This is a genomic window from Spirillospora sp. CA-108201, assembly GCF_050936235.1.
Classification (GTDB): Bacteria; Actinomycetota; Actinomycetes; order Streptosporangiales; family Streptosporangiaceae; genus Spirillospora.
Window position 1 is genome coordinate 9,383,967 of sequence record NZ_JBNJNE010000001.1, and the last position, 57,671, is coordinate 9,441,637.

A 57,671-nucleotide genomic window follows, 5' to 3' on the forward strand; every position below is an offset into this window, starting at 1 on the left:
CTGACGTTCCAGAACAACCCCGAGGCGCGGCTGGAGATGCCCGGCTTCAGCGCCGAGCTGGAACCGCTCACCGCCGGGGTGTCCCGCTTCGACCTGCTGATGATCCTCACCGAGCGGGAGGACGGGTTCGACGGCGAACTGGAGTACGCGCTCGACCTCTACGACCCGGCCACCGCGCGCGGCCTCGCCGAGCGGTTCGAACGGTACCTGGAGTCGCTGCTCGCCGACCCCGACGCCCCCGTCGGCGCCGCCGACGTCCTGTCGCCGCAGGAGCGCTCGCTGGTCCTCGGCGACTGGGCGGGCGGTTCCGCGCAGCCCGCCGGACAGGCCACGATTTCCGCGCTGTTCGAGGCGCGGGCCGCGGTTCGTCCGGGTGCTGTGGCGGTGTCGTTCGAGGGTGTGTCGTGGACGTTCGGGGAGGTGAATGCTCGGGCGAATCGTCTGGCTCGGCGGTTGGTCGAGGGGGGTGTGGGGCCTGAGCAGTTCGTGGCTTTGGCTTTGCCGCGTTCGGCGGATCTGGTGGTGGCGATCCTGGGGGTGCTGAAGGCGGGTGCGGCGTATGTTCCGATCGACCCGGACTACCCCGAAGAGCGCATCGCTTTCATGGTGGAGGACGCCCGCCCGGTCCTGACCCTGCGCCCGGAAGATCTCGCCGATCTGGACGCGGCCGGGTACGAGGACACCGACCTCGGCGTCGCGATCTCCCCAGAGCATCCCGCGTATGTGATCTACACGTCGGGTTCGACGGGGCGTCCGAAGGGTGTGGTTGTTCCGCATCAGAACGTGGTGCGGTTGCTGCGTTCGTGTGAGGAGTGGTTCGACTTCGGTCCGGGTGATGTGTGGACGCTGTTCCACTCCTATGCCTTCGACTTCTCGGTCTGGGAGCTGTGGGGTTCCCTGCTTTATGGCGGCAGGCTCGTCGTCGTCCCCTACCTGACGTCCCGTTCGCCGGACGACTGCCTCGCTCTCCTGGAGCGGGAGCGGGTGACCGTCCTCAACCAGACGCCGTCGGCGTTCTACCAGTTGATGGCCGCCGACAGGCAGAACCCAGGCAGGGATCTTGCGCTGCGCTACGTGGTCTTCGGCGGTGAGGCGCTCGACCTGGGCCGCCTGGAGGACTGGTACTCCCGGCACGACGAGGGTGCCCCGCTCCTCGTCAACATGTACGGGATCACCGAGACCACGGTTCACGTCTCGTACGTGGCGCTGGACCGCGTCTACGCGGCGACCGCGCCCGGCAGCGTCATCGGCACCGGCATTCCCGACCTGCGTGTCTACGTCCTCGACGCCCGCCTCCAGCCGGTCGCGCCGGGCGTGGTCGGTGAGCTGTACGTCGCTGGTGCGGGTCTGGCGCGCGGGTATCTGAATCGGCCCGGCCTGTCGGCCGAGCGGTTCGTGGCCGACCCGCACGGCGAGCCCGGGACCCGCATGTACCGGACGGGTGACCTCGGCCGCTGGCTCGCCGGCGGCAGGCTCGAATACCTTGGGCGCGGGGACCAGCAGGTGCAGTTGCGCGGGTTCCGGATCGAGCCGGGCGAGGTCCAGGCCGCCCTGACCAGGCACGAAGACGTCCGCGACGCGGCCGTCGTGGTCCGCGACGACCGTCTCGTCGCCTACGTGGTGGGCGACGGAGTCGACACTGCTGAGCTGCGCCGGTTCGTCGCGAAGACCCTGCCCGACCACATGGTTCCGGCGGTGGTGGTGGAGTTGGACGCGCTGCCGTTGACCTCCAACGGCAAGCTGGACCGCAAGGCGCTGCCCGCTCCGGATCTCGCGGCGAGGGTGTCCTCCCGGACGCCGCGCACTCCGCGGGAGGAGACCCTGGCGCGGCTGTTCGCCGAAGTCCTCGGCCTGGAACGAGTCGGGATCGACGACGGGTTCTTCGACCTGGGCGGCGACTCCATCATCGCCATCCAGCTCGTCTCCCGCGCCCGCCAGTCCGGACTCGTCATCACCCCCCGCGAGGTCTTCCAGCACCAGACCGTCGAAGAACTCGCCGCCACCGCCAGACCGGTCGGCGAAGACGAGGAGATCGAGGCGGAGGCGCCGGGCGCCGGGGTCGGGCCCGTCCCCCTCACACCGGTCGTCGCGTGGCTGCGCGACCGGGTGGACGGCGACGCGTCGCTCATCGGCGGCTTCCACCAGGCGATGCTGCTGCGCACGCCGCCCGGCCTCGGCGCCGAGCGGCTGACGGCCGCGCTGCGGACCCTCCTCGACCACCACGACGTCCTGCGCCTGCGCCTGGACGTGGACGGCGACCGGTGGCAGCCGGTCGTCCGCCCGCGGGGTTCGGCCGACGCCGCCGCCCTCGTCACCCGCGTCGACGTCGCGGGCCTGGACGCCGACAAGGTCCAGGCCGTCATCGCCGAGCAGGCCGCCGCCGCCCGCGACCGCCTCGACCCGGCCGCCGGGACGGTCGCGCAGCTCGTCTGGTTCGACGCGGACCGCGAGCAGGGGCGCCTCCTCGTCGTCCTGCACCACCTGGTCGTGGACGGCGTGACCTGGCGCATCCTGCTGCCCGACCTCGTCACCGCCTGGTCCGGGGGAGAACTCCAGCCGGTCGGGACGTCGTTCCGCCGCTGGGCGCAGAAGCTCACCGCCGCCGAGCGGGGCGGGCAGGACCTGGAGGACTGGCTCGACATCGTCGACGGCCCGCCGCAGAAGCTCGCGGACCGCCCGCTCGACCCGCGCGTGGACATCGCGGCCCGCGCCCGCTCGCTCACCCTCGACCTGCCAGCGAACGTCACGGGGCCGCTGCTCGCCGACGTGCCCGCCGCGTTCCACGGGCGCGCCAACGACGTGCTGCTCGCCGGCCTCGCCGTCGCCGTCGCCCAGTGGCGCCGGCGCCGCGGCGGCCGCGGTACCGGCGTGCTGGTCGACCTGGAAGGCCACGGCCGCGAGGACTCCGTGCCCGGCGTGGACGTCTCGCGCACGGCCGGCTGGTTCACCTCGATCCACCCCGTCCGGCTGGACGCGGGCGGCGCGGCGGGCGGCGCGGCCGTCAAGAAGGTGAAGGAGCAGCTGCGCGCCGTCCCGGACGTCCTCGGCTACGGGCTGCTGCGCCACGTGGACGGCGACGCGGAGCTGGCCGAGGTCCCGCCCGCGCAGATCGCCTTCAACTACCTCGGCCGGGTCGCGGACGGCGGCGACGGCGCCGACTGGACGCTCGCGCCGGAGGAGCTGCCCGCCGGGGAGGACCCCCGCATGCCGATGGCGCACGTCCTGGAGGTCGACGCCCTCACCCGGGACCTGCCCGCGGGCCCGGTGCTGTCGGCGACCTGGACGTGGCCCGGCGGCCTGCTGGACCCCGCCGACGTCCGGGAGCTGGCCGAGGACTGGTTCGCGGCGCTGCGCGGCCTCGTCGCGGACGTCGCCGGCGGCGCGGCCGGCGGGTTCACCCCGTCCGACCTGCTGGTGGAGCTGGACCAGGGCGAGATCGACAAGCTGCAGACCGCGTGGAGGCAGAAGAAGTGAACCGGGGCGACCTCGAGGACATCCTGCCGCTGTCGCCGCTGCAGCAGGGCTTCTTCTTCCACGCCCTCTTCGACGCGGGCGACGGCGACGTCTACACGGCCCAGTTCGTCCTGGACCTGGAGGGCCCCCTCGACGCCGCCGCGCTGCGGACCGCCGCCGCGACGCTCCTGCGCCGCCACCCCAACCTGCGCGCCGCCTTCTGGCACGAGGACCTGTCGCGTCCGGTGCAGGTCGTGCCGCGCACCGTCGAGCTGCCGTGGGAGGAGGTCACCGCCGCCTCCGGCGCCGAGGCCGACGCCGTCGTGCTCCGGGAGCGGGCGCGCGGATTCGACATGGCGGCGCCGCCGCTGCTGCGGTTCGTCCTCGTCCGCACGGGCCCCGAGCGGCACCGCCTGATCTTCACCAACCACCACATCCTGCTGGACGGCTGGTCCACGCCGATCATGGCGACCGAGCTGTTCCTGCTGTACATGCAGGGCGGCCACGACGCGGGGATGCCGCGCGTCACCCCCTACAAGAACTACCTCGCCTGGCTCGCCGCGCAGGACCGCGCCGCCGCCGAGGACGCCTGGCGCCGCGCGCTGGACGGCGTCGAGGAGCCCAGCCTCGTCGCCCCCGAGGCCGCCGCCCGCGCCCCCGAACCCCCCGAGCGCACGATCACTGCGCTGGACGAGCGCACCACCCGCCGCCTCACCCGCGCCGCCCGCCGCCGCGGCGTCACGCTGAGCACCGTCCTCCAGGGCGCCTGGGGCCTCGTCCTCGGGCGGTACCTCGGCACGGGCGACGTGGTGTTCGGCGCGACCGTGTCGGGCCGTCCCCCCGAGCTGCCCGGCATCGAGCAGATGATCGGCCTGTTCATCAACACGCTGCCGGTCCGCGTCCGCTACCGGCTGGACGAGCCGCTCGGCGCGCTGATGGAACGCCTCCAGGAGGAGCAGACCGAACTCCTCGCCCACCACCACCTCGGCCTCACCGACATCCAGCGGGCGGCGGGCCACGGCGGCGCGCTGTTCGACACGATGACGGTGCTGGAGAACTACCCGTTCGACCCGTCCTCGCCGGACGGGTCCCTCAACGGCGTCCGCATCGCCGCGGCCGACTCCTACGACGCCACCCACTTCCCCCTGTCGTTCGTCGCCGTCCCCGGCGAGAGCCTCTCGCTCCGCCTGCACTACCGGCCCGACGTCTTCGAGGCGCCCGCCGTCGAGGCGCTGCTCGGCCGCGTCCGCCGCCTCCTGGAGGCGTTCGCCGAGGACGCGGACCAGGCGATCGGCGCGGTGGACCTCGCGGGCGACGCCGGGCGGGCGGCCCTGGCCGCCTGGAACGACACCGCCGCCCGCGTCCCGTCCGGCACCGTCCCGGCCCTGTTCGAAGCCCAGGCCGCGCGCACCCCGGACGACACCGCCCTCGTGTGCGGCGACGCCCGGCTGACCTACGCCGACCTGAACGCGCGCGCCAACCGGCTCGCCCACGAGCTGATCGCGCGGGGCATCGGCCCCGAGGACCGCGTCGCGCTCGTCCTGCCGCGCACGCCCGAGATCGTCGTCGCGATCCTCGGCGTCCTGAAGGCCGGCGCCGCGTACGTGCCCGTCGACCCCGAGTACCCGGCCGACCGCGTCGCCTCCACCCTGGACGACTGCCGCCCGGCCCTGACCATCACCGCCGGCGGCTTCCCGGACGCCGCCGGACGCCCCTCCCGCGACCCCGCCGACGGGGACCGCGTCCGGAGCCTCCGGGCCGGCAACGCCGCCTACGTCATCTACACGTCGGGATCCACCGGTCGCCCCAAGGGCGTGACCGTCCCGCACGTGGGCGTGCTCAACTACTTCGAGGCCCACCGGGACGCGTTCTTCGACCCGGCGATCGAGGCCGCCGGCGGCCGCCGCATGCGGTTCGCCCACCTGGCGTCGTTCTCGTTCGACACGTCCTGGATGGGCCTGCTGTGGATGATGTACGGCCACGAGCTGCACCTGATCGACGACGAGACCCGCCGCGACGTGGAGGCCTACACCGCGTACGTGTCGCGCGAGCGAATCGACCTGGTGAACACCACCCCGTCGCACTTCACCTCGCTGCGCGAGGCCGGACTGCTGGACGCCGACGGCCGCCACCTGCCCTCGCAGCTCCTCCTCGGCGGCGAGGCGGTCGGCGAGAGCCTGTGGGCGGACCTGCGCGCGGTGCCCGGCCTCACCACCCGCAACTTCTACGGGCCGACCGAGTCGACCATCGACACCATGAACGCGGTGGTCGCCCGCGGCGAGCGCCCCACCGTCGGCGCCCCCTACCGCAACACCCGGGCCTACGTCCTCGACCGCGCGCTCCAGCCCGTCCCGGCCGGCGTCCCCGGCGAGCTCTACCTCGCGGGCGCGCAGCTGGCGCGCGGCTACCACGACCGTCCCGGCCCGTCCGCCGAGCGGTTCGTCGCCGACCCGTTCGGCGCGCCCGGCGAGCGCATGTACCGCACCGGCGACCTCGGCCGGCGGCGGCCGGACGGGACGGTCGAGATCCTCGGCCGCACCGACGACCAGGTCAAGATCCGCGGCTTCCGGGTGGAGCCCGGCGAGATCGAGAACGTCCTCGCCGGATGCCCGGGCGTCGTGCGGGCCGCCGTCGTCGTCCGCGAGGACCGGCCGGGCGAGCGGCGCCTCGCCGCCTACCTCGTCGCGCCGGACGCCGACGCCGAGGCCGTCCGGCGGTACGCCGCCGAGCGGCTGCCGGGCCACATGGTTCCGTCCTTCACCGTCCTGGACGCGCTGCCGCTCACCGTGAACGGCAAGCTCGACCGGGCCGCGCTGCCCGCCCCGGGCACCGAGACCCCGGCCGGACGCGCGCCGCGCTCGCCGCGGGAGGAGATCCTCTGCGGGCTGTTCGCCGAGATCCTCGGCGTGCCGAAAGTCGGCGTGGACGACGGCTTCTTCGACCTCGGCGGCGACTCCCTCACCGCGACCCGCCTCGTCAGCCGGATCCGGTCCGCGCTCGGCGCCGAACTGCCCGTCCGCGCGCTGTTCGAGGCGCCGACCGCGGCGGGCCTCGCCGAACGGCTCGCCGAGGCGGAGGGCGACGTCCGCCCGCCGCTGGTGCGGGCCGGGCGCCCGGACGTCGTCCCGCTGTCGCACGCGCAGCAGCGGCTCTGGTTCCTCAACCGGTTCGAGGGCGCCCCCGCGACGTTCAACATGCCGATCGCGCTGCGCTTGGACGGCGCCCTCGACCTCGCCGCGCTGCGCGCCGCGCTGGCCGACGTCGTCGCGCGCCACGAACCGCTCCGCACGATCTTCCCCGACCGGTCGGGGGCCGCGCGGCAGCTCGTCCTCGACCCGGCCGACGCCCGCCCCCGCCTCGACGTCGCGGAGGTGGAGGAGAGCGCGCTTCCGGCGGCGCTGGCCGCGGCGGCCGGGCAGGGCTTCGACCTGTCGGTCGAACCGCCGCTGCGGGCCCGGCTGTTCACGCTCGGCGACGGCGCGCACGTCCTCATGCTCGTCCTGCACCACATCGCGGCGGACGGCTGGTCGATGGCGCCGCTGGCCCGCGACGTGATCCTCGCCTACGCCGCCCGCGCGGAGGGCCGCGAGCCGCGGTGGGCGCCGCTGCCCGTCCAGTACGCCGACTACACGCTCTGGCAGCGGGACCTGTTCGGTTCCGAGGACGATCCCGGCAGTTTGATCTCTCGGCAGATCGCGTACTGGCGGGAGGCGCTGGCGGGGTCGCCGGAGGAGCTGGCGCTTCCGGCGGACCGGCCGCGCCCGGCGCAGGCGTCCTACCGGGGCGGGACGCACGCGTTCGAGCTGGACGCCGAGATCCACGCCGGACTCCTGGCCCTCGCCCGGCAGAGCGGCGCGAGCCTCTTCATGGTCGTGCAGGCCGCGTTCGCGGCGCTGCTCACGCGGCTGGGCGCCGGGACGGACGTGCCGATCGGCGCGCCCATCGCGGGCCGGACCGACGAGGCCCTGGACGATCTGGTCGGCATGTTCGTCAACATGCTCGTCCTGCGCACCGACACCTCCGGCGACCCGTCGTTCCGGGAGCTGGTGGGGCGCGTGAAGGAGACCGACCTCGCCGCCTACGCGCACCAGGACCTGCCGTTCGAGCGGCTCGTCGAGGTGCTGAGCCCGGCGCGGTCGATGGCCCGGCATCCGCTGTTCCAGGTCGTCCTGTCGTTCCAGAACAACCCCGGGGCGCGGCTCGAACTGGACGGCCTGACCGGCGGCGCCGAGCCCCTGGCGGCGGGCGCCGCCAAGTACGACCTGTCCCTCTACCTGGAGGAGCGGCACGGCGGCGACGGCGCGCCCGGCGGCATCGAGGCCGGGCTCGAATACGCCCTGGACCTCTTCGACCCCGCCACCGCCGAGGCGATCGCCGGCCGGTTCGAACGCCTCGTCCGCGAACTCGTCGCCGACCCCGACGCGCCCATCACCACCGCCGAGATCCTCGACCGGGGCGAACGGCGCACGCTGCTGCGCCGCTGGGCGGGCGGCAGGGGCGGCGACGTCCCGCGTACGACGATTCCCGCGCTGTTCGAGGCGCGGGCCGCGGTTCGTCCAGATGCTGTGGCGGTGTCGTTCGAGGGTGTGTCGTGGACGTTCGGGGAGGTGAATGCTCGGGCGAATCGTCTGGCTCGGGGGTTGGTGGAGCGGGGTGTGGGGCCTGAGCAGTTCGTGGCTTTGGCTTTGCCGCGTTCGGCGGATTTGGTGGTGGCGATCCTTGGGGTGCTGAAGGCGGGTGCCGCGTATGTTCCGATCGATCCGGACTACCCGGAGGAGCGCATCGCCTTCATGGTGGAGGACGCCCGCCCGGTCCTGACCCTGCGCCCGGAAGACCTGGAGGGGCTGGACGATCCCGGCCTTCCCGCGACTGACCTCGGCGTCGCCATCGACCCCGACCACCCCGCGTATGTGATCTATACGTCGGGTTCGACGGGGCGTCCGAAGGGGGTGGTGGTTCCGCATCAGAACGTGGTGCGTTTGCTGCGTTCGAGTGAGGAGTGGTTCGACTTCGGTCCGGGTGATGTGTGGACGCTGTTCCACTCCTACGCTTTCGACTTCTCGGTCTGGGAGCTGTGGGGTTCGCTGCTTTATGGGGGCAGGCTCGTCGTCGTCCCCTATCTGACCTCGCGTTCGCCTGAGGACTTCCTCGTTCTTCTGGAGCGGGAGCGGGTGACCGTCCTCAATCAGACGCCGTCGGCGTTCTACCAGTTGATGGCCGCCGACGGGCAGAACCCGGGCAGGGATCTGGCGCTGCGCTACGTGGTCTTCGGTGGTGAGGCGCTCGACCTGGGCCGCCTGGAGGACTGGTACTCCCGCCACGACGAGAGTGCCCCGCTCCTCGTCAACATGTACGGGATCACCGAGACGACCGTGCACGTCTCGTACCTCGCCCTCGACCGCGTCCACGCGTCCACGGCGACGGGGAGCCTGATCGGCACCGGCATTCCCGATCTGCGCGTCTACGTCCTCGACGGCCGCCTCCAGCCGGTACCGCCGGGCGTCGTCGGCGAGTTGTACGTCGCCGGTGCGGGTCTGGCGCGCGGGTATCTGAACCGGCCCGGCCTGTCGGCCGAGCGGTTCGTCGCCGACCCGCACGGCGAGCCCGGCACCCGCATGTACCGGACGGGCGACCTCGGCCGCTGGCTCGCAGGCGGCAGGCTCGAATACCTCGGGCGCGGTGACCAGCAGGTGCAGCTGCGCGGGTTCCGGATCGAGCCGGGCGAGGTCCAGGCCGCCCTGACCAGGCACGAAGACGTCCGCGACGCCGCCGTCGTGGTCCGCGACGACCGTCTCGTCGCCTACGTCGTCGCGTCCGGCGCCGACACGGCCGAGCTGCGCCGGTTCGTCGCGAAGACCCTGCCCGACCACATGGTTCCGGCGGTGGTGGTGGAGTTGGACGCGCTGCCGTTGACCTCCAACGGCAAGCTGGACCGCAAGGCGCTGCCCGCTCCGGATCTCGCGGCGAGGGTGTCCTCACGGGCGCCGCGCACTCCGCAGGAGGAGACGCTGGCGCGGCTGTTCGCCGAAGTCCTCGGCCTGGAACGGGTCGGGATCGACGACGGGTTCTTCGACCTGGGCGGCGACTCCATCATCGCCATCCAGCTCGTCTCCCGCGCCCGCCAGTCCGGACTCGTCGTCACCCCCCGCGAGGTCTTCCAGCACCAGACCGTCGAAGAACTCGCCGCCACCGCCAGACCGGCCGGCGAAGACGAGCAGGCCGAGGCGGAGGCGCCGGGCGCGGGCATCGGCCGCGTCCCGCCCACGCCGATCATGCGCTGGTTCCAGGAGCTGCGCGGCCCCGTCGACGGCTACAGCCAGCGCATGCTGCTCCAGGTCCCGCCGAACCTCGGCGCCGACCGGCTGACCGCCGCGCTCCAGGCCGTCCTGGACCACCACGACATGCTCCGCCTCCGCGTGGACGGCGCCGGGTTCGAGGTCGCCGAGCCCGGGACCGTCGACGCCGCGCCCCTCGTCCGCCGCGTGGACGTCGCCGGCCTCGGCGCCGCGGACCTGCGCGCCGTGCTGGCCGCCGAGGCGGAGGCCGCCCGCCGGGCCCTCGACCCGGCGGCCGGGACCATGGCGCGGCTCGTCTGGTTCGACGCGGGCCCCGCCGCGTCCGGGCGCCTCCTGCTCACCCTCCACCACCTGGCCGTGGACGGCGTCTCCTGGCGGATCCTCCTGCCCGACCTCGTCACGGCCTGGGCCGGGGGAGACCTCGCCCCCGTCCCGACCTCGTTCCGCCGCTGGGCGCAGCGCCTCGCCGCCGAGGCGTCCGATCCCGCCCGGACCGCGGAGCTGCCGCTCTGGGACGACGTCCTCGCCACCCCCGACCCGCCGCTCGGCTCCCGCCCGCTGGACCCGGAGACGGACACGTTCGGGACCGCGGGGCACCTCACCCTCGACCTGCCCGCCGACGTGACCGGGCCGCTGCTCGCCGACGTGCCCGCCGCGTTCCACGGGCGGGTCAACGACGTGCTGCTCACCGGCCTCGCCCTCGCCGTCGCCGAATGGCGGCACGAGCGCCGCGCCTGCGACGAGACCGCCGTCCTGGTCGACCTCGAAGGGCACGGCCGCGAGGAGATCGTCCCCGGCGCCGACCTGTCCCGCACCGCCGGATGGTTCACCACGATCCACCCGGTGCGGCTCGACCCCGGGCGGCTGTCGCCCGCCGACGTCCGCGAGGGCGGGCAGGCCGTCGGCACCGCCCTCAAGCGGGTCAAGGAGCAGCTGCGCGAGATCCCCGACAACGGCATCGGGTACGGGCTGCTCCGCTACCGCGAACCCGTCGTCCGCGCGGGCGGCCACCCCCAGATCGCGTTCAACTACCTCGGCCGGTCCGCCGCGCCCGAGGCGACCGACTGGGGACCGGCGGACCAGGCCGACGCCGACGCGCTCGGCGCCGGGCAGGACCCCGCGCTCGGCCTCGTCCACGCCGTCGAGGTCAACGCCCACACCCGCGACCTGCCCGGAGGACCCGAGCTGTCCGCGACGTGGACGTGGGCGGGCGGCCTGTTCGACGCCGCCGCGATCGAGGACCTCGCCGAGCGCTGGTACGCGGCCCTGCGCGGCCTCGTCGCGCACGTCGTGGACGGCGCCGCCGACGGGCCCGTCGGCGGGTTCACACCGTCCGACCTGTCCCTGGTGGACGTCAGCCAGGAGGAGATCGACGAGCTCGCCGCCGAGCTCGACGGCGAATGGGAGCTGGATTGAGCACGTCGCAGCTTGAGGACATCCTCCCGCTGTCCCCGCTACAGCAGGGCCTGTTCTTCCACGCCCTCTACGACTCGGGCCACGACGTCTACACGGCGCAGATCGTGTTCGACCTGCGCGGCCCCCTCGACACCGGCGCGCTCCGCGCCGCGGCCGCGGCCCTTCTGCGCCGCCACGCCAACCTGCGCGCCGGGTTCCGGCAGCGCAAGGAGGGCTCGCCCGTCCAGGTCGTCCACCGCACGGTCCGGCTCCCGTGGCGGGACGAGGACCTGTCCGCCCTGCCCGGGCCGGAGCGCGAGGCGAAGGCACGCGAGCTGGCCGACGCCGAACGCGCGCGGCCGTTCGACATGACCAGGCCGCCGCTGCTGCGCTTCCTGCTCGTCAAGCTGGCGGACGGCCTGCACCGCATGGTGTTCACCAACCACCACATCCTGCTGGACGGCTGGTCCACGCCCGTCCTGCAGACCGAGCTGTTCGCGCTGTACCTGGCCAAGGGCGACGGCACCGGGATGCCGCGCGTCGCCCCCTACAAGAACTACCTCGCCTGGCTCGCCGCGCAGGACCGCGCCGCCGCCGAGGACGCCTGGCGCAGCTCGCTCGACGGCGTCCACGAGCCCACCCTCGTCGCCCCGGGCGCGGTCGGACACGCCCCGGGCGCGGTCGGACACGCCGCCGGTGCCCCCGGACGCGTCCGCACCCGCCTCACCGAGGACCTCACCTCCGCGCTCGCCGCCCGGGCCCGCGCCCAGGGCGTCACCCTCAACACCGTCCTGCAACTGGCGTGGGGCACGCTGATCGGCCGCCTCACCGGCTCGGCCGACGTGGTGTTCGGCGCCGCGGTCTCGGGACGCCCCCCGGAGCTGCCCGGCGTCGAGCAGATGATCGGACTGTTCATCAACACGCTGCCGATCCGCGTCCGCGTCCGCCCCGCCGACACGGTCGCCGGAGCGCTGACGCGCCTCCAGGACGAGCAGGCCGCGCTGATGCCGCACCACCACCTCGGCCTGTCCGACATCCAGCGCCTCACCGGCGCCGGGACGCTGTTCGACACCATGACCGTCCTGGAGAACTACCCGTTCGACCCGGACGCCGCCGGCACCGACCTCGGCGGCCTCACCCTCCACGACGTCGACGGCTACGACGCCTCCCACTACCCGCTCACCTTCGCCGCCGTCCCGGGCCGCGGCCTGTCGCTGCGCATCGACCACCGCACCGACCTGTTCACCGCGGACGACGCGGCCCGCCTGATGCGCCGGCTCGTCCGCGTGCTGGAGGCCGTCGCCTACCGGCCCGACCTGCCCCTCGGCCGCATCGAGGTGCTGGACGACGACGAGCGCGCCCGCGTCCTCGCGGACTGGCAGGGCCCGGCGACCGGCCGCCGCCCGCGGACCCTCACGGCCCGCTTCGCCGAGCAGCGGGCGAGGACCCCGGACGCCGTCGCCGTCCGGGCCGCCGGGGAGTCGCTGACCTACGCCGGGCTCGACGCCCGCGCGAACCGGCTGGCGCACCGCCTCGCCGGCCTCGGAGTCGGCCCCGACACCCCGGTCGCGGTGCTCCTCGAAAGATCCGCCGACATCGCCGTGGTCTCGCTGGCGGTCCTCAAGGCGGGCGGAGCCTACGCCCCGATCCACCACGGCTACCCGCCCGAGCGGATGGCCTGGGCGGTCGCGGAGGTCGCCGCGCCCGTGCTCGTCGTCGACACGCCGATGCGCGACCGCGTCGCGGGACTCGGCACCGCCGCGCGGATCCTCGTCGTCGACGACGACCCCGAGCTCGGCGCCCAGCCCGCGACGGGCCCGGCCGTCGAACCCCACCCGGAGCAGCTCGCCTGCGTGCTGTTCACCTCCGGCTCCACGGGCGTGCCCAAGGGCGTCATGCTGCGGCACCGCGACGCGGTCGACCTCGCCACCGACGGCCGGCTCGGGGACGGGGCGCACGACCGCGTCCTCGTCCACTCGCCCCACGCGTTCGACGCGTCGGTCTACGAGCTGTGGACGCCGCTGCTGCGCGGCGGGACGGCCGTCGTCGCGCCGCCCGGCCACCTGGACGGCGCGGCCCTCGAAGAGATCATCGCCGCGGAGGAGCTGACCGGCCTGTTCCTCACCACCACCCTGTTCAACCTCGTCGCCGACGAGCGGCCGCGGGCGTTCGCGCGGCTCCGCGAGGTCCTCACCGGCGGGGAGGCGGGCTCCCCGGCCGCGATCCGCAAGGTGCTCGCCGCCTGCCCGGACACCGAGGTCGGCAACGTGTACGGGCCCACGGAGGCCACCACCTACACCACCATCGCCGGGCAGCGGGCGCCGCTCGGCGACCCCGGCGAGACGTCCGCCGTGCTGGGCCGCCCCATCGGCGACATGCGCGTGTACGTGCTGGACGCGGGGCTGCGCCCCGTCCCGCCCGGCACCGCCGGCGAGGCCTACATCGCGGGCGCCGGGCTCGGCCGCGGCTACCTGCGGCGGGCCTCCCTCACCGCCGAGCGCTACGTCGCCGACCCGTTCGGCGCGCCAGGCGACCGCATGTACCGCACCGGCGATCTCGTCCGGTGGCGGCCGGACGGCACCCTCGAATACCTCGACCGCGCCGACCTCCAGGTCAAGGTCCGCGGGTTCCGGATCGAGCTCGGCGAGGTCGAGGCCGCCGTCGCCGCCCATCCCGCCGTCGCCAACGTCGCCGTCGTCGCCCGCGAGGACGTCCCCGGCGCCAGGGCCCTCGTCGCCTACGTCATCGCGCCGGACCTGCCCGCCGCCGGGCACGGCCTGCGCGACTTCGTCAGGGAGCGGCTGCCCGAGTACATGGTGCCCGCCGCGTTCGTCCTGCTCGACACGTTCCCCGTCGGGCCCAACGGCAAGCTCGACCGGCGCGCCCTCCCCGCCCCCGACTACGGCGGGGCCGCCGCGGGACGCGCCCCCCGCACCCCCGAGGAGGAGCGCCTCTGCGGGATCGTCGCGGACGTCCTCGGACTCGACCGCGTCGGCGCCGACGCCAGCTTCTTCGACCTCGGCGGCGACAGCATCGCCGCGCTGAAGCTCGCCACCCGGGCCCGGCAGGCCGGCGTCGAGCTCACCCCCCGCGACGTGTTCACCCACCAGACCGTCGAGGCGATGACCAGGGTCGGCGATCCCCAGGACCGGCTGGGCTTCGAGGTGCTGCTGCCCATCCGCACGGCCGGGGCGCGGCCGCCGCTGTTCTTCGTCCACCCCGCGGGCGGCCTGGCCTGGGGGTACCTGCAGTTCCAGCGGCACCTCGGCCCCGACCAGCCGATCTACGGGCTGCAGGCCCGCGCGTTCACCCGGTCCCGGCTGCCGGAGTCCGTCGCGGAGATGGCGGTCGACTACCTGGCGCAGGTCCGGGCCGTCCAGCCGTCCGGCCCCTACCACCTCGCGGGCTGGTCGCTCGGCGGGCTCGTCGCCTACGAGATGGCCCTGCGGCTCCAGGCCGCCGGGGAGCGGGTCGCCCTGCTCGCCCTCATCGACGCCTACCACGGCCAGGACCTGGAGACCGAGCGCCGCGAGATCCTCCCCGAGCTTCTGGAGGCGATCGGCGTGGACGCGCGCATGGTGGCCGAGGACGGCGCCCCCGACATGGCCCAGATCATGGCGGTGCTCGCCGAACGCGACGACGCGCTCGCCACCCTCGGCGAGGACGACCTCGTCAACGTCTACCGCAACTACGAGAACGGGCTCCGCCAGGCGGAGGAGTACCGGCCCGGTCGCTACCGCGGGGACGTCGTCTTCTTCACCGCGCTCCGCGGCCGCACCGAGGACTCGCCCACCGGCCCCGCCAACTGGGGGCCGCTCGTCGACGGCGGGATCGAGGACTACCCCCTCGACGTCGACCACCACCTGCTCATGGAGCCGGGCCCGGCCGCCGAGATGGGCGCCGTGCTCGCCGCCAGACTCGACAAACTGCGCAGCAGCCGCTGAAAGCCAGGGAAAGGGAGCACCGATGACCAACCCCTTCGAGGACCCGGAGGGCGCTTACCTCGTCCTCGTCAACGACGAGGGCCAGCACTCGCTGTGGCCGTCCTTCGCCGAGGTCCCCGCCGGCTGGACGGTGGCCAAGGACGAGGACACCCGCCAGGCGTGCCTCGACTTCGTCAACGAGAACTGGACGGACATGCGGCCGAAGAGCCTCGTCGAGGCCATGGGTGAGTGAGGCGGGCTCGGGGCCGCCCGCGGAGACCGCGCGTCTGCGGATCCCCTCGGTCACCGAGTGGGAGATGGAGATGCTGGACGCGGCCGACCTGCGGCCCGCGCCGCTGCCGGGCGTCGAGATGACGTTCACCCTCGCGGGGGTGCCGTCCCCCGACGTCAGCCGCGCCCTCTACGCGACCGTCGGCGCCCCCGTCTGCTGGACCGACCGCTTCCCGTGGACGTGGGAGCGGTGGCGCGCCTGGGTGGAACGCCCCGAGCTGTCCACGTGGATCGCCATGGCCGAGGGCACCATCGCCGGCTTCTTCGAGATCGAGGCGCGGCCCGGCGGCGACACCGAGATCCACCTGGTCGGGCTCACCCCCGCGTTCGTCGGGCGCGGCTACGGCGGCTACCTCGTGGAGCAGTGCACGCGCCGCGCCTGGCAGCGCGGCGAGCTGTGGGCCGTCGCGGGCGGGCCCGCGACGCGGGTGTGGCTGCGCACCAGCAGCCTCGACCATCCCAACGCCATCGCCAACTACCGGCGGCGGGGCTTTAAGGTGGCGGCGGAGAGCACCGCGCCGAAGCTCGTGCCGGACCCGCGCGTCGCGCCGTGGCCGCTGCCGCGCGACCCCCGCGCGGCGTCCCGCCGGCACGAGGAGGAGTTGATCACGTGACCTGGTTCCGCTGCCCCGAGACGCGCCCCTGGGCGTCGATGCGGCTGTTCTGCCTGCCGCACGCGGGCGGGTCGGCGGTGTTCTACCGGTCGTGGGGCAAGGAGGCCGGCCCGGCCGTCGAGGTGCAGACCGTCCAGTACCCGGGGCGCGCCGACCGGATGGCGGACGCGTTCGTCTCCGACGCGCGCCGGCTCGCGCGCCTCATCGCCGGGGCGATGGCGCCGCTGATGGACCGCCCCGCCGCGCTGTTCGGCCACAGCATGGGCGCCGTCCTCGCCTACGAGGTGGCGCGGCTGCTGGAGGAGCGGGGCACCGCGCCGGTGCACGTGTTCGCCTCCGGGGCCCGCCCGCCCGACGACCGGGACGACGAGCGCATCCGCGACAAGGACGACGACGGCCTCGTCGCCGAGCTGGTGCGGCTCGGGGGGACCGACACCGAGCTGCTGGCGGAGCCGGAGCTGCGCGAGCTCATCCTGCCGTACGTCCGCAACGACTTCACGCTGATCGAGGCGTACGCGCACCGGCCCGAGCCGCCGCTGACCGTCCCGGTCACCGCGATCATCGGGGACGCCGACCCGCACGTGGACGAGGAGCTGGCCCGCGGCTGGGCGCGCGCCACCCGCGGGCGGTTCGCGCTCCGGGTGCTGCCCGGCGGGCACTTCTACCTGGCCGACCAGCAGCCCGCCGTGCTCGCCGAGATCCTGCGGACGCTGGAGGTCCCCGCCGTGTGACGGGCGGACGGGCCGCCCCCACGGGAGTCCGTGGCGGGGGCGGCCCGTCGCTGCGGGGGAGCTTTCCGAGGGTCGTTTAGTAGACGGACGCCCCGTACACCGACAGCGGCTCGGTGATGGGCTGGAAGAACGTCGTCCCGCCCGAGGAGCAGTTGCCGCTGCCGCCCGAGGTCAGGCCGAGCGCGGTGTTCCCGGCGAACAGGGAGCCGCCGCTGTCGCCCGGCTCGGCGCACACCGTGGTGCGGATGAGGCCGCTGACGCTGCCCTCCGCGTAGTTCACCGTCTGGTTGAGGGCGGTGACCCGGCCGTTGTGCAGGCCGGTGGTGCTGCCGCTGCGGTACACGGTCTGGTTGACCGCGGCGTTACCGGCGCTGGTGATGTCGCGGGTGCCGCTGTACAGGCTGACCGTGCCCTGCGTGTCGGTGGGCGTCGAGGAGTAGGTGACGATGCCGTAGTCGTTGCCGGGGAAGCTGCTGCCGGCGGTGCGGCCCAGCGTCCGGCCCGAGCTGTCGGTCCAGGTCGAACCGATGTTGGTGCAGTGCCCGGCCGTGATGAAGGCGTAGCCGCTTCCCCTCCTGACGTTGAAGCCCAGCGAGCAGCGGGCGCCGCCGGTGTAGATGGCCTCGCCGCCTCGGGTGAGCGTCTGGAACTTTCCGGCGACGCTCTCGGTGCGGACCGCCGCGCCCTGCCTGCTCGCGGCGGCGCGGACCTTCTCGAGCCCGGCGCCCTCGACCGTGCTGTCCATGGTGAGGACGACCTGGTTGGAGGCAGGGTCCACGGCCCATGCGGTGCCCGGGACGGTCGCGTCGCGCTTGAGCGCGGCCTCGACCTTCTTCAGGTCCGCGCCGCTGCGCGCGACGGTCTTCGGCACGGCGCCCGCGGCGCGGACGGCCTGCGCGGCCTGCGCGTCGGTGACCGTGACGACCAGCTTGCCGTCCTTCAGGTAGGAGCCCGCGCTGCGGGTTCCGAGCTGGTGCGCCAGCGACGTGGCGACGTCGCCGGGAGCGGCGGGGGCGGCGGGAGCAGCCGGAGCGGCGGACGCGGTGGGAGCGGTGGCCAGGGTGGCGGCCACCAGGCCGGCCGCGGTCGTGGTGACGGCCGCGGCGCGGACGCGCCTGTGACGGATCTTCACTTGTGCCTCCACGGGGGATGGGGCGCACCCGTGTGGTGCGCCGGAGGTCACCGACATGGTGTAAGAACGGTCAAGGCGGACGTAAGACGCATAAGGTGACCAATTCGGCACGTTCCCGTTGGCACTCTCGGAGCGGCGTGCGTGGTCAGTCCGGGAAAGGCGACCGCCGCCCTTCGGGTGAGAACGAGGTTCGGCCCCGGTCCTTGAGCCGGAAAGGCAGAAAGACCAGGGCCGAATCCCGCGCGGCGTCCCGCCGCCTGGGAGCTCCGGCGGGCCGCCGAGGGGCCGCTAGTAGATCTCGACCCCGAACTCCGACAGCGGCTCGGTCACGGGCTGGAAGAAGGTGACGCCGCCGGACGTGCAGTCGCCGCTGCCGCCCGAGGTCAGCCCGACCGCGCTCGACCCGGCGAACAGCGGGCCGCCGCTGTCGCCCGGTTCGGCGCACACGGTCGTCTGGATGAGGCCGCTGACGCTGCCCTCCTGGTAGTTCACCGTCTGGTTGAGAGCGGTGACCTGCCCGTCGTGGACGCCGGTGGTGCTCCCGCTGCGGGTCACGGTCTCGCCGACCGTGGCCTCGGCGGCGCCGGTGATGTCCTTGAACTGGCCGTCGACCGTGACGCCGCCCTGCGTGTCCTCCGGGGCGGAGGCGTACTTGACGAGGCCGTAGTCGTTGCCGGGGAAGCTGCTGCCGGCGTTGCCGCCGAGCGCGCCGCCCGACTCGTCGGTCCACGTGGAGCCCGCCTCGGTGCAGTGCCCCGCCGTCAGGAAGTAGTACTCGCTTCCCTTCTTGACGTTGAAGCCCAGCGAGCAGCGGGCGCCGCCGGTGTAGATCGGGTCGCCGCCGGCCGTGAACATGCGGAACTTCCCCGCGACCCGCGCGGTGCGCACGGCCGCGCCCTGCCTGCTCGCGGCGCTGCGCACCTTCTCGAGCCCGGCGCCCTCGACCGTGCTGTCCATGGTGAGGACGACCTGGTTGGAGGCAGGGTCCACGGCCCATGCGGTGCCCGGGACGGTCGCGTCGCGCTTGAGCGCGGCCATGACCTTCTTCAGGTCCGCGCCGCTGCGCGCGACGGTCTTCGGTTCGGCCCCGGCAGCCCGGACCGCCTGCGCGGATCCGGCGTCGGTGACCGTGACGACCAGGTTCTTCGTGGCCCGGTCCACGTAGGCGCCGGCGCTGCGGTCGCCGAGCCGCTGCGCCAGCTTCGCGGCCACCGCGCCCGTGTCGGACCGGGGCGCGGCGCTCCCGTCGGGCGCGTCGAGGGTCGCGTTCGCGGCGGGGGCGGCGGCCAGGGCGGTCGCCACGAGCCCGGACGCCGCCATGGTCACGGCGGCTCCGCGGACGCGGGAGGGACGGATTCTCACTTTGCCTCCAGGGGGGATTGGGCGCGCCCGAATGACGCGCCGGAGGTCACGGGTCATGCTGGAAGATTTCTGAACGCCCTTGTAAGGCGAGAAAGTGACCAATCGACCATCTACGGATTGTCACAATGGGTGCGGGTTCCGTGGTCGATCCTCGGGGAGGACTGCCCGTTTAGCCGGTTTTGGGCCGGATACCAGGTCCAATGGAGGTGCCCTCCCGAGGGTGACGCCCGCCTCGGAGCACGGAAGGATGGCCGGGTGACGCTCCTCTTGGCCCGTTCCATCCTTGAGTCGCTGCTCGACCCCGCCCCCTGCCTGGACGCGCTGCGCCGCGGCTTCACCGCCGGGGACGGCGGGGCCGCCGCCCGCCGGGTGATCGCCGAGTTGCCGGGCCAGGGCGCCGCGACGGCGCTGATGCCGGGCCTGGTCGAGGGGATCCCCGCCTACACCGTGAAGGTGAACGCCAAGTTCCCCGGCGCCCGCCCGGCGCTGCGCGGCGTCGTCTGCCTGCACGACCGGGAGACCGGGGAGCTGCTGGCCCTGCTGGACTCGGCGACCGTGACCGCCTGGCGCACCGGCCTCGCCGCCGCGCTCGGCACCCATGCCCTGGCGCGTCCCGCGGCCGGCTCGGTCGCGGTGATCGGCGCGGGCGCGCAGGCCGAACTGGTGATGCGGGGCCTGGGCGAGTTGCGGGAGGTGCGCGGCCTCACCGTCTTCGATCTGGACGCCGGCCGCGCCGCCGACTTCGCGGCGCGGCACGGCGCCCGGCTGGACGCGCCCGCGACGGTGGCGCCGGACCCGCGGGCCGCCGTCCGGGACGCCGGGATCGTCGTCCTGGCGACCTGGGCGCGCCGCCCCCTCCTGCACGCCGCCGACGTGGCCCCGGGAACCCATCTCACCTCCCTCGGCGCGGACCAGCCCGGCAAGGCCGAACTGGGGGCCGACCTGCTGAAGGGCGCCCGCGTCGTCGTCGACGACGTCCCCCTGGCCCTCGAGATGGGCGTGCTGGCGGGAGCGGGCCTGGAGGTCGAGCACGCCGCCGGGACGCTGCGCGACCTGATGCGCGGTCAGGTGCCGGGGCGGGTGAAGGACGGCGAGGTCACGGTGTACGCGCCCGTCGGGCTGCCCTGGCAGGACCTCGCGCTGAGCTGGACGGCCTACACCGGGGCCCGCGCCGCGGGCGCTGGCGCGGAGTTCGATTTCCTCGGCTGAACCGGTTCGGGCCCATCAGGTGTACGACCGCTAATTGGCGGAATACCCATCGCTGGATTCCTGGTTTCCACGGTGTCTTTACAATACGCAGTGAATAGTGTTGGCTCCATCCGGTAAGTCATCAGTAGTCGTGAGGCCTGTCGAAGTTGACCAAATGAAAGTTCGATTTCGCACTGACCGAATCCCCGGTATCGCTTCTCGGTCGCCGCCCTGACGTCGCGGGGAAGCGCGTTCGATGATTGTTCCTTTCTCGGGCTACGGACGGGTGGCCGTGTTGGAGACGAAAATGATTCGGATTCTGCTCGCCGAGGGGGCGCCTCTCCTGCGCAGCGGGCTGGTCGCGCTGTTCGACCGGGTGAAGGATCTCGACGTGGTGGCGGCGGTCGGCTCGGGCGAGCAGGTGCTCCGCACCGCGCGCAGACGGCGGCCCGACGTCGCGCTGATCGACGTCGGGCTCCCGGGACTGGACGGCTTCACGGCGGCGCGGGCGTTACGCGAGGCCGTCCCGGAGTGCCGCACCGTCCTCATGGCGGGCCGCTGCCGGACCGGCGACCTGCGGCGCGCGGTGGCCGCGCGGGCGGCGGGGCCCGTGCTGAAGGACACCTCGCCGGGCGAGCCGGTGGACGCGATCCGGCGGGCGGCCGGGGGAGCGCGCGTCATCGACCCCGACATGGCCTTCATCGAACTGGGCTCGGCTCAGAGCCCGCTCACCGAACGGGAGGTCGAGGTCCTCACGCTGGCGTCACGGGGCGCCTCCGCGGCGCAGATCGCCGAGGACCTCGTGCTGACGATCGGCACCGTCCGCAACCACCTCTCCCGCATCAACCGCGAGATCGGCGCGGAGAACCGGGTCCAGGCCATCCGGATCGCCGAGGACGCCGGATGACTGTGAGCCGTCCTCCCACCGGCCGATCAGGTCCCGGTACAGCGGGCAGACCGCGGGCAGGTCCGCGTGCCGGCCGAGGTGGACGCGGGTCCCGTCCAGCACCAGGACGCGGCGGGCGCGCATCGCCGAGCTGATCCGGTGCGCGATGACGACCAGCGTGCCGGGCCGCCGCGCGAACGCCGCCTCCATCCGCGCCTCGGCGGCCGGGTCGAGGCGGTACGCGGCCTCGTCCAGGACGACGAGGGGCTGCGGCGCGAGGTAGGCCCGGCACAGCGCGACGCACTGCCGCTGCGCCTCGGTGAGCGCGCCCGGCTCCAGCCGCGCCCCGAACCCGCCGAGGTCGCGGACGAGCGGCGCCAGCCCGAGCGCGTCCACGGCCCGTCCCGCCTCCTGCGGGCCGGCGTCCGGGGCGTGGTAGACGAGGTTGTCGAGCAGGGTGCCGCCGAACACGTACGCCTCCTGCGGGACGAGCACCCGGCGGCCCGGGTCGCCCGCCGGCCGCCCGTCCACCAGCACCTCGCCCGCGCTGGGCGCGGCCAGCCCCGCGACCAGCGCGGCGAGCGTCGACCTGCCGATCCCGCTCGGCCCCACCACGGCCAGGTGGTCGCCGCGCGGGCCCACCAGGTCCAGGTTCTCGATCACCGGCCGCGCGCCGGTCCCGTAGGCGAAGGTCACGCCGCGCAGCTCCACCGCCGGCGCCCCCGGCACGGGCTCGGCGGGCACGGGTTCGAGGGGGGCGCCCTCCTTTCAGGACCACCTTCGCGCCGCTCCGGGTGTCGGTCGCCGCGTAGACTCCGCCCCCGTTGGAGAAATGGAGGGCCTTGTCGATCCGGCAGGGCAGATCGGTCGTCGTCGTGGCGCCGCGTGCCCGGAGATGCGGTTCCAGGCAGGCGGGAAGGCTCACCCAGCCGGGGACGGAGAAGACGGGATCGCGCCGGTCCGGAACCAGTTCCCCGGAGCCGTCGCGCAGCGCGGGGACGAGCCGGCCCTGCTCGTCCAGGCACCGGCGCTCCGCGAATCCGCCGTACCGGACGTGCAGCGGCCCCTCGCCGATGCGCAGGTCGCTGAGGATGTACGGGCCGGGAAGCCCGCCCAGCCGGGCGCCGAGCCCGGTGAGCACCTCGGCCAGTTCGTCCTCGTCCGCGGGGTAGATCGTGACGAGCTTCCCGCTCACCCCGCGCGGCGCGTACTTGGCGTTGCGCCTGCGGAGCGTTCCCGGGCCGCGCAGGTGCTTGAACTCGATTCCCCGGGCGGCGCAGTACTCCCAGGTGCCGGCAAGCGCCTTCTCCGCGCTTTCCGGACATCCGGAGACGTGCACCTTCCAGCCCTGTTCGGGGGCGCGCTGGACCGGCGGAACGTAGACGACCCATTCGTCTCCGAAGACCTTTTCCCAACCCTCCGGGAGTTCTCGCCGCGTGATGTCGAAATCGGTGCTGCGGGTCACCGGCGGAGCATCGTAGAAGAGCTCGTCTGCGAGGCAGTAAAGCTCGTACCCCTTGTCCACGGCCGGTTTCCCCTTCCTCGTGCGCCGGTTGTCGGAACGCACAGGGGAAAGAATTGCGGTCATGTCGGAAATGGACTAGTGGCGGACATTATGAATGGCCTGTGAAGATGTACCGTCCGCCGGCGTGCGCGCGTCACGCGCCGCCCGTCACACCGGTATTGAAACAGGTTCTAGTTCCTGCGTAGGCTGTGCGGGCGGCGAGGCGACGGACCGGAGGTGACGCCGGTGATCTCGGAGCGGTTCCGAATCGACGGCAGGGTGGCGGTGGTGACCGGCGCGGGCCGGGGGATCGGGGCGGCCACCGCGGTCGCGCTCGCCCAGGCGGGCGCCGACGTGGTGATCTCCTCCCGGACGCGCGAGCAGCTCGACGAGGTCGCCGCCGGGATCGAGGCCGCCGGGCGGCGGGCCCTGGTCGTCCCCTCCGACCTCGCCGACCCCGAGACCGCCGCCGAGCTGGCGGACCTCGCCGCGGGCGAGTTCGGCCGACTCGACATCGTGGTGAACAACATGGGCGGCGCCATGCCCGCCGCCTTCCTGGACACCTCGCCCCGGCACATGGAGAAGGCGTTCCGGTTCAACGTCGGCACCGCGCACGCGCTGACCCGCGCGGCCGTCCCGCACCTGCTGAAGGCGGACGGCGGCAGCGTCGTCAACATCTCCTCGGCCATGGGGCGGCTCGCGGGCCGCGGCTACCTGGCCTACGGCAGCGCCAAGGCGGCCCTCGCCCACTACACCCGGCTCGCGGCGTTCGACCTGGCCCCGCGCGTGCGCGTCAACGCCGTCGCCGTCGGCTCCGTCGCGACCTCCGCGCTCGACGTCGTCATGACCAGCGACGAGCTGCGCACCGAGATGGAGCGCAGGACGCCGCTGCGCCGCGTCGGCGAGCCGGAGGACGTGGCCGCCGCGGTGCTCTACCTCGCCTCGCCCGCCTCCGCCTACGTCACCGGCAGCGTGCTGCGCGTGGACGGCGGCATCGAGGCCCCGAACCTCGACCTCGGCCTGGAGGACCTGTGACCTACCGCGTCGTCCAGTGGAGCACCGGCAACGTCGGGCGCCACGCGATCGCCGGCATCGACGCACGCCCCGACCTCGAACTCGCCGGGGTCTGGGTCTCCAACCCGGCCAAGGCCGGCCGGGACGCCGGCGACCTGGCGGGCCTCGGTCGCGACCTCGGCGTCACCGCCACCGGAGACGCCGGGGCGCTCCTCGCGCTGCGGCCCGACTGCGTCGTCTACACCTCCATGGCCGACGTCCGGCTGATGGAGGCGATCGACGACCTGTGCCGCATCCTGCGCGCCGGGGTGAACGTCGTCTCCAGCAGCCCGGTGTTCCTGCAGTTCCCGGACGGCGTCGTCCCGCCCGAGATGTCCGACCCGGTGCGGGAGGCGGCCCGGGCCGGCGGCGCGTCCCTCTTCGTCAACGGCATCGACCCCGGCTTCGCCAACGACGTGCTCCCGCTCGCCGTCACCGGCATCAGCGAGCGCATCGACCAGGTCCGCTGCATGGAGATCCTCAACTACGCCACCTACGACCAGGCCACGGTCCTGTTCGACATCATGGGCTTCGGCGGCCCCCTGGACGGCGCGCCGATGCTGCTGCGACCCGGCGTCCTCACCATGGCGTGGGGGAGCGTCGTCCGGCAGATCGCCGCCGGCCTCGGCGTCGAGCTGGACGAGATCGCCGAATGGCACACCCGCCTGCCCGCGCCCGAGACGTTCGCCGTCTCCGCCGGGACCATCGAGAAGGGCACGGCCGCCGCCCTGCGGTTCGAGGTGCGGGGGATGCGCGGCGGCGAGGCCGTCGTCGTCCTGGAGCACGTCACCCGGCTCCGCGACGACCTCGCCCCCGACTGGCCGCAGCCCGCAGGCGCGGGCTGCTACCGCGTCGAGGTCCGCGGCGAGCCGAACTACACGGTGGACCTGCGGCTCCTCGGCACCGACGGCGACCACAACACCGCGGGCCTGAAGGCCACCGCGATGCGCCTCGTCAACGCCGTCCCCGCCGTCGTCGAGGCGCCGCCCGGCCTGCTCACCGCCCTGGACCTGCCGCTGATCCCGGGCCGCGGGCTCCTCTAGCCCGCGCCCCTCAGAACTCCAGCGCGTCCAGGAGCGGGAGGAGCCGCTCCTCCTCGCGGTCGAGGTGCGCCACCAGCGCGGCCGCGAGCCGGTCGACCTCGGCGAGCAGCGACGCGGAGTCCCCGGCGGCGAGGACGCGGCGCAACTCCTCCAGCAGCGCGCTGATCGTCGCGTGCTCGTCCCTCAGTTCCGCCAGCGCCGGGGCGAGCTCGGGGTGGCGCCGCTCCAGCAGGGGGAACATCTGCTGGTCCTCGCCCATGTGGTGGTGGCCGAGCCCCTGGCACATCGTCAGGCAGGTGACCCGGAGCTGGGCGCCGACGGCGGCCCCGGACGCGGCGACCTCCCTGCGGATCAGCTCCAGCTCCCCGCGGAACGCGTCGTGCACCGCGACCAGCATGGCGCCGGGCGTCCCCGGCCCGGAGGGCGGCCCGGCGGCGGCCTGGACCAGGGCGACGACGGGCAGCGTCCGCCCCGACTTCTCCTCGTACCCGGCCCAGCCGGGGTCGGCCTCGGCCGCCCGCGCGAAGGCGCGGTCGCGCTCCTCGCCGTCCAGGACGACCGCGTCGGCCTCGTAGGCGAAGGCGCCGCTCTCGACCGTGACGCGCGGGTTCGCGACCAGGTTGCGGTACCAGGCCGGGTGCCTCGGCGCGCCCCCGGCCGAGCCGATGACCAGGACGCGCCCCACGCCGTCGGGCAGGTAGCCGAGCGGCGTCGTGTGCGGGGCGCCGGTCCGCGCCCCGGTCGTGGTCAGCAGGAGCAGCCGCCCGCCCTCGAACGGGCCGCCGACCCGCCCGCCGTTCGCGCGGAACTCCTCGATGACCTGCTGGTTGAAATCCATTTGTCTCCTGTTTTCGGGCATGACGAATAGACCGCGGATAGGACGCGCGGCCGTGGCTTGGAAAGGGTGGTGAAAGGGCACGCCGAAGGCGCGGGCATGCCGGATGACGTCGCGTTGCGCGCGGACGATGGCGCGCTGCGCGCGTGGAGGATGAAACGGAAAAGGGAAGTGGAGGAGGCGGGCCTCGCGCCCGCCCCGGCCTCACTCGGAGGCCGGGAACCTCACTCGCTCGTGGCCCATGGCCGACCCGGCAGTCACGAAATGCACATTACCGGCGCTCATTGCGCCATCGCAAGATCAGATCCCCTCGCGGTGGGCGACGGCGGCGGCCTGGGTGCGGCTGGAGACGTTCAGCTTGCCGAGGATGTTCGACACGTGCACGCTCGCCGTCTTGGGGGAGATGAACAGCGCCGCCGCGATCTCCCGGTTGTTGCGGCCCTCGGCGACGAGCTTCAGCACCTCCCGCTCCCGCCCGGTGAGGGAGGCGAGCGGACCGGACGGCCCGCTCCGCGGCGCCGCGCCCGCGCGGCCGGTCCCGAGCCGGGCGCGGGCGCCGAGGTCGCGCAGCGCGGCCAGCAGCGGCCGGGCGCCGAGCCGCTCGGCGGACCGCACGGCCGCCCGCCACTGCTCGGCGGCCTCGTCCCGGTCGCCGTTCTCGGCCAGCGCCTCCGCCAGCCGCCACCGCGACCGCGCCACCTCGTAGACGAACCCGCCGTCGGCGTCGCCGTAGGTGAACAGCTCGGCCGTCCGGCGCCACAGCTCCACGTCGTGGACGCCGTCCAGGCGGCGGCGCTCGGCCTCGGCGCGGGCCAGCCAGCCCTGCCCCTCCCAGCCGAGCCAGGCGCGCGGCTCCCCGTCGACGTTGACCGCGACGACGCTGCGCGCGATCCGCAGGAGCGCGTCGCCGGTCTCCCGCGCCGCCCGCAGCGCCTCCTCGTCCCCGGCCGCGCGGGCGCGGGCCGCCCGGTCGGCCTCCGCCCACAGCCCGGTCGCCGCGATGCGGATGGCCCCGACCGTCTGGATGTAGACGGTGTCGACGACGTCGCGGATGTGCTCGGCCGCCGTGTCCGGGTCGCCGTGCCACAGCGCGTGCTCGGCGGCGAGTCCGCGGGCGAGATAGTTGACGAAGCCGTCCTGCCCCCACAGCGGAGTGATCCAGCGCAGCCGCTCCTCGACCGTCGGGGCGCCCTGCGCGACCTCCAGGAACAGGGCGTACGCCGACACCTGGCCCTCGGGCGCGCGGCCGACCTGCACCGCGAACTCGTCGGCGAGCCGGCCCGCCTCCGCCCAGTTCCCCGACGTGTAGTGGACGAGGTAGCGCAGCGACCGCAGCACGATGCCGAACGTGCTCCACACGATCCCGTTGTCGACGGCGAACTTCACGCCCGCGTCGGCGGCGCGGGCCGCGCCCGCGAGGTCGCCGCGGTCGAACTTCGTCCGGGCGTGGTGGAAGGCGGCGCGCATCGCGATCATGGAGCTGTCGCCGGCCGCCGCGGCCAGCTCGTGGGCGCGGGCGAACACCTCCGCGACGCCGGTGTCGGCCTCCCGCGACTCGCGGTACAGGCCGAGCGTGACCAGCAGGCTGGCCTCGGCGCCGGTGGCGCCCGCCTCGCGCGCCGTCTCGATGGCGCGCTCGGCGTACCCGGGCATCTCCCCGGCCGCGTCCCGGTACATCAGCGTCCGGGCGTAGGTGGCGAGCGCGTCGGCGCGCTCCACGGTCGGCGGGTCGGCCGGCAGCATCGCCACCGCCTCCCGCGCCACCGCCTGCGACTCGGCGTCCTCGTCGATGTCGCCGAGGTAGCCGGCCAGGTGCTCGCGCAGCAGGCAGCCGAGCCGCACGTCGGCGGGATCGGCCGCGGCCAGCACCCGGCGCAGCCGGTGCACGGCCCGCCGCAGCTCGCCGGCCCGCGCGGACGCCTGGGCCGCCGCCAGCGACAGCCGGATCCGGTCCGTCCCGGCGGCGGCCTCCGGGTCGGCGACGGCGTCCCACAGCTCCAGCGCCCGGTCGTAGTGCTCGTACGCCTCGGCGGGCGCGGCGAGGCGGTCGGCCTCCCGGCCCGCCCGGACCGACGCGGCGAACGCGGCGGGCAGGTCGTGCGCGGCGAGGCTGTGGTGCGCCAGCTCGGCCGCCGACCCGCGCGTGCCGTCGGGGAGGCCGGCGAGGAGCCGGGCGAAGTCGGCGTGCAGCCGGGTCCGCTCGCCGGGCAGCAGATCGGCGTAGACGGCCTCGCGCAGCAGCGCGTGCCGGAACGTGTACCCGGCGCCGGACGGGACGAGCAGCTGGTGCGACACCACCTCGCGCAGCGCCTCGCCGACCGTCGCCTCGTCGAGCCCCGCCACGACCCGGACGAGCTCGTCGTCGACGCGGCGCCCCGCCACGGCCGCGACCCGCACCACGCGCTGGCCCGGGTCCGACAGCCGCTCGATCCGCGACAGCAGCAGGTCGGCGAGCGCGGACGGCAGCCCGGCCGCGCCGTCGTCGCGGGCGTCCAGGCCCGAGGAGTACAGCTCGGCGGCGTAGAAGGGGTTGCCCTCCGACCGGCGGTGCACCCGCTCGACGGTCCGCGCCGTGACCGGGGCGGACCCGCGCGCCAGCTCGGCGAGGTACCGGGCCGTCTCGCCCCGCCCGAACGGGCGGACCTCGACGCCCGTCACGTTCGGCAGCCGCAGCAGCTCCGCGACCACGGGCCGCAGCGGGTGCCGCCGGTGCAGGTCGTCGGACCGGTACGTCCCGACGAGGCAGACCCGCTCGCGCTGCAGGACGCGGCTGAGGAACGTCAGCAGGTGCCGCGTCGACCGGTCGGCCCAGTGCAGGTCCTCCAGGACGAGCAGCACGGGCCGCGCGTCGCCGAGTTCCCCGAGAAGGCCGAGCACCGCGCCGAACAGCTGCTGCTGGCCGAGCTCGGATCCCGCGGCGGGGCCGCCCTCGCCGTCGGGCAGCAGGCGCGCGAGCGCGGGCCGGGCGTCGAGCGCGGCGCGGACCTCGCCGGCCTCCGGCGCGTCGGTGTGCGCGGCGGCCCACAGGGCGTCGGTGAGCGGCAGGTAGGGCATGCTCTCGCCCAGCTCGGCGCACTGCCCGACGAGCACTGCGCAGCCGCGGTCGAGGGCGGCGGCGGTGAGCGCGGACACCAGGTGCGTCTTGCCGACCCCGGCGTCCCCGCTGACCAGCACGACGCCCGCGCCGCCCGCGGCGGCGCGGTCCAGCGCGGCGGTCAGCGCCGCGAGCTCCCCCGCCCTGCCGATCAGCACGAACTGCCCTTTCTGGTCATCCCGATCGAGTATTCCATCCGGGGGGACGTGGACGGGCCCCGGACCGGGAGGGTCCGGGGCCCGCGGGCGGGTGTGGTCAGCTGACGAGGGCGGGGGTCTTGCCGGGCTCGTGCTCCGCCCCGTCCTCCTCCGGCTCCGGCTCCGGGACGGGCAGCACCTTCAGGTACGCGCGCAGCGTCTCGGCGGCGATCCGCTCCAGGGAGTAGCGGGAGCGGGCGCGGTCCCCGGCGGCGATCGAGTAGCCGTGCAGGGTGGTGTCCTCCGACAGCAGCTGCCGGATCGCCCGCCCGATCACGACCGGCCGGCCCGCCGGGACGTGGATGCCGGTGATGTGGTCCAGAACCTCGTCGGCGTTGCCGCCGACCGGGGTCGCCGCCACGGGGACGCCGCAGGCCATGGCCTCCAGCGGCGCCGTCGGGGACGGCTGGTGCGGGGCCAGGCAGAGCGCGAGGCTCGCGGTGCGCAGCAGCTTCGGCATGGTCTTGCGGGGCAGCCGCCCGAGGAAGACGACCCGGTCGGCGACGTGCAGCTCCTTGGCCAGCAGCCGCAGCCGGTGGACGGCCGAGTCGTTCTCCAGCTCCTCGCGCTCCGGGCCGCCGGCGAGGGCCAGCTCGGCGTCGGGGACGTGCACCAGGGCGCGCAGCGCGGTCTCGGCGTCGGCGCCGAGGTCCTCGCTGACCAGCACCATGCGGGGGCGGTCGCCGTGCGGCATCGCCGGGCCGACCTGTGCGAAGTGCTCGGAGTCCACGCTGTAGGGGACGACCGAGACCGACGGGCGCGGGACGCCCGTCCGCACGACCGCGGTGGCCTCCTCGGCATGCCCGGCGATCACCAGGTCGGCGTCCCGCCCGATGGCCTTCTCCAGGCGGTCGCGGTGGGGGTGGACCTGGCGTCCGGCCTGCCGCTCGACGGCGGCCACGCCGTGGTAGCTCTGCACGAAGGGGATGCCGAGCTCGCGGGCGACGGCGCAGGCGGCCAGGCCGCCGATCCAGCCGTGCGCGTGCACGATGTCGGGGCGCGCCGAGCCGGACCAGCGGCGGCGCAGGCCGTCGGCGAAGTCGCGAAGGTGCTGGAGCAGCTCGTCGTCCGACAGCGGGCGCGGGGGCCCGGCGTCCAGGTTCACCTGGGCGGCGCCCGGCGCGAGCCGGACGCGACCGCGGGCGGACCTGTCCTGGCGGCGCGTGTAGACCGTGACCTGGTTCGGCTCACCGTCGGCGACCAGCGGACGGGTGAGGGAACGAGCGAGATCCCGGACGTGGACTGACTGCAGGTGCTCGCCGTCAAGGTCGGAGGCGGACACCAGAGCAATGTGAAGCGGGCGATGCATGACGGATCCTCCGGGACTACACAGGGGAAGCTCGGAGGTATCTGCGTCGTAGACACCTGCTCGGTCAGTTTCCTATCCCTCCCCCCTCTCCGTCAAACCTGGCGAAACGGAATACCCACCCCGGGGTCGCTCCGCGGGGCGGCTCACCTGCGGCGATGATTTTCGGACGGGAGGCGCACCGCCTCGGTCCGGGGCGCGCCGCACCGCTCGGCTAGGTTCGACCCATGAAACCCGGTGATGTCGTCGACGATTTCGAGCTCCCGGACGAGACGGGCGAACCGCGCACCCTGACCGGCCTGCTGGCCGAGGGCCCGGTGGTCCTGTTCTTCTACCCGGCGGCCATGACCCCCGGCTGCACGGCCGAGGCCTGCCACTTCCGCGACGTGGTCGCCGAGCTCGCCGAGGCGGGCGCCCGCGCGGTGGGGGTCAGCGCCGACCCGGTCGGCAAGCAGAAGGAGTTCGCCGACAGGCACTCGCTCGGCTACCCGCTGCTGTCCGACCCGTCCGGCGAGGTCCGCGCGCGTTTCGGGGTCAAGCGCTCCGTGGCCCTCATGCCGACCAGGCGCCAAACCTTCGTCATCGACACCGACCGCCGCGTCCTGGCGGTGGTCAAGAGCGAGGTCCGCATGAACACCCATGCGGACAAGGCGCTGGAGGCCCTCAGGGCCCGCCGCGGCTGACCCGGCCGCCCGGTCGGCCGACGATCGGCAGCGTGATCGAGGACGGGTGGCCGGGGGCGTGGAAGATCTCCTGGTCGGCGGTGAGCATCTCGGTGGCGGTGCCGATGGGGTCGCCGGTTCCGGAGTTGCGGGCCACGCGGGGGTAGGCGCCGCTGGAGACCTGCACGCGGACGCGGTGCCCCCGGCGGAAGCGGTGGCCGAGCGGCCAGAGCTCGACGGCGACGCGGCGGACGCCGTCCTCCCCGGGCTCCGGGGTGCCGGGGACGAGGCGGCGCATGCCCTCGCACAGGTTGAGCGACTCGCCCTCGGGGGTGACGTCGCAGAGCCGCACCACGAAGTCGGTGTGCTCGCGGTTCGAGCGGACGTGCAGGTCGGCGGTGACCGGGCCGATGAGCTCCATGTCCTCGTCCAGGACGCCCGAGGTGTAGGTCAGCACGTCCCGGCGGCGCTCCAGGCGCTTCTGGTCGGTGGACGGGTGCGTCTCGCCGAGCAGGGTGGGCCCGCCGAGGAACGGCGTGGGGTGGTTCGGGTCGTAGCGGTAGCCGTCGGGATCGGACTCCGGCGGCCCGTCGGGTGACAGGGCGCCCGCCGGGTGCAGGTGCCAGCGCTCCTCGCGCATGCCGGGGACGGGCCAGTCGGGGAACTCGCGCCACTCGTCGGCGCCGGTGATGAAGAGCCGGACGGGCTGCGCGCGCAGGCCGGACGGGTCGTCCAGCAGGTGGGCGCGGAACCACGCGATCGCGTCCGCGACCGAGCCGCGCATCATGCGCTGGTCGGCGTGGAACCAGGGGCCGATCGTCAGGTAGGGGCGCCGCCCGGCGGCGCGCAGGGCCGCGTAGTCCTTCATCTGCCAGGGCAGGAAGATGTCGTACCAGCCGCCGGTCATGTTCACCGGGGCGGTGACCTGCGACACGGTGGTGCTGAAGTCGCGCTTGTCCCAGAAGGGGGTGTCGGGGCCGTTGACGAGCAGGTCCTGGAAGAAGCGCTGCTGCTCGCCGGTCGCGAGCCGGTCCAGTTCGGCCAGCGGGCGCCCCGACAGGGTGGCGCGGCGGGCGCGGCGCGGCGACATGATGCCGGTCGTGATGCCCGACAGGGAGCTCTTCATCCGCGCGGTCAGGTCGACCCAGATGAGCGCCGACTCCAGCGCGAAGGTGCCGCCGACGTTGACGGCGTCCCGGAAGGTGGACGCCGTGACCTGCATCGACAGCGCCTTCAGCTCGGGTCCGGCCTCCGCGGCGACGGCCCACTGGACGTAGCCGAGGTAGCTCGGGCCGTGCATGGCGAACGTTCCGCCGAACCAGGGCTGCGACGTCAGCCACTCGATGGTGGCCAGGCCGTCCTCCCGCTCGTCCAGCGCCTCGAAGACGCCGCCGGACCCGAAGCCGCCGCGCACGCTCTGCACGACGGCCTGGAAGCCGTGCGAGGCGAACCCCTGCCCGCACATGAGGCCGAACGGCCCGCGCCGCCCGTAGGGCGAGCGGACCAGCACCGTCGGCGCCTTCTCGACGCCGGCGGGCGAGTACCGGTCGGCCAGCAGCGTCACGCCGTCGGCGGCCGGCACCTCCAGGTCGCGCTCGACCGTCACCCGGTGGGGGCCGTTCCGCAGTCCCAGCGCCGTGACCCCGAGCCGGCGCATCATTCCCACGCTCACCACTTGATCGATCGTAACCGGCAGGTCGCCGGGCCTTGGAGCCAGATGTGCCGTGATGTGCCTCGCAGTGCCCCGGGACTTCACTACGATCGGGGACTCGTACCACGCAAAACGGAAATATCGCTGGCGGCGTCGTGCGCCCCCGGACCGAGGAGGAGTCTTCCCCGTCATGGCTGACCTGGGCGATCTGAGCTGGCATCGGGTGGTGGGCGCCGCCGCCGTACTGGTGGTCGCGGTCGGGATCGCGGTGATCCTGCGGCTGCTGACCGGCCGGCTGTTCCGGCGGGCGGGCGACACCCGGTGGGCGTGGGACGACCTGGCCGCCCGCCTGGTCAAGGACCTGGCGGTGCCCGTCTCGGTGCTGCTCGGCCTGTGGGGCGCGGCCCGGACCCTGGACCTGCCCCGGGGAACGCTCGCCGTGACCGCGGAGGCGCTCACGGCCGCCGCCATCCTCGTCGTCTCGCTGGCGCTGGCCCGCCTGATCGCGGGCTCGGTCACCTCGATCGCGATGGTCCGGCAGGGCGTCGCGGCCAACGTGACGATCTTCGCCAACATCACCCGGGTCCTGGTGATCGGCGTCGGCGTCCTGGTGATGCTGCAGAGCCTCGGGATCTCGATCTCGCCGCTGCTCGGCGCCCTGGGCGTGGGCGGTCTCGCGGTGGCGCTCGCCCTCCAGGACACGCTGGCCAACCTCTTCGCGGGCGTGCACGTCCTGGCGTCCAAGACGATCGAGCCCGGCGACTACATCAAGCTGAGCAGCGGCCAGGAGGGGTATGTCGTCGACATCAACTGGCGCAACACCTCCATACGGACGCTGTCGGACAACATCGAGGTCATCCCGAACCAGCGGTTCTCCGACACGATCCTCACCAACTACCACCGCCCCGCGGAGGACATGTCGCTGCTCATCCAGGCCCGCGTGGCCTACGAGAGCGACCTGGAGCACGTCGAGAGCGTGGTCGTGGAGGTCGGCCAGGAGGTCATGAACGAGGTCCAGGGCGGGGTGAAGGACACCGAGACGCTGGTGCGCTTCCACACCTTCGGCGACTCCTCGATCGGCTTCACCGTGATCCTGCGGACCGACGAGTTCGGCGACCAGTTCCGCCTGAAGCACGAGTTCGTCAAGCGGCTGCACCGCCGCTTCGCCAAGGAGCACATCGAGATGCCCTACCCCCGCCGCCAGCTCATCCTGCCCGACGGCGAGGGCGCGCACGGCCTGCTCAGCGAATGAACCGGACGTCGGGGTGGCGGGGCGAGGGGCGGTCGAGGACCGGGCGGTGCCGCCCGAGCAGCGCCCGGTCGAAGAACGCGGCGACGTAGGCCCGCACCGACGCCGTCATCCGTTCCGGGTCGACCGTCCCGATGAGGGCGGCGCGGTCCTCGGCGGGGATGTCGAGCTCGCCGTCCAGCGCCGGCAGCATGGCCTGGACGTCGGTGTAGGAGTAGTGGCTCGCGGCGGGCACGTTCAGGTCGCGCTTCCAGCCGGTCGAGCGGTTCCAGAACGATCCCCAGGACGGGCTCGTCAGGTGCGTCTGCGGCGAGCCGCCCGAAGCGGCTCCCATCAGCATGAACGCGCGGTCGAGGCCGGTCTCGGCTACCCGCACGTAGTCGTTCTCCGCGTACTGCAGGGTGCCGTCCATGTCGATGCCCGCGCCCACCCGCCGGTCGGTGCGCATGGCCTCGGCCGCCTCGATGCCGCCCGCGGAGTGCCCGACCATGCCCACACGGGAAAGATCCAGGGCCCGGCCGAGGCCGGCCGGCAGGGCCCGCCCCTCGGCGTCGGGGTTGCGGCCGGCCCGCAGGGCGGCGAGCCGGTCGAGGACGAGGCGGGCGTCCTTCACCCGCGCGTCCAGCCCGATCTTCAGCCGCTGCGGCCCCTGCGGCGGGAGGCGCTGGAGCTCGACCCGCCCGCCCGGGAACTCGACCGGGGCCGTCTCGTAGGTGTGGTCCACGGTCACCACCACGTACCCGCGGCTGGCCAGCTCCTCGGCGATCGTGGTGCCCAGCGCGCGCGGGACGCCGAATCCGGGGGAGTAGAGGACGACGGGCCGCGCGCGCCGCGCGTCCGCGGGGGCGCCCTCGGCGGCGTGGGTCCGGGCCCCCGCCCAGTCGACCGTCCCGGCCTTGAACACGCCGAGCGCGTCGACCTCAGAGAGCGCCTTCGCGACCCCGGGACGCAGATACGGGGCCCTCGGCCCGAAGTCCCGGGCGGCCGGATACCAGACGCTGACCATCAGCTCGCGGGTCCGGCCGGGCACCCACGGGTCGGCGCGCCCGGCGTCCTCAAGGTGCAGTTCGGTCGTCCCGACGGCCTGGTGCGGGCCCGTGGGGCGGGGGAGGGCGAACGCGGCGGGCGCGGTGGCGCCGGTCTTCGCCGCGCGGGCGGTGGCGCCGCACGCGGACAGCGCGAGGGGCAGGACGGCGGCGGCCGCGAGCAGGCGGAGGGACACAGGTGATCGCATCCCCTCAGCCTTCCGGCCGCGGACCCCTCCCGATCATGGTCGAACGGCCGCCGCGCACCCCGACCTTCGTCAGGGGCGCACGATCGGCATGAGGATCTCGTCGACGATCGAGGCCAGGCCGTCGTCGGTGATCGGGCCGCCCTCGGTGAGGTTGCGGTACACGATCACGGCCGGGCCCACGTTCGCGATCTGCCGGGTCGCGGTCTCCGGCCGGATCTCCCCGCGCGCGGCGGCCTCGCGGAGCGCCTCGTAGAGCAGGTCGCGGACGGGCTGGGACAGCCGGGCGCGCACCACGTCGTGGACGAGGCCGGCGCCCTCCTCGCCCTCCTCCCTCAGCACCCGGAACGCCGCGTCGCGGCAGGCGAGCAGCGTGTCGCGCAGGTGCCGCAGGATCCCCAGCATGTCCTCGCGCACCGACCCGGTCCCCGGCGCGGTCGGCGGCTCGGGAAGGACGTGCTTGAGCGCGTCGCTGATCAGCTCGTTCTTGGAGCGCCAGCGCCGGTAGAGGGCGGCCTTGCCGGTGCGGGCCGCGGCGGCGACGCCCTCCATCGTCAGCCCGGGGTAGCCGACCGCCTCCAGTTGGGCGAACACGGCGTCGAAGATCGCGGCCTCCAGGTCCCCGCCGCGGCGGCGGGTCGCCGGGGGCGCGGTGTGGGCGGAGGCCCCCGCGCCGGCGGGGGCACCGGAGTTCGCACGGGTCACGGCACGATCCCGAAAATAGTGAACGCCAGCGTTCTCTTAAGTGCGCATCGGTGGTACGTTCCCCACATAGTGTACTTCGCCGTTCCTTATTTGTGGAAAGGTTCGCCTTGACCGCATCCAGCGGGCGGACGGCCGCACCCCGGGAGTCGACACCTCCCGGACCGGCCGCGCCGCCCCTCCATCATCGTGCAGGAACCGTCCTCGCCGTCATCGTCGGCTGCCAGCTCATGGTCGGCCTGGACACCTCCGTCGTCACCATCGCGCTCCCGGACGTCCGGGCGGGCCTCGGCCTGAGCACCGGAGACCTCGCCTGGATCCAGAACTCCTACATGCTCGCATTCGGCGGCCTGCTCCTGCTCGGCGGGCGCGCCGGGGACGTGTTCGGGCGCCGCCGCGCCTTCACCGCCGGGATCGTGCTGTTCACCGCGGCGTCCCTGGCCGGCGGGTTCGCCGACGCGGGCTGGTGGCTGCTGGCCGCCCGTGCCGCCCAGGGCGTCGCCGCCGCCGTCGCCGCGCCGAGCGCGATGGCCCTGATCGCCACGAACTTCGAGGGCGCCGCCCGGATCCGCGCGCTGAGCGTCTTCTCCGCCGTGGCGGGCGCGGGCGCCGCCGTCGGCATGATCGTCGGCGGGGTGCTGACCGAGGCCGGGTCGTGGCGGTGGGTGTTCTTCGTCAACGTCCCGGTCGGCCTGGTCCTGGCGCTGGCCGCGCCGCGCGTCCTCGTCGAGACCGAGCGCCGCCCCGGCCGGTTCGACGTCCTCGGCGCCGCCGTCTCCACGGCCGGCATGACGGCCCTCGTCTACGCGCTGATCAGGGTCGGGTCGGACGGCTGGGACGACGGCCGCGCGGTCGCGGCGTTCGGGGCGGCGGCCGCGCTGCTCGCCGCCTTCGTGGCCGTCGAGGCCCGCGCCCGCCGCCCGCTCATGCCGCTGTGGCTGCTGACCGGACGCGACCGGGCCGCGTCCTACCTGACGCAGCTGTGCCTGGCGGCCGCCCTGTTCGGCGCGTTCTTCTTCCTGACCCAGTACCTGCAGCAGGTGCTCGGCTACGGGCCGCTGCGCGCCGGCGCCGCGTTCCTGCCCATGGTGGGCATGCAGTTCGCCGTCGTGCGGGCCGCGCCGCGGCTGATGGCGCGCGTCGGCGCCCGCCCCCTGGTCGTCGCCGGGGCGGTCCTGCTCGGCGCCGGGCTGCTGTGGCTGTCGCGGCTCTCCGCCGGGGACGGCTACGCCGAGGCGCTGCTGGCGCCGTTCGTCCTGATGGGCGCGGGCGGCGGCCTGTCGATCCTGCCGCTGAACGCGACGATCCTCGGCAGCGTCGAGCCGGAGCAGTCCGGCGCGGCGGCCGGAATCGCGCAGACCATGCTGTGGTCGGGCGGGTCCCTCGGCTCGGCCGTCATGGTGACGGCCTACGGGTCCGCCGCGTCCGGCCGCGGGCTCGCGGACACCGTCCACGGCATGGACGCGGCGTTCGCGACCGGCGTGGCGTTCGCCGCGGCCGCGCTGCTGGTGGCGCTGCTGGTGCTGCGCGTCCGGCGCTGAGCGCTCAGGCGGGCGGGGGAGCGACCTCCTCGAACCACGCGAGCAGTTCGGTGTCGCCGACCAGCCGCGCCGTGTCGGCGGCCGACGGCGTCCCCGCCCGCGGGTCGGCCCCCGCCTCCAGCAGCACCCGCACGACCTCGGTCTCCCGCTTGAACACCGCGCCCGTGAGAGGGCGGTGGCCGCGGTCGTCCGCGCGGTCCGGGTCGGCGCCGCGCAGCGTGAGCGCCCGGACGGTCTCCGGATGCCCGTGGCAGGCCGCGTGCATCAGCAGGGTCTCGCCCCTGTGGTCGGACAGGTTCACCGGCACCCCGTCGTTGACGTGGGAGAGGATGCCACGGGTGTCGCCGGCCCGGGCCATCTCGAACAGCCGGGCCGCGAGTTCGTCCGAGCCGGGCCGGGGGCCGTCCTCCAGCGGGACCTCGCTGTCGGCGGTGAGGAGCCCGCCCAGGCTGTCCTCCCCATAGGCCAGGCGCTTCTCCAGCGCGACCAGCGCCCCGTCCTCGGGGAACGAGGCGAACCGGACGTCGTCGGCCAGCGCCCTCATGATCATCAGGCCGCGCCCCTGCTCCGCGGCCGGGTCGGGGGGCGGGACGCGCGCCGCGTCGAAGCCCGTGCCCGAGTCGACCACTTTGATCACGCAGCGCCGGTCCTGGATCATCGCGCGCACGGTGTAGTCCGCCCCGTGCTCGGCGTGCTTGATCACATTGGTGCAGGCCTCGGTCAGCATCATCTCGATGTCGTCGCGGATGTGGTCCTCCACGCCGAGCGCGGCCAGTGCCGCGTCCAGGAGCTTGCGCGTCGCCGGAACGCTCGCCACGTCCCGCGGAAGCACGAGGTCCATGGTGATTTCCACATCATCTCCGTCCGTCCTCATGAATCGTGCCCAATCGGTCACGCTGAAACATGGGGCCGGGCGGGGTCAGCGCGGCGCGGCGGGCCTCGGCGCGTAGTCGTCCACGTACTCCTGGCCCGACAGCTCCTGGATGGCCTCCATGATCTCGTCGGTGACCTGCCGGGCCGCCCGGCCGCGCGGGACGCCCTTGTCCCGGTCCCGGAAGTCCATCGGCGCGCCGATGCGCAGCCCGATCCGTCCCGGCTTCGGGACGGCCTGGCCCAGGGGCTGCACCCTGTCGGTGCCCTCGATCGCCACCGGGACGACGGGCGCCCCGGTCCGCATCGCCAGGCGCGCCACCCCCGTCCGGCCGCGGTAGAGGCGCCCGTCCGGCGACCGCGTGCCCTCGGGGTGGATCGCGAACACGTCGCCCCTCTCCAGCACCGCCGCCGAGGTGTCGATCGCGTCCAGCGCCGCCCGCCCCCCGGACCGGTCGACCGCGATCGCGCCGACGCTGCGGAAGAACGTCGCCGTGGCCCGCCCCCTCATCCCCGCCCCGGTGAAGTACTCGTGCTTGCCGAGGAAGTGGACCCGGCGCGGCACCATCAGCGGCAGCACGAACGAGTCGAGGAACGCCAGGTGGTTCGCCGCGAGGATCACCGGCCCGATCCGCGGGACGTGCCGCAGGCCGCTCACGCGCGGCAGGAAGGCCAGGCGCATCACGGGTCCCATGACCACGTGCTTCATGAGGGGATAGATCAGGCGTTCGGGGTCCATGTCCGAGCAGGTTATGGGGCGCGCGGCCTCCGCCGCCGCTGGTGCCCGGTACAAGTTCGACCTCCGGGATCTTGTAGGAGTCCGCACTTGCCTCTCAGGCGCCCGCCGCGGCCGCCCTCTTCTGCCGGATCACCTTCCGGACCGCCGGCGCCGCCGGACCCGACCGCGCCGTCAGCTCCGCGATCCGCCGCCGGTGCCGCCGCCGGTCCCGCCCCGGCAGGACGCTCTTCAGCTCGCCCGCCGCCGCCAGCGCCACCGCAGCCGCGTCGTAGCTGTTCACATGGGCGGCGGGACGTCCCCGCAGCGCCGAGGACGCCCCGCCCCACAGCTCCTTCACCACCCGCGGGTCCTTCACGTCCACCTCCCGGCGGGGGAACAGCCCGAGCGCCCGGCGCGAGCGGACCCGGATCCATCCGCCGCTCACCAGCTCGTCGCGGACCGCCGCCACGATCGGCCGGGCGTCCTTGCGCACCCAGTGCCGCCACGACCGCGTCCGCGACGCCGCGATCTGCCCCAGCACCCCGTACGGGTCGTCGCCCGGCGTCCCCGGGACGGGCCCGCGCCGCTCCTCGCCGAGCCGCCCGTCCAGGTACAGCTCGGTCAGGGCCGCGGCGCGCAGCACGTAGCCGAGCCGCGCGCCGCCGCTGGTCATCCGCCGCCTCCGCAGGTCGTACGCCAGCAGGTACATCCGTGCCGGCAGCGACTCCGGTACCTCGATCATCGCTGGTCCTCGCCCCCGCCCTCCGGCGGGCTCGCCTCGTCCTCGCCGCCGCGGGCCCTGCGCGGCCGCCCGGGCCCCCGCATCCGTCCCGCCGAGCCCGGCATCCGCCCCGCGTCCGCGAGCGCCTTGCGCAGCAGGAACTCGATCTGCGCGTTGGTGCTGCGCAGCTCGTCCGCGGCCCACCGCGCCAGCGCGTCGTGCACGGCCGGGTCCAGCCGCAGCAGGATCTTCTTGCGTTCCGCCACTGGTCGCGGCGGTCACTGGTAGAGCGAGCCGGTGTTGAGCACCGGCTGGGCGTCGCGGTCGGCGCACAGCACCACGAGCAGGTTGCTGACCATCGCCGCCTTGCGCTCCTCGTCCAGGTCGACCACGTTCTCCTCGTCCAGCCGGTCGAGCGCGAGCTGCACCATGCCGACCGCGCCCTCCACGATCCGCTGCCGCGCCGCCACCACCGCGCCCGCCTGCTGGCGGCGCAGCATCGCCTGCGCGATCTCCGGCGCGTACGCCAGCCCGGTGATCCGCGACTCGACGATCCGCACGCCGGCCGACGCCACCCGCTGCGCCAGCTCGTCCGACAGCTGCCCGGTGATCTCGTCGGCGTTGTCGCGCAGCGACGTCCGGTCGTGGGCGTCGTAGGGGAAGCTGCCCGCGATGTGCCGGACGGCCGCCTCGGTCTGGAACGCCACGAACTCCACGAAGTCGTCCACCTCGAACACGGCCCGCGCGGTGTCGGCCACCTGCCACACCACCACGGCCGAGATCTCGATCGGGTTCCCGTCCAGGTCGTTGACCTTCGCCAGCCCGGTCTCGTGGTTGCGGATCCGCGTCGAGACCTTGCGCCGCTCCGTCAGCGGGTTCACCCACCGCAGCCCGTCGTCGCGGACCGTCCCCTTGTACCGCCCGAGAAGCTGGAGCACCCGCGCCTCGCCGGGCGCGACCGGCGTCAGCCCCGCCGAGACGACCAGCCCGGCGAGCGCCAGCAGCGACCCGGCGGCCACGCCCACCGCGATCGCCGCGACCCCTCCCGCCGCGATCCCGCCGAGCGCGGCCGCGGCCCCGGCCACGACCAGCGCCACCGCGATCCCGAGCATCCCCCACCCGCCCCGGTCCGCCGCCGCCCGCTCCGTGATCTTCGGCCGTGGCATGTCCATCCTCGCCGCCGCGTCCACCATCCCGCCCTCCCTCTCCGGTGTTATCACCGATATGGCAAAGTGATATCACATTTATTCTGGACAGACCACCGCGATCTCCCCGGAAACGCCGTGGTCCCGCCCGGGAGTCCGGGCGGGACCACGGTGGTCAGCGGGCGGGGACGAGGTCCGGCTCCTCGGCGTCGGGGATGAGTTTGGGGACGTTGCGGAGGGTGACCAGGGCGAAGACCGCGACGAGGGCGGCGAGGCCGGCGCTGCAGGTGAGGGCGGCGTGCATGCCGTCCACGAAGGCCTCGCGGGCGGCGGCGGAGACCTCGGCGCCGAGCGTCCCGGGGAGGTTCGCGGCGGCCTGGAGCGCGCCGCCGAGGGAGTCGCGGGCGGCGGACGCGGCCGGGGCCGGGACGCCGGCGGGCAGGTCCAGGACGCCCCGGTACACCGCGTTCAGCACGCTGCCGAGGACGGCCATGCCGAGCGCGCCGCCGAGCTCGGTGGCCGTCTCGGAGATCGCGGACGCGGCGCCCGAGCGGTCCTTCGGGACCGACGCGAGGACCGTGTCGGCGGTGACCGTCATCGCCAGGCCCATCCCGATGCCGGACACCAGCATCGCCGGGACCATCGCCCAGTAGGAGGTGTGCAGGCCGATCGTCATGAAGAGGGCGAAGCCGCCCGCCGCGAGCACCATGCCCACCGCGACGACGCGGGCGCGGCCGAGCGCGTTGATCAGCGGCGGGGCGAGCGCGGCGCCGCCGATCATGGCGCCCGCGGCGCCGGGCAGGCCCGCCAGGCCCGCCCGCAGCGGCGACCAGCCGAGCGCGAGCTGGAAGAACAGCGAGAAGATCAGCGACTGGGCGACCAGGGTGAACATCGCGAACATGTTGGTGCCGACCGCGCCGGAGAACGCGGCCCGGCGGAACAGCCGGATGTCGATGAGCGGCTCGGCCACCCGCCCCTGCCGGACGAGGAACGCCACCAGCGAGAGCACGCCGACCAGCGCCGAGACGAGCACCGCGGGCTCGTCCGCGCCGTGTGCCGCGCCCTCCTTGATCGCGTACACGACGCCGAGGACGCCGGCGACCGACAGCGGCACGCTGAGCAGGTCGAGGCGGCCCGGGACGGGGTTGCGGGACTCGGGCAGCACCAGCGCGCCGGCGACGAACGCGACCGCCATCAGCGGCACGTTGATCAGGAAGACGGAGCCCCACCAGAAGTGGTCGAGCAGGGCGCCGCCGACGACGGGCCCGAGCCCGACCGCGAGCCCGGCGATGCCGCTGAACGCGCCGACCGCCATCGTGCGCTCCTTCGGCTCGGGGAACGCGCGCCGCAGCAGCGACAGGCACGACGGCATCAGCGTCGCCCCCGCGACCCCGAGCAGCGCGCGGGCCGCGATCAGCAGTTCGGCACTCGGCGCGTAGGCCGTCACGGCGGACGCCGCCGCGAACACCGCCGTCCCGATCAGCAGCAGCTTCTTGTGGCCGATGCGGTCGCCGACGCCGCCCATGGTGATCAGCAGGCCGGCGAGCGCGAAACCGTAGGCGTCGGCGATCCACAGGATCTGCGTGCCGGACGGGTGCAGGTCGGCGGACAGGTGCGGGACGGCCTGGTTCAGCGCGGTCAGGTCGATGTTCGGCACGAGCGCGACGAGCAGGCAGATCGCGAAGGTGCTCCACTTGCGGGCTGAGGAGTTCATGCCCGGGAGGTTCGCGCGGCGCGCTGACCGTCCGCGCACCGTCCGCTGACGGCGCCGCCGGGGGACGGTCAGCCGCCGGTGAGCAGGGCGAACGCCCGGTCGCGGGGGAGGGCCGCGGCCCGGGCGAAGGCGGCCTCGCGGGCGCCGTCGTCCAGCAGGTCCCGCACCCGGGCGAGGACGCGCTCGGTGTCGGGGTCGCCCGACACCGTGACGCCCCGCAGCGCCCGGCTCGCGCCGAGCAGCCGCGCCGCGCGCTCCCCGTCGCCCTCCCGGGCGGCCAGGCCCGCCATCGCGGTCGCCGCGTCCGCCTGGTAGCCGAAGATCGGGTGGTCGAACGACATGTCCAGCGCCTCGCGCAGCAGCGCCCGGGCCCGGCCGGCGTCGCCCTCGTCCGCCGCGAGCCACCCCAGCCCGACCAGCGCCGCGCCCCGCACGGCGGCGGCGATGAACCGCTCGGAGGTGTAGCCGGTCAGCGCCGCCTCGTACAGGGCCCGCGCCCCGGCGGCGTCCCCGCGCAGCCGCGCGACCGTGCCGAGGCCCTGGCAGCCCCCTGCGATCTTGTCGGGGGTGCCGGCCCGGCGCGCCAGCTCGGCGCCGCGCTCGTAGTCCGCCCGCGCCGCGTCCAGGTCGCCGGCGCGGATGTGGACGAGCGCGCGCTGGTAGAGCAGGTCGGCGGTGTCCTCCAGCGCGCCGAGCTCGCCGACCAGCTCCAGCGCCTCGTCCAGCAGCGCGCGGGCCCGCTCCCGGTCGCCGCGCCAGTCGGCGACCTGCGCGAGCGGATCGAGGGAGTTGGCCGTGCCCCAGCGGTCCCCGCACGCCCGGAAACCGCGCACCGCCTCCTCGCACGCCTTCTCCGCCTCGTCCAGGTCGCCGCCGAACTGGGCGAGGAACCCCTCGCTCATCCGCAGCAGCGCGCGCGTCCACGGGTTGTCCCCGACCTGCCGCTGGAAGACCTCCAGGTCGGTGCGCTCGGGGCCCGCCGTCAGCGCCCACAGCACGATCACGGCCGGGTACCGGACGGGACGGTCGATGCGGCGCAGCAGCTCGGCGGCCCGGTCGAGGCACGCCACCGCGCGCTCGCCGGTGGCCCCGCCCGACACCGCGTTCGTGACGCACAGGACGTACTCCTCGTCGAGCCCCTCCGGCGGGTCGGCGCCGACCGCGTCCAGCAGGTCCGACGCCAGCGCGGCGCCCTCGACACGCCCCCGCAGCCACCAGTACCACGACAGCGGCGCGATCATCCGCAGCGCCAGCGCCGGGTCGGGCCGCACGCTCCGCCGCAGCGCCGCGTGCAGGTTGCCGTGGTCGGCGGCGAGCAGTTCGAGCCACTCCAGCTGCTCGGCGCCCCGCAGATGGGGGTCCGCGCGCCGCGCCAGCTCGGCGAAGTACCTCGCGTGGGCCCGTTCGAACCGTTCCACCTCGCCGGCCCCGGCGAGCCGCTCGGCGCAGAACGCGCGGACGGTGTCGAGCATCCGGTACCGGGACCCGTCGGTCTGCACCAGCGACTTGTCGGTCAGCTCCACCAGCAGCTCGTCGGCGTCGTCCAGCCCGCACACGCCCATCGCCGCCTCCAGCGTGAGGCCCCCGGCGAACACCGTCAGCCGCCGCGCGAGGGTCTGCTCCGCCTCGTCCAGCAGGTCCCAGCTCCACTCCACGACCGCCCGGAGCGTCTGGTGGCGCGGCGGCGCCGTGCGGTTGCCGCGCGACAGCAGCCGGAACCGGTCGTCCAGCCGCGTCGCGACCTCCGCCACCGGCAGCGACCTGAGGCGCGCCGCCGCCAGCTCGATCGCCAGCGGCAGCCCGTCCAGCGCCCGGCAGATCCGCAGCACCGCCCCGGCGTTGCCCCCGTCCACCGCGAACCCGGGGCGCACCGCCGCCGCCCGATCCAGGAACAGCCGCACCGCCGGGTACCGGTCCAGCTCGCCGACCGCCGCGTCCGGGGGCGGGAGCTCCAGCGGCGGCAACGGCCGCAACGCCTCACCCGTGATCGCGAGGGCCTCCCGGCTGGTCGCCAGCACCCGCAGCTCGGGGCAGGCGCTCAGCAGCCGGTGCGTCAGCTCCGCGACGGCCGCGACCACGTGCTCGCAGTTGTCCAGGACGAGCAGCACCCGCCGCCCCTCCAGCGCCGTGACCAGCCGCTCCACCGGATCCGGCGGCTGCTCGCCGTGGCCCGGCAGCATCCCGCCCTCGCGCAGCCCGAGCGCCCCGAGCAGCGCCTTGCCCACCTCGGCGGGGACGACGGGCGCCAGGTCGACGAAGCAGACCTCGCCGCCGTCCCGTCCCGCCGCCTCGATCGCCAGCCGCGTCTTGCCCGCCCCGCCCGGCCCGAGCAGCGTGACGAGCCGCCCGCCGGCGAGCATCCGGCCGACGCGGCGCAGCTCCTCCTCCCGCCCGATGAAGCTCGTGAGCTGCGCCGGCAGGTTCGCCCGGACGGCCGCCGGCGCCTCCCCGCGCAGGATCGCCAGGTGGACGTCGGCCAGCTCCCGCGACGGGTCTGCGCCGAGCTCCTCGGCCAGGATCTCGCGCCCGGCCTCGAACACCGCGAGCGCCTCGGCCTGCCGCCCGCCGCGGTGCAGCGCACGCATGAGCAGCGCCCGCGCGCGCTCCCGCAGCGGCTGCGCCTCCACCAGGTCCCGCAGCGCCGCGACCGCGGCCCCGGGGTCCTCCGCGAGCATCGCCTCGCCGTATCCCTCGACGGCGCAGGCCCGCTCCTCCTCCAGCCGCGCCGCCTGCCCCGCCGCGAAGGGCGCGCCCACATCGGCCAGCGCGGGCCCCCGCCACAGCCCGAGCGCCTCCCGGAGCAGCCCGGCCGCCTCGTGGCGCCCTGCGGCCCCGGCGTCCGCCACGAGCCGCTGGAACCGGTGGACGTCGACGTCCTCCCGCTTCACCGCGATCCGGTACCCGGCGGGCGTCCCCTCGACCAGCCCCGGATCGCCCAGCCCCCGCCGCAGCCGCGACACCTGCGACTGCAGCGCGTTGGCCGCCCCGCTCGGCGGCTCCTCCCCGTACAGCCCGTCGATGAGCCGCTCGGCCGGGACGAGCCGCCCCGCGTCCAGCAGGAGCATCGCCAGCAGAGCCCGCACCAGCGGCCCGCCCACCGGGACGACCGCCCCGTCCGCCCGGACCTCGACGGGTCCCAAGATGCCGAACAGCATGGCCCGATTCTCCCGCACTACGGTGGTTCCACCGACCTCTGGAGGGACGCCATGACCGAGATCCAGATCGTCACCGACTTCCTCGCCGCCCTGGAGGCCCTGGACGTCGACCGGGCCCTCGCCCACGCCGCCCCCGGCATGGTCTACCAGAACGTCCCTCTTCCTCCCGCGCGCGGCCTGCCCGCCGTGGAGAGGACCCTGCGCGCCATGACCCGCTACGGCACGGGCTTCGAGGCCCGCGTCCACAACATCGCCGCCACCGGCCCCGTCGTCCTCACCGAGCGCACCGACGTCCTGGAGAGGGGCTCCTGGCGCGCCGAGTTCTGGGTCTGCGGCACCTTCGAGGTCCACGACGACAAGATCACCCTCTGGCGCGACTACTTCGACTGGACCACCTTCCTCGCCGCCTCCGCCAAGGGCCTGCTGACCGCGGCGCTGTCCACCGCGCGAAAGAAGTGATCCCCGGGGCGGCGTGCCCCGGGGATCGGCGTCAGACCGGACGGCTCGTCACCGGTCGGTCGAGGTGGGTGCGGTGTCCGCGGTGTCCGCGGAGCCCGCGCAGGACGGGTAGTCCTGGAAGACCTTGCGCGCCTCGTCGGGCGCGCAGGACTGGAAGACGTCGGCGGAGACGTCCACCTTCCAGGCCGTCGAGACCGGCAGCGCCGTGACGTCCAGGTTCCGGAGTGAGTCCCTCATGCTGGCGGAGTACTCCAGGTCGCTCTGGGACTCGTCGATCGGCACGAGGACGAGGAACGGACCCTTGGGGCCGTCCTCGAACGCGGCGACGACCTTGCCCGGACGGGTCGAGACGTCGGAGGACTCGGAGGGCGAGGCCTCCGGCTGGCTGGTGGACGGCGAAGCGGACGGCTCCGTGGTCGTGGTGCTGCTCGCGCCCGTGACGGAGGGCGAGGGCTGGGTGTTGGCGGACGTCGAGGACGACGGCCGTGCTTCGTTCGAGTCGTCCGAGGAACCGACGGCGCATCCGGCCGCGACGGCCAGGACGACCGCCAGCGATCCGAGAACCTTGGCAACGGCGGACCCCGAAACGGGGAAGGTAACGAACATTGTTTGTATGCCAGCTGACAGGTCCGACGCGGCGCCGGACACGAGTATGTCGCTGGACCTCCGTGAAGAACTGTCCGGACTCCGGCCGCGCTGACCACCACCGGGTCGCCCCCCGATCGTTTTGCCGAGCGGGGCGGGTTCCGGCACGGTAGAGCCAAGCACCCGTGGTGAAGCACGGGTCTCACACAAACCGGTCGGCGTCCGTGCAGCACGGACGCCCCAAGACAAACTGGGAATCACCGTGAGGAAACCTGTCATGTACGTGCTGTTCGCGATCGCGATCGGCGCCCTCGCCGGCATGATCGTCGGAGGGCTCGTCGAGAGCCTGAACCACACCGCGCACCTCGCCGGGACGAGCCTCCGCAACGGCGGCGTCCCTGCCGGGGCCAACGGGTCCGACGTGATGGCCGACATCATCGGCGCCGGTTTCCCCGACCACTTCATCACCGGCGCCGTCGGCGGCCTCCTCGGCTTCGCCGTGTCCAGCGTCCGCGGCGCCTACCGCGCCGCCTTCGACGCCGCCAAGGACAACTGCGGGCCCGTCATCGCCGGCGGTATCGTCCTCGCCGTCGTCGTCTGCACCGGCATCGTCCCGGTCGGCGGCGTCGGTCTCATCACCGCCATCAGCGGCTTCGTCGCCGGCACCGGCGTAGGCGCCATCGTCGCCGACGCCTGAACCACCCCGGGGGCCTGGCGACGCCAGGCCCCCGCACCGTTCCACCCGACATGCCCGGCCCATCTGTTCGGTGTCGGCCCCGCGGGAGGATTGGCCACCTCACAACCCGCAGACGAGCCCGCGCCAGCGCAGCTCACATGCGAAAGCGCGGTGGGGGCACGGCGAGACGGGCCCAGCCCCTTTCGCCCTGTCGGGGGAACCGCCGCGGCGAGCGCCGTGACGATCGGGAAGCCCCGGCCGCCGTGGCCGCCGTGGCCGCCCCAATGTTCTTCAGAGATGCCCAGGGTGTCGAGCGTCAGCTCCACCGCGGCGGACGCGGGAACCGCTCCGTCTGGCATCCCCGCACCAGACCCGCACAAGCCGCGACCTACTTGCCGAGCGTGCCGGGACCGGCACGGTAGAGCCCAACGCCCGTGCTGGAGCACGGGGTCTCACACAAACAGGCCGGCGCTCGTGAAGCACGAGCGCCCATACAAACCGGGAATCTTCATGAAGCGATTCATCATCTACGGGCTGCTCGCGATCTGGATCGGCGGCCTCGCCGGCATGATCGGCGGATCGGGCATCGAGGACCCGGGCCACACCATGGACCTCGCCGAGCTGTTCTACCGCAACGTCGACGTCCTGGCCGGGTTCACCGACTTCGACATAGTCGGCATCGGTGCCTCCGACCATTTCGTGGCCGGCGCTGCCGGTGGCTTCGTCGGATTCGTCGGCTTTCGCCTCCGCGGGGTCTACGCCGCCGCCTACGGTGATGCCGCCGCAAGGGACAACTGCGGTCGCGCCGTCGGCAGCGGTATCGTCTTCGCCGTCGTCCTCTCCTTCGCGGTCATCGTCACGACCGGGGACCTCGGTTTCATCACCGTCGCCGGCGCCTTCGCCGCCGCCATCGGCGGCTGTGCCGTCGGCGCCGCCGTCGGCGCCGCCGTCGGCGCCGTCTAGCCGACGTCCGAACCACCCGCGGGGGCCTGTCCAGAGCCAGGCCCCCGCACCGTCCCGCCAACGTGCCCGGCCACCGGCCACTGATCGACGAAAACCGGCGTCGACCACCACCCGCCAACGCGCCCGCCCCGCAGCGCGCGAGGGAATGCGCGACGCGAAGTCGGCGATTGGGGTCGGCCGCCGCGCCCCGCGCCTTCTCGGCGACCGTGTTGAGCCGGTCGCGGCCGGCGGCTTCCCTGGGCGAGCGCGCCCTGGTAGTCGTACAGGGGCCCGATCCGCTCCCGGTGCTGTCTCTCGCTGCTCACCACGCCCCGCGCCGACTCGTTCAATTCGCCGCACGCGATGCCGGAGTCGCCTCCCCGCGCACGCAGGTGGGACGCGAAGCGCCCGAGGCCGGTTGACCGTTCAACGGAGGGGTGCGGCAGCCGCCCGACCGGCGATCCACGGAACGGCGGCTCGCCTGCACGCCAAGCCCTCTACACCCCCTCACCATGGGCGACGAAGCGGTGGGCGGCGTTCATGCTGCAGGACACCGCCCGAACCCTCGCCCGGTGACCGGGTTCTACCGGGGAGCCGGTCACCCGGATTCGGTGGTGCGCCGAGCCAGGGGCCGAAACCCCGTTCCATCTGAATGGCGGACGCGAGAACCGTTCCGTCCGGCATCCCCGGGCCCAGCCCCTCACAAGCCTCGCGACCTACTTGCCGAGCGTGCCGGGACCGGCACGGTAGAGCCCAACACCCGTGCTGAAGCAGGACGGGTTCCACGCAAAGCAGGCCGGTGCTCGCGGTGAAACGCGAGCGCCTCTACACAACGGGAATCACCATGAGGATTTTCGCTATACGCGGTCTCGGCCGCGACCTCGTACGCGGACTGATCGCGATCGCGCTCGGCGGTGTCGTCGGCGTGATCTTCGACGCCGTCGCCGGGGTGCTGATGCAGGCCGTGAGCGGCGCCGGAGCGGAAGCGCTCTCCGAGGCCCCGCACCCCGCGGCCCTCGGTGGCTTCATCGGCGGCTTCGTCGGCTTCGTCCTTGCCGTCGTCGTCGGTCTCATCGGCGTGTCCAGGCCCGGAAGGGCCGTCGCCGCCGTCGTCGTCACCGTCGCCTTCACCGTGGTCGTCGTCCTGGCCCTCGGCATCGCCGTCGGCCTCATCGGCACCGTCCCGGTGAGCGCCGCAGTTCCCGTCATCGCCGCGGTCGGCACCGTCTTCGGCATCATCGTCGGCGCCCTCCTCGCCGACTGACCGCAACACCCTGGGGGCCTGGCGAAGCCAGGCCCCCGCACCGTCGAAGGCCGCTAGCCGGCACCCGGCCGCCGACCATCGGCTGGACGCGGTGGATCAGGGCTTCAGACGGGCCCAGACCCATTTCCCTCCCGTCGGGTCGGGGGAGTAGCCGCACTCGGTGGCGAGGGCCGTGACGATCGGAAGGCCTCGGCCGCCGTTGTCGTCCCAGTGCTCTTCGGAGACGTCCAGGGTGTCGAGCGTCAGTTCCGCCGGTGGACGAGGCTGCGGGCCGGCCGCGCCGGCGTCCCAGACGGCGATGAGAACGCCGGCGACGTCCCGGCTGCATTGGTAGCGGATCTCCTCGCCAGGCGTGGCCGCCACGGCGCTGGTGATCAATTCCGAGGCGATCAGGAACGCGTCGTCCGAGATATGCGCACACTCCCATTTCTGGAGCCGCGCCCTCGTCAGCGTCCGCGCCAGCCCCGGCGCGGCCTTCGACGCCAACATGGAGAGCAACAGGCAGTCCGGCGTGGTCATCGCCTATCACCTGATCCTTCCTGGAGATTCACGGTTCGTGTCTCCAGGATCACGATCAGTGACTAGAGTGGGTTGTATTAGCAAACATCTCAACCCTGGGAGATGTCGATGAGCGCCGCCGACGAGATCGATCCCGCGTCCTCGCTCTATGCATGGCTCGCCTATGACCTGCGCTTCTACCGTCAGAAGCATGGGCTGACCGGTACCCAGGTCGGAAAGATCATTAGCTGTGTTCGATCGCATGTTGCGAACATCGAAGCGGGGCGGGCATGTATCGACCTGGACCAGGCGAAGACCCTCGATGAGGAGTGGCAGACGGGGGGCCACTTTCAGCGGCTGCTCTCGTTCGCCCGGTCGCTTCACAATCCGGACTGGTTCCGTCAAAGCGTCGAGTACGAGGCGAAGGCTAATGTTCTCCGCATCTACCACGGGCAGAGCATCCCGGTCCCATTCCAGACCGAGGGCTACGCCCGTGCCGTCCTCTCGTTGGGGCGCGCCGCTGACATCGAAAAGGCTCTCGAAGCGCGTCTTGCGCGGCAAGAGGTGATCATTAACCAGGCGGAGCCGCCCTTGATCTTGGTACTGCTCGATGACGACGCACTCGACCGTCAGGTCGGGGGGCCTCACATCATGAAGGAGCAGCATCAGCGGCTGCTGGACCTGTCCGAGCGTTCGAACGTGATCGTTCGTGTCATTCCCAGAGGGGCAGGGTGGCACATCGGTCTGACTGGTCCGTTCCAAATCATGAGTCTTGAGAACAAGGACGTCGCGTACATCGGTGCGTTCCGTGGCGGGAGACTGGTCCAGGACCCTGCTGAAGTGCGGGAGATGGCAGTAGATTTCGAAGTGATCGGGGCAAAAGCGTTACCGGAGGACGCGTCCCGCGCCCTGATCGCGAGGCTCATGGAAGGACTGGCATGACGATTGCCTGGCGTAAGAGCTCCTACAGCGGCACTTCTACCGACGAGATGTGCATCGAACTGGCTGAGCTGCCCGGATGCATCGGAATCAGGGACTCCAAGGACCCCGATGGGGGACGGCTGGCGGTGAGCGGTGACGCGTTCGGGGGCCTGCTTCGGCGGATCAAGGAAGGGGCACTCGACCGGGCCTGACAGAGACGGGGCGGGCCGGTCCTGGGGCGGGGGCGCTCCCGGAACCGGCCGCCTCGGCGGGGCTCTGCGCGGACGCGCCCGGCCGGCGTGGTGGTGGCGCGCGTCGCCGGAGGCGCCGCCTTGCGATCGGGGGAAAGTCGGTGCGCCGCCGGGCCCGGACGATGTTCGTCCGGGCCCTGCGGCTGCGTGGGGGTTAGCGGGCGAAGACTTCCAGCGTCCACTTTCCGGCTGGTTGCACGCCCTTCATCTGCTTCGTCAGCGCGGCGGCGTCGGTCCCGTGCACCTGGCCCGCCTGCGCCGGTAGCACGGTGATCTCGATCCCGCGCGTCCCGCGCCCGGCGTCCAGGTCCCGGACGATGCCCGTGGACTCGGCGCGCTCACAGTCGAAGACCTTGGCGCGCCCGCCGAGCCGGACGACCGCCGTCGCCGCGCCGTCCACGCATGTGATCCGCATCCGCGTCGACTTCCCCGGCTTGAGCGGCACCGTCCGGGAGCGGCCGTCGGCAGTCCCGGTCACCTTCGTCAGCCGCTTCAGGCCGGCCACCGGAAGCTGCTTCGACTGCTCGGGCGGACGCGTCATCACGTTGCAGGACTCGGAGGTGCACCGGCCGCTGTAGACCCGGACGCTCCAGTCACCCGGCACCGGCCCGTGACTTTCCAGATACCGGTCGATGTCGGCCATCGAACTCCACGTGTTCGAGTTCTGTTCGCTGTCCTTCAGCGGGACGGCCACGACCTCGAAGGTGATCGGCACGCCCGGCGTGACATTGAAGACCGAGGTGGCGTTGTCGTCAGGCCCGCCCTTGTCGCAGCCGCCGCCGTCGAAGGCGCCGCGCGCCCCCTTCTTGTAGACCATGAAGTCGCCCGAGCACCGGATGGCGGTGCCGAGGGACGGCCCGGTCGGCGTGACGGTGAACCGCCCCTTGGCCCGGAGCTTCGAGAACCGCACCTCCTTCAGCGGCTGCATGCCGTCCCGCCCCGCGGACTTCGGGAAGTCCGGGTCGACAGTGCCCGTCATCACTGGTGGCGCTGCCAGCGCGTCCCGGCCGGGGGAGTCCCCCTCCCTCCCCTGGACGACCCCGATCGCCGTCACCGCCATCAGCAACACGCCGAAGGCCGCCGCGGCGGCGCGCAGCCGGTTGCCGCGCCGGACCCGGTGGCGGACGCCGTCCAGCAGGTACGGGGACGGAACGCCGCGCGCGCTCTCGGCCTCCATGACCTCGGTCAGGTCCTTCAACTCGTGTGCCATCGGTCATTCCCCTCCCTGCGGTGCGGCGGCCAGGACGCCCGGATCGATCCGGAGTTTGGCGAGGGCCTTGCTGGTCTGGCTCTTCACGGTCCCGACGGAGCAGCCGAGCACCGCGGCGACCTGCGGCTCCGACAGGTCCTCGAAGAAGCGCAGCACGAGCGTGGCGCGCTGGCGGTGCGGCAGCCGGCCGAGCGCCGCCCACAGGACGGCCTTGTCCTCGGCGGCGCCGATGCCGTCAGCCGGGTCGAGGACGTCCGGCGGCCGGTCCGTGGGCCGCTCGCCGCGCCAGTGCCGCCTCGCCCACGACGCGTGCGTGTTGACGAGGATCCGGTAGACGTACGGATCGGGTCCTCCTCGATCCGCCGCCACGCCCGCCACGCCTTGACCAGCGCCGTCTGCAGCAGGTCCTCCGCCTGCGGCCAGTCGCGGCACAGCAGAAAGGCCGTTCTGAGCAGCCGCGGCGACCGTTCCGTCACGTACGCCGCGAAGTCCGGTCGCTCCCGCATCCGACCTCCCAGTAGATCTCTCGCCGACAGTTACCGGCTGGACCCCCGAAACGGTTGCCCGGCGTCGAGGAGTTCGTCCGATGTGACGGGGTCGCTTGGCATTCGTCCACCGGCCGCCGCCGCACCCTGAGCCGGCCCTCACCTTTGGGGTCGGATCGGAAATATGCGATCGATGCATTTTGGGTGTTCGTGGGAGCGCTTGTATGCCGAGCGGCCCGAGGAGACCAGAGCGTGCGGGAGGCAGCGAACCGGGCATCAGTTGATCTTGGTGCTCCAAACCCGCCGACAGATTTCTCTGCCAGGTGGTCGAGCATGGGTAAATCGCCGTCAACGCCGTGGTGGTGCTCAACATCGCGGTGCTGGGCTACAACGCTCTGCACTATCCGTACCTCGAGAACGACGAAGGCACCTACGTCTCCCAGAGTTGGGCCGTGTTCACGCAAGGGCGCCTGGCCCCCTACACCTACTTCATCGACCACCCCCTGGGCCGGTGGATCCAGATCGCGGGATGGCAGGTGCTCGCCGGCGGCGCGGACGGCCTGTTCGGCGGCGGGATCGCGTCGGGCCGGATCTTCATGATCCCCCTGCACGCGGGGTCGACGCTCCTCGTCATCGCCGCCGGCCGCAGGCTCACCGGCAGCCTGTGGGCGGGCCTGCTCGCGGCCCCGGTCTTCGGCCGGTCCCCTTACGGGACCGAGTTCCACCGCCGCGTGCTGTTGGACGACATCGCGGCCTTCCGGATGCTGGCCGCGTTCCTCCTGCTGCTCTCCAGACCCCTGCGGCTCAACCGGGTCTGGCTCAGCACCCTGGCGCTGGCGGTGGCCGTCTGGTCCAAAGGAGATCGCCGTCACGGTCCTTCCGGCGATGGCGGTCCTGGCCGCCCGGCGGACCGCGCCGCACGCGCGGTGGCTCTCCTTCTGGACGCGGCTGACCCTGTGCCGTGGACTACATCATCGACCCCGAGGCGGCGACGAGCGGGCACGCCTGGACGAAGCCGGCGCGGGGGCCGGTCCCGGGTGCATGGGCCGCATTTGACGGGGACCCGGCGCGGTCGGACGCCATCGGGGGATCGTCGGGCCCGCCCGTCCGGACGCTCAAAAGTACGGTCGCGTCTGTACGAGATAGGGTCACGTCGTGGTGCGAGGGGATGTGGTCAGCGGCCGGTACCGGCTCGGCGAGGAGATCGGCCGGGGCGGGATGGGGATCGTCTGGAAGGCGTTCGACCAGTCGCTGGAACGCCAGGTGGCGATGAAGCGGCTCCAGGTCCCCGCCGACCTGGCCGAGGAGGACCGCGACGCCCTCAGGGGCCGGTTCCTGCGCGAGGCCCGCGCCGCCGCGGGGCTGGAGCACCCGTCGATCATCAACGTGTACGACGTCGTCGACGACGCCGGCGGCCCGTGGATCGTCATGCAGTACGTCCAGGGCCGCTCGCTGGAGCAGATCGTCCGCGACGACGGGCCGCTCCCCGCCGGCCGGGCCGCTCGGATCGGGCTCGCCCTGCTGGACGCGCTGGACTGCGCCCACGCGGCGGGCATCCTGCACCGCGACGTCAAGCCCGCCAATGTCCTGGTCGCCGACGACGGCCGTGTCCTCCTCGCCGACTTCGGCATCGCGGCGGTGTCCAACGCCACCGCCTACACCAGGACGGGCGGGTTCGTCGGAACGCCCGTCTTCATGGCCCCCGAACGATTCCGGACCGGCACGCCGGGCCCGGCATCGGACCTGTGGTCGCTGGGCGCGACCCTCTACATGGCGGTGGAGGGCCGTCCGCCGTTTCAGGCCGATGAACTGGAGGTCCTCATCGGCCGGCTCCTCATGGGAGACGACCCCGACTTCGTCCGATCCGGCCCGCTGAAACCGGTCCTGAGAGGGCTCCTGGAGAGAGACCCGGACAAGCGCTGGGACTCGCGGCGGGCCGCGCAGGGCTTGAAGGCGGTCGAAGACAGGCGAACGCCGACGAGACCGCTGGTGAGGGCGCCCGCAACGGGGAGGCGGGGGAAGGGCGTCCTGATCACCGCGGGTCTTCTCGTCCTCCTCATCCCTCTCGTCCTCGTCCTCGCCGGAGTCGTGAAAGGGGTGGGGGTCTCCTTCCGGGACTCGTCCGACCAGGGCTCGAAGGACGGGTTCGAGGCCGTTCCGGATGCCTGTGCCGTCGTCCGCAACGGCCCCGCCCTCAAGGAGACCCTGTCCCGTCCCGCCGTGAGCGAGACGTGGAACTGGGGCCCCTACCAAGACCATGGGAAGGTCGACGCCTGCGCGTGGAGCAACGTCGTCTCCGAGGACGCGAACTCCAAGACCGTCGACGGCACGCTCGCGATCCGCGCCTCCCTCCCTCAGAGATCGACGGTGGCCGACCTGCCGGCCTGGACCAAGGCCCCGGGTCTTGGAGACGCGGCGGTCCGGAAATCGTCACCCGGCGACGGAAAGACCGACTGGCACGTCGAAATGGTCATCTTCACCCTGCGGAACGCCGAGATAGGCGTCTACCTCAGCAAATCCCCCCTGAGCGGCAAGGACGACGAGCTGGGGACGAAGGCCCTCCAGGTCGCCGAAGTCATCGAGAGAGCACTCAGAGAATCCCTCTGAGCTTCAAGCGCGTCCTGCGACACGCGCCGGTCTACGGCGTGGTGGGGTGGGCGAGTTGTAGCCGTGGGGGTGGCGGCAGTGGTGCGGGGGCGTCCGTCTCCGGGGCGGTGTGGAACGCCTCGATCACGTAGGCGGCGAAGCGGCGGGACGCGGCGAGCCGGGTGTCGGGCGGTGCGTCCTGGACGCCCCGGTGGGCCATGAGCATGAGGACCAGGTCGTCGACGACGAATCCGGGGCGCAGGCGGCCGGTCTCCTGGGCGCGGCGGGCCAGGTCGGCGACCGCGCGCAGGATCCGCTCCCGATCGGCGGCGAAGTCCATGGCCTCAGGGAAGGCCGCCATGAACGCGTCGGCGAAGCCCCTGCTGAGGGCGTGCAGTTCGCAGATCCGCTCGACCAGGCTCCGGAATCCGTTCCACGGGTCCGGGTCCGCGAGGGCGTCGCGGACGATGGCGCGGCAGGCCCGCCGCTGCTCGGCGAAGGCCTCCACGATCAGGGCCTGCTTGGTCGGGAAGTGCCGGTACAGCGTCGCCGGGCCGACGCCCGCGTGCCGGGCGACCTCCCGCACGGGCGCACCGAGGCCCTCCTCGCCGAACACCGCGCGGGCCGCGGCCAGGACGCGGGTCCGGTTGTCGCGGGCGTCGGAGCGCCCGGTGTGAGGCAAACGGCCGGTCATCGCCTCTCACTTTAGCCAAACGGACGGGGGCGTCCGTTACGGTCCGAAGGCGGTGGCGCCGGCACGCCCCGGCACTCGGCCAGGTGATGTTTCCGGCCCGGGGGCGGGTTCGCCGGCGCCCGTGATCCGTTCACGCGTCGCCCGCGAGGAGCCAGGATGAAAGCCGTCGTGATCAGGAGATTCGGCGCCCCCGAGGGGCTGGAGGTCGTCGACCTGCCCGTGCCCGTCCCGGCCCCGGGGCAGGTGCGGATCGCCACGGAGGCCATCGGGGCGGGCGGTGTGGACGCCGTGATCCGCCGGGGGACGCTCGCCGCCCACGGCTTCCGGGAGGGGCATCTCCTCGGCAGCGAGGTCGCGGGACGCGTCACCGCCGTGGGAGAGGGCGTGGACGCCTCGTGGACGGGGCGGCGGGTGTGGGCGTTCACCGGCCTGGCGGGCGGGTACGCCGAGCAGGCCGTCGCCGCGGTCGAAGACGTCCTGCCGCTCCCCGACGCCCTGGCCTGCGCCGACGCGGTGACGCTCGGCGGCTCCGGCGTGGTCGCCCATTTCGCCCTCGACCGTGCCCGCCTCGCACCCGGCGAGGCGCTGCTCGTGCGCGGCGCCGCGGGCAGCATCGGCATCACGGCGGTGCAGCTCGCGGCCAGGGCCGGCGCGGGCGCGGTGGCCGTCACCACCTCGTCGGCGGAGCGCGGCGCCCGCCTTCGGGACCTGGGCGCGACCCACGTCCTCGACCGTTCCGGGGAGGGCGGCGGCCCAGGCGCGCCGTCCGGCTTCGACGCCGTGATCGACGTCGTGGGAGGTCCCGGGCTTCCTCAGTTCCTGGACCGGCTGAACCCCAACGGGCGGTTCGTGGCCGTCGGCGTGGTCGGCGGGCAGCCGCCGGAGGACTTCGGCATGCGGCTGATGGACGCCTTCCGCCGCTCGCCGTCCTTCGCCGCCTTCAGTTCCGACACCGTGCCACGGCCCGAAAGGCGGGCCGTGCGGTCGGCCCAGTTCGCCGAGGCCGCGAACGGCGTCCTGCGCACGGCCGTCCACGAGATTCTGCCCCTGGACCAGGCGGCGCAGGCCCACCGGAAGATGGACGCGGGCGAGGTGTTCGGCCGGATCGTCCTGACCCCCTGAGCCGAGCGGGGCCGGATGACCCGATGCGCAGAGCTTGCGGCTGTTCTGGAGTCCCGGACTGTACAGCGGGGGAGCGAACGGAGCCCCCACCGGTCAGAACGGGACAAACAAGGAGCAGAAGATCATGCGTGAGTACACAGACCCGATCGTGCTGACTGAAGGCGTGCGCGAAGGCTGGGCAGACCGCGAGACCGACCCGGCCGACATCGCCTGGCAGGCTCGGCAGGACGCGGCCCTGATCCCCTTCGAGGTGATCAACGGTCGCCCGGTCAACCCGTGCGAGACGACGCTCATCCAGCATGGCCGCAACCTGCTG

At 73.7% G+C, this 57,671-nt stretch carries 42 protein-coding genes and 3 pseudogenes (2 of these 45 cut by a window edge); 22 read left to right on the top strand and 23 right to left on the bottom strand.

Features of this window, described 5'->3' with window-relative positions; genetic code table 11:
* The 6 genes in view from ACQEU6_RS44755 to ACQEU6_RS44780 are tightly spaced (at most 22 nt apart) and all read left to right on the top strand, a layout consistent with a single transcriptional unit that may run on beyond the window.
* A protein-coding gene (locus ACQEU6_RS44755) for an amino acid adenylation domain-containing protein (RefSeq protein WP_499339879.1) crosses the window boundary here: on the top strand, positions 1-3,474 show its 3' portion. It extends 9,177 nt beyond the left edge of the window; only the last 3,474 of its 12,651 coding nucleotides appear in the window; its start codon lies off the left edge, out of view; the stop codon is at positions 3,472-3,474.
* Complete coding sequence (locus ACQEU6_RS44760; protein WP_499339880.1) at positions 3,456-11,165, top strand: amino acid adenylation domain-containing protein; 7,710 nt, start codon at positions 3,456-3,458, stop codon at positions 11,163-11,165. Before ACQEU6_RS44755 ends, ACQEU6_RS44760 begins: the two co-directional genes overlap by 19 nt.
* Entirely contained in the window at positions 11,162-15,088 is a 3,927-nt protein-coding gene (locus ACQEU6_RS44765; protein WP_499339881.1) for an amino acid adenylation domain-containing protein, read from the top strand. Before ACQEU6_RS44760 ends, ACQEU6_RS44765 begins: the two co-directional genes overlap by 4 nt.
* A gap of 22 nt (positions 15,089-15,110) precedes the next feature.
* Positions 15,111-15,320 carry an MbtH family protein gene (locus tag ACQEU6_RS44770; protein ID WP_499339882.1) on the top strand — a complete coding sequence of 70 codons (210 nt, stop codon included), beginning with the start codon at positions 15,111-15,113 and terminating at the stop codon, positions 15,318-15,320.
* Positions 15,313-15,972: a GNAT family N-acetyltransferase gene (locus ACQEU6_RS44775; protein WP_499339883.1), complete on the top strand. Its 660-nt coding sequence runs from the start codon at positions 15,313-15,315 to the stop codon at positions 15,970-15,972. The genes ACQEU6_RS44770 and ACQEU6_RS44775 overlap by 8 nt, the downstream gene beginning before the upstream one ends.
* The gene (locus tag ACQEU6_RS44780; protein WP_499339884.1) at positions 15,969-16,703 is read left to right on the top strand and encodes a thioesterase II family protein; all 735 of its coding nucleotides are present in this window, start codon (positions 15,969-15,971) and stop codon (positions 16,701-16,703) included. The genes ACQEU6_RS44775 and ACQEU6_RS44780 overlap by 4 nt, the downstream gene beginning before the upstream one ends.
* A gap of 76 nt (positions 16,704-16,779) precedes the next feature.
* Here ACQEU6_RS44780 and ACQEU6_RS44785 read toward each other — a convergent pair whose 3' ends face one another.
* Together ACQEU6_RS44785 and ACQEU6_RS44790 are read right to left on the bottom strand one after the other, a co-directional pair.
* Positions 16,780-17,835: a S1 family peptidase gene (locus ACQEU6_RS44785; RefSeq protein WP_499339885.1), complete on the bottom strand. Its 1,056-nt coding sequence runs from the start codon at positions 17,833-17,835 to the stop codon at positions 16,780-16,782.
* A gap of 288 nt (positions 17,836-18,123) precedes the next feature.
* Complete coding sequence (locus ACQEU6_RS44790; protein ID WP_499339886.1) at positions 18,124-19,197, bottom strand: S1 family peptidase; 1,074 nt, start codon at positions 19,195-19,197, stop codon at positions 18,124-18,126.
* 255 nt (positions 19,198-19,452) lie between these two features.
* Here ACQEU6_RS44790 and ACQEU6_RS44795 point away from each other — a divergent pair, with 255 nt between their 5' ends.
* Entirely contained in the window at positions 19,453-20,406 is a 954-nt protein-coding gene (locus ACQEU6_RS44795) for an ornithine cyclodeaminase family protein (protein ID WP_499339887.1), read from the top strand.
* Between the two features lie 286 nt (positions 20,407-20,692).
* On the top strand, positions 20,693-21,292 hold the full coding sequence (locus tag ACQEU6_RS44800; protein ID WP_499339888.1) for a response regulator transcription factor: 600 nt from the start codon (positions 20,693-20,695) through the stop codon (positions 21,290-21,292).
* A gap of 282 nt (positions 21,293-21,574) precedes the next feature.
* Here ACQEU6_RS44800 and ACQEU6_RS44805 read toward each other — a convergent pair.
* Together ACQEU6_RS44805 and ACQEU6_RS44810 are read right to left on the bottom strand one after the other, a co-directional pair.
* Positions 21,575-22,015 (bottom strand): annotated as a pseudogene (locus ACQEU6_RS44805) (ATP-binding cassette domain-containing protein); the annotation flags it as partial.
* A 145-nt stretch (positions 22,016-22,160) separates the two neighbouring features.
* A pseudogene (locus ACQEU6_RS44810) lies at positions 22,161-22,859 on the bottom strand (class III lanthionine synthetase LanKC N-terminal domain-containing protein); the annotation flags it as partial.
* Positions 22,860-23,012: 153 nt separating this feature from the next.
* Between ACQEU6_RS44810 and ACQEU6_RS44815 the strand changes: the two are divergent.
* Entirely contained in the window at positions 23,013-23,810 is a 798-nt protein-coding gene (locus ACQEU6_RS44815) for an SDR family oxidoreductase (RefSeq protein WP_499339889.1), read from the top strand.
* Positions 23,807-24,871, top strand: coding sequence for an NAD(P)H-dependent amine dehydrogenase family protein (locus ACQEU6_RS44820; RefSeq protein WP_499339890.1), 1,065 nt, complete (start codon positions 23,807-23,809; stop codon positions 24,869-24,871). Before ACQEU6_RS44815 ends, ACQEU6_RS44820 begins: the two co-directional genes overlap by 4 nt.
* 10 nt (positions 24,872-24,881) lie before the next feature.
* On the opposite strand, the gene ACQEU6_RS44825 is transcribed toward ACQEU6_RS44820, so the two are convergent.
* From ACQEU6_RS44825 to ACQEU6_RS44835, 3 genes are all read right to left on the bottom strand, one after another.
* Complete coding sequence (locus ACQEU6_RS44825) at positions 24,882-25,709, bottom strand: nitroreductase/quinone reductase family protein (RefSeq protein ID WP_499339891.1); 828 nt, start codon at positions 25,707-25,709, stop codon at positions 24,882-24,884.
* A gap of 297 nt (positions 25,710-26,006) precedes the next feature.
* Complete coding sequence (locus ACQEU6_RS44830; protein WP_499339892.1) at positions 26,007-28,958, bottom strand: helix-turn-helix transcriptional regulator; 2,952 nt, start codon at positions 28,956-28,958, stop codon at positions 26,007-26,009.
* Positions 28,959-29,055: 97 nt separating this feature from the next.
* Positions 29,056-30,306: a glycosyltransferase gene (locus ACQEU6_RS44835; RefSeq protein WP_499339893.1), complete on the bottom strand. Its 1,251-nt coding sequence runs from the start codon at positions 30,304-30,306 to the stop codon at positions 29,056-29,058.
* A 224-nt stretch (positions 30,307-30,530) separates the two neighbouring features.
* Between ACQEU6_RS44835 and ACQEU6_RS44840 the strand changes: the two genes are divergently transcribed.
* Entirely contained in the window at positions 30,531-30,986 is a 456-nt protein-coding gene (locus ACQEU6_RS44840; RefSeq protein WP_499339894.1) for a peroxiredoxin, read from the top strand.
* Here ACQEU6_RS44840 and ACQEU6_RS44845 read toward each other — a convergent pair.
* Positions 30,967-32,640 carry a CocE/NonD family hydrolase gene (locus tag ACQEU6_RS44845; protein ID WP_499339895.1) on the bottom strand — a complete coding sequence of 558 codons (1,674 nt, stop codon included), beginning with the start codon at positions 32,638-32,640 and terminating at the stop codon, positions 30,967-30,969. The two genes, ACQEU6_RS44840 and ACQEU6_RS44845, sit on opposite strands and share 20 nt — an antisense overlap.
* 166 nt (positions 32,641-32,806) lie before the next feature.
* On the opposite strand from ACQEU6_RS44845, the gene ACQEU6_RS44850 reads away from it, so the two are divergent.
* Entirely contained in the window at positions 32,807-33,868 is a 1,062-nt protein-coding gene (locus ACQEU6_RS44850; RefSeq protein WP_499339896.1) for a mechanosensitive ion channel family protein, read from the top strand.
* Here ACQEU6_RS44850 and ACQEU6_RS44855 read toward each other — a convergent pair.
* Positions 33,858-35,099, bottom strand: a complete 1,242-nt coding sequence (locus tag ACQEU6_RS44855) for an alpha/beta hydrolase family protein (protein WP_499339897.1) — start codon at positions 35,097-35,099, stop codon at positions 33,858-33,860. The genes ACQEU6_RS44850 and ACQEU6_RS44855 overlap by 11 nt on opposite strands.
* A gap of 69 nt (positions 35,100-35,168) precedes the next feature.
* Positions 35,169-35,801, bottom strand: a complete 633-nt coding sequence (locus ACQEU6_RS44860) for a TetR-like C-terminal domain-containing protein (protein WP_499339898.1) — start codon at positions 35,799-35,801, stop codon at positions 35,169-35,171.
* Positions 35,802-35,908: 107 nt separating this feature from the next.
* On the opposite strand from ACQEU6_RS44860, the gene ACQEU6_RS44865 reads away from it, so the two are divergent.
* Positions 35,909-37,339, top strand: a complete 1,431-nt coding sequence (locus ACQEU6_RS44865; RefSeq protein WP_499339899.1) for an MFS transporter — start codon at positions 35,909-35,911, stop codon at positions 37,337-37,339.
* 4 nt (positions 37,340-37,343) lie between these two features.
* Here the strand turns inward: ACQEU6_RS44865 and ACQEU6_RS44870 are convergent, their stop codons facing one another.
* From ACQEU6_RS44870 to ACQEU6_RS44900, 7 genes are all read right to left on the bottom strand, one after another.
* Entirely contained in the window at positions 37,344-38,192 is an 849-nt protein-coding gene (locus tag ACQEU6_RS44870; RefSeq protein WP_499339900.1) for an ATP-binding protein, read from the bottom strand.
* Between the two features lie 66 nt (positions 38,193-38,258).
* Positions 38,259-38,948: a lysophospholipid acyltransferase family protein gene (locus ACQEU6_RS44875; protein WP_499339901.1), complete on the bottom strand. Its 690-nt coding sequence runs from the start codon at positions 38,946-38,948 to the stop codon at positions 38,259-38,261.
* A gap of 94 nt (positions 38,949-39,042) precedes the next feature.
* The gene (locus tag ACQEU6_RS44880) at positions 39,043-39,669 is read right to left on the bottom strand and encodes a GOLPH3/VPS74 family protein (protein WP_499339902.1); all 627 of its coding nucleotides are present in this window, start codon (positions 39,667-39,669) and stop codon (positions 39,043-39,045) included.
* Positions 39,666-39,914, bottom strand: a complete 249-nt coding sequence (locus ACQEU6_RS44885; RefSeq protein WP_499339903.1) for a type II toxin-antitoxin system antitoxin — start codon at positions 39,912-39,914, stop codon at positions 39,666-39,668. The genes ACQEU6_RS44880 and ACQEU6_RS44885 overlap by 4 nt, the downstream gene beginning before the upstream one ends.
* A gap of 12 nt (positions 39,915-39,926) precedes the next feature.
* Positions 39,927-40,814: an SPFH domain-containing protein gene (locus ACQEU6_RS44890; RefSeq protein WP_499339904.1), complete on the bottom strand. Its 888-nt coding sequence runs from the start codon at positions 40,812-40,814 to the stop codon at positions 39,927-39,929.
* A gap of 154 nt (positions 40,815-40,968) precedes the next feature.
* Positions 40,969-42,507, bottom strand: coding sequence for an MFS transporter (locus ACQEU6_RS44895; protein WP_499339905.1), 1,539 nt, complete (start codon positions 42,505-42,507; stop codon positions 40,969-40,971).
* A 68-nt stretch (positions 42,508-42,575) separates the two neighbouring features.
* Positions 42,576-45,662, bottom strand: coding sequence for an AfsR/SARP family transcriptional regulator (locus ACQEU6_RS44900; RefSeq protein WP_499339906.1), 3,087 nt, complete (start codon positions 45,660-45,662; stop codon positions 42,576-42,578).
* Positions 45,663-45,713: 51 nt separating this feature from the next.
* On the opposite strand from ACQEU6_RS44900, the gene ACQEU6_RS44905 reads away from it, so the two are divergent.
* Positions 45,714-46,121, top strand: coding sequence for a limonene-1,2-epoxide hydrolase family protein (locus tag ACQEU6_RS44905; protein ID WP_499339907.1), 408 nt, complete (start codon positions 45,714-45,716; stop codon positions 46,119-46,121).
* A gap of 48 nt (positions 46,122-46,169) precedes the next feature.
* On the opposite strand, the gene ACQEU6_RS44910 is transcribed toward ACQEU6_RS44905, so the two are convergent.
* Complete coding sequence (locus tag ACQEU6_RS44910; RefSeq protein WP_499339908.1) at positions 46,170-46,727, bottom strand: hypothetical protein; 558 nt, start codon at positions 46,725-46,727, stop codon at positions 46,170-46,172.
* A gap of 241 nt (positions 46,728-46,968) precedes the next feature.
* Between ACQEU6_RS44910 and ACQEU6_RS44915 the strand changes: the two genes are divergently transcribed.
* From ACQEU6_RS44915 to ACQEU6_RS44925, 3 genes are all read left to right on the top strand, one after another.
* A complete protein-coding gene (locus ACQEU6_RS44915; RefSeq protein ID WP_499339909.1) occupies positions 46,969-47,403 on the top strand; it encodes a hypothetical protein in 435 nt (144 codons plus the stop codon).
* A gap of 453 nt (positions 47,404-47,856) precedes the next feature.
* Positions 47,857-48,345 (top strand): hypothetical protein, encoded by a 489-nt coding sequence (locus tag ACQEU6_RS44920; RefSeq protein WP_499339910.1) that lies wholly within the window; start codon positions 47,857-47,859, stop codon positions 48,343-48,345.
* 823 nt (positions 48,346-49,168) lie between these two features.
* A complete protein-coding gene (locus tag ACQEU6_RS44925; protein WP_499339911.1) occupies positions 49,169-49,588 on the top strand; it encodes a hypothetical protein in 420 nt (139 codons plus the stop codon).
* 96 nt (positions 49,589-49,684) lie between these two features.
* On the opposite strand, the gene ACQEU6_RS44930 is transcribed toward ACQEU6_RS44925, so the two are convergent.
* Positions 49,685-50,107, bottom strand: coding sequence for an ATP-binding protein (locus tag ACQEU6_RS44930; protein ID WP_499339912.1), 423 nt, complete (start codon positions 50,105-50,107; stop codon positions 49,685-49,687).
* A 108-nt stretch (positions 50,108-50,215) separates the two neighbouring features.
* Between ACQEU6_RS44930 and ACQEU6_RS44935 the strand changes: the two genes are divergently transcribed.
* Positions 50,216-51,028 carry a helix-turn-helix domain-containing protein gene (locus ACQEU6_RS44935; RefSeq protein ID WP_499339913.1) on the top strand — a complete coding sequence of 271 codons (813 nt, stop codon included), beginning with the start codon at positions 50,216-50,218 and terminating at the stop codon, positions 51,026-51,028.
* A complete protein-coding gene (locus tag ACQEU6_RS44940; RefSeq protein ID WP_499339914.1) occupies positions 51,025-51,219 on the top strand; it encodes a DUF397 domain-containing protein in 195 nt (64 codons plus the stop codon). Before ACQEU6_RS44935 ends, ACQEU6_RS44940 begins: the two co-directional genes overlap by 4 nt.
* Positions 51,220-51,412: 193 nt before the next feature.
* Here ACQEU6_RS44940 and ACQEU6_RS44945 read toward each other — a convergent pair whose 3' ends face one another.
* The 3 genes and pseudogenes from ACQEU6_RS44945 to ACQEU6_RS44955 form a co-directional block, all read right to left on the bottom strand.
* Entirely contained in the window at positions 51,413-52,468 is a 1,056-nt protein-coding gene (locus ACQEU6_RS44945; protein WP_499339915.1) for a hypothetical protein, read from the bottom strand.
* Between the two features lie 3 nt (positions 52,469-52,471).
* Complete coding sequence (locus ACQEU6_RS44950; protein ID WP_499339916.1) at positions 52,472-52,837, bottom strand: SigE family RNA polymerase sigma factor; 366 nt, start codon at positions 52,835-52,837, stop codon at positions 52,472-52,474.
* A 38-nt stretch (positions 52,838-52,875) separates the two neighbouring features.
* A pseudogene (locus tag ACQEU6_RS44955) lies at positions 52,876-52,974 on the bottom strand (SigE family RNA polymerase sigma factor); the annotation flags it as partial.
* Positions 52,975-54,108: 1,134 nt separating this feature from the next.
* Here ACQEU6_RS44955 and ACQEU6_RS44960 point away from each other — a divergent pair.
* Positions 54,109-55,560, top strand: coding sequence for a serine/threonine-protein kinase (locus ACQEU6_RS44960; RefSeq protein WP_499339917.1), 1,452 nt, complete (start codon positions 54,109-54,111; stop codon positions 55,558-55,560).
* Between the two features lie 31 nt (positions 55,561-55,591).
* On the opposite strand, the gene ACQEU6_RS44965 is transcribed toward ACQEU6_RS44960, so the two are convergent.
* On the bottom strand, positions 55,592-56,233 hold the full coding sequence (locus tag ACQEU6_RS44965) for a TetR/AcrR family transcriptional regulator (RefSeq protein WP_499339918.1): 642 nt from the start codon (positions 56,231-56,233) through the stop codon (positions 55,592-55,594).
* A gap of 156 nt (positions 56,234-56,389) precedes the next feature.
* On the opposite strand from ACQEU6_RS44965, the gene ACQEU6_RS44970 reads away from it, so the two are divergent.
* Together ACQEU6_RS44970 and ACQEU6_RS44975 are read left to right on the top strand one after the other, a co-directional pair.
* Positions 56,390-57,355 (top strand): zinc-binding dehydrogenase, encoded by a 966-nt coding sequence (locus ACQEU6_RS44970; RefSeq protein ID WP_499339919.1) that lies wholly within the window; start codon positions 56,390-56,392, stop codon positions 57,353-57,355.
* Positions 57,356-57,479: 124 nt separating this feature from the next.
* A protein-coding gene (locus ACQEU6_RS44975) for an NUDIX domain-containing protein (protein ID WP_499339920.1) crosses the window boundary here: on the top strand, positions 57,480-57,671 show its 5' portion. It continues 474 nt past the right edge of the window; the window shows 192 of its 666 coding nt (coding positions 1-192); its start codon is at positions 57,480-57,482; its stop codon lies beyond the right edge, outside the window.

What these genes read in the sequence shown, in the direction of transcription:
- ACQEU6_RS44930 (WP_499339912.1), bottom strand. Translation starts at nt 50,107, where the DNA reads ATGACCACGCCGGACTGCCTGTTGCTCTCCATGTTGGCGTCGAAGGCC.
- ACQEU6_RS44945 (WP_499339915.1), bottom strand. Translation starts at nt 52,468, where the DNA reads ATGGCACACGAGTTGAAGGACCTGACCGAGGTCATGGAGGCCGAGAGC.
- ACQEU6_RS44880 (WP_499339902.1), bottom strand. Translation starts at nt 39,669, where the DNA reads ATGATCGAGGTACCGGAGTCGCTGCCGGCACGGATGTACCTGCTGGCG.
- ACQEU6_RS44970 (WP_499339919.1), top strand. Translation starts at nt 56,390, where the DNA reads ATGAAAGCCGTCGTGATCAGGAGATTCGGCGCCCCCGAGGGGCTGGAG.
- ACQEU6_RS44835 (WP_499339893.1), bottom strand. Translation starts at nt 30,306, where the DNA reads ATGCATCGCCCGCTTCACATTGCTCTGGTGTCCGCCTCCGACCTTGAC.
- ACQEU6_RS44895 (WP_499339905.1), bottom strand. Translation starts at nt 42,507, where the DNA reads ATGAACTCCTCAGCCCGCAAGTGGAGCACCTTCGCGATCTGCCTGCTC.
- ACQEU6_RS44910 (WP_499339908.1), bottom strand. Translation starts at nt 46,727, where the DNA reads ATGTTCGTTACCTTCCCCGTTTCGGGGTCCGCCGTTGCCAAGGTTCTC.
- ACQEU6_RS44825 (WP_499339891.1), bottom strand. Translation starts at nt 25,709, where the DNA reads ATGGATTTCAACCAGCAGGTCATCGAGGAGTTCCGCGCGAACGGCGGG.
- ACQEU6_RS44900 (WP_499339906.1), bottom strand. Translation starts at nt 45,662, where the DNA reads ATGCTGTTCGGCATCTTGGGACCCGTCGAGGTCCGGGCGGACGGGGCG.
- ACQEU6_RS44925 (WP_499339911.1), top strand. Translation starts at nt 49,169, where the DNA reads ATGAGGATTTTCGCTATACGCGGTCTCGGCCGCGACCTCGTACGCGGA.
- ACQEU6_RS44855 (WP_499339897.1), bottom strand. Translation starts at nt 35,099, where the DNA reads ATGCGATCACCTGTGTCCCTCCGCCTGCTCGCGGCCGCCGCCGTCCTG.
- ACQEU6_RS44965 (WP_499339918.1), bottom strand. Translation starts at nt 56,233, where the DNA reads ATGACCGGCCGTTTGCCTCACACCGGGCGCTCCGACGCCCGCGACAAC.
- ACQEU6_RS44840 (WP_499339894.1), top strand. Translation starts at nt 30,531, where the DNA reads ATGAAACCCGGTGATGTCGTCGACGATTTCGAGCTCCCGGACGAGACG.
- ACQEU6_RS44770 (WP_499339882.1), top strand. Translation starts at nt 15,111, where the DNA reads ATGACCAACCCCTTCGAGGACCCGGAGGGCGCTTACCTCGTCCTCGTC.
- ACQEU6_RS44875 (WP_499339901.1), bottom strand. Translation starts at nt 38,948, where the DNA reads ATGGACCCCGAACGCCTGATCTATCCCCTCATGAAGCACGTGGTCATG.
- ACQEU6_RS44850 (WP_499339896.1), top strand. Translation starts at nt 32,807, where the DNA reads ATGGCTGACCTGGGCGATCTGAGCTGGCATCGGGTGGTGGGCGCCGCC.
- ACQEU6_RS44940 (WP_499339914.1), top strand. Translation starts at nt 51,025, where the DNA reads ATGACGATTGCCTGGCGTAAGAGCTCCTACAGCGGCACTTCTACCGAC.
- ACQEU6_RS44890 (WP_499339904.1), bottom strand. Translation starts at nt 40,814, where the DNA reads ATGCCACGGCCGAAGATCACGGAGCGGGCGGCGGCGGACCGGGGCGGG.
- ACQEU6_RS44800 (WP_499339888.1), top strand. Translation starts at nt 20,693, where the DNA reads ATGATTCGGATTCTGCTCGCCGAGGGGGCGCCTCTCCTGCGCAGCGGG.
- ACQEU6_RS44905 (WP_499339907.1), top strand. Translation starts at nt 45,714, where the DNA reads ATGACCGAGATCCAGATCGTCACCGACTTCCTCGCCGCCCTGGAGGCC.
- ACQEU6_RS44935 (WP_499339913.1), top strand. Translation starts at nt 50,216, where the DNA reads ATGAGCGCCGCCGACGAGATCGATCCCGCGTCCTCGCTCTATGCATGG.